Source organism: Trichocoleus sp. DQ-A1, from assembly GCF_039961955.1.
Classification (GTDB): Bacteria; Cyanobacteriota; Cyanobacteriia; order Cyanobacteriales; family FACHB-T130; genus FACHB-T130.
In genome coordinates, this window is the sequence record NZ_JAMPKE010000012.1 from 1 (window position 1) to 57,671 (window position 57,671).

Annotated in this window: 39 protein-coding genes, 1 tRNA gene and 6 pseudogenes; 26 read left to right on the plus strand and 20 right to left on the minus strand. The window is 43.5% G+C overall.

Annotation, left to right across the window (positions count from 1 at the left end; all coding sequences use genetic code 11):
* Together NDI33_RS13650 and NDI33_RS13655 are read left to right on the plus strand one after the other, a co-directional pair.
* A pseudogene (locus NDI33_RS13650) lies at window positions 1-100 on the plus strand (IS982 family transposase); the annotation flags it as partial.
* Window positions 101-662: 562 nt separating this feature from the next.
* Window positions 663-851 (plus strand): annotated as a pseudogene (locus NDI33_RS13655) (transposase); the annotation flags it as partial.
* Window positions 852-1,562: 711 nt separating this feature from the next.
* Here the strand turns inward: NDI33_RS13655 and NDI33_RS13660 are convergent.
* Genes NDI33_RS13660 through NDI33_RS13695 form a run of 8 tightly spaced genes read right to left on the minus strand, consistent with a single transcriptional unit; the run spans window position 1,563 to window position 18,660 of the window.
* A complete protein-coding gene (locus tag NDI33_RS13660) occupies window positions 1,563-7,049 on the minus strand; it encodes an ATP-binding protein (protein WP_190678814.1) in 5,487 nt (1,828 codons plus the stop codon).
* A gap of 3 nt (window positions 7,050-7,052) precedes the next feature.
* Window positions 7,053-8,726, minus strand: a complete 1,674-nt coding sequence (locus NDI33_RS13665) for a hypothetical protein (protein ID WP_190678815.1) — start codon at window positions 8,724-8,726, stop codon at window positions 7,053-7,055.
* Window positions 8,726-12,865, minus strand: coding sequence for a protein kinase (locus NDI33_RS13670; protein WP_190678817.1), 4,140 nt, complete (start codon window positions 12,863-12,865; stop codon window positions 8,726-8,728). Before NDI33_RS13670 ends, NDI33_RS13665 begins: the two co-directional genes overlap by 1 nt.
* Window positions 12,865-14,289: a restriction endonuclease subunit S gene (locus NDI33_RS13675; protein WP_190678819.1), complete on the minus strand. Its 1,425-nt coding sequence runs from the start codon at window positions 14,287-14,289 to the stop codon at window positions 12,865-12,867. The genes NDI33_RS13670 and NDI33_RS13675 overlap by 1 nt, the downstream gene beginning before the upstream one ends.
* The gene (locus NDI33_RS13680) at window positions 14,286-14,927 is read right to left on the minus strand and encodes a hypothetical protein (protein WP_190678821.1); all 642 of its coding nucleotides are present in this window, start codon (window positions 14,925-14,927) and stop codon (window positions 14,286-14,288) included. Before NDI33_RS13680 ends, NDI33_RS13675 begins: the two co-directional genes overlap by 4 nt.
* Window positions 14,924-16,192 carry an AAA family ATPase gene (locus tag NDI33_RS13685; protein WP_190678824.1) on the minus strand — a complete coding sequence of 423 codons (1,269 nt, stop codon included), beginning with the start codon at window positions 16,190-16,192 and terminating at the stop codon, window positions 14,924-14,926. Before NDI33_RS13685 ends, NDI33_RS13680 begins: the two co-directional genes overlap by 4 nt.
* A complete protein-coding gene (locus NDI33_RS13690; protein ID WP_190678825.1) occupies window positions 16,189-18,219 on the minus strand; it encodes an N-6 DNA methylase in 2,031 nt (676 codons plus the stop codon). Before NDI33_RS13690 ends, NDI33_RS13685 begins: the two co-directional genes overlap by 4 nt.
* A 60-nt stretch (window positions 18,220-18,279) precedes the next feature.
* A complete protein-coding gene (locus NDI33_RS13695) occupies window positions 18,280-18,660 on the minus strand; it encodes a transcriptional regulator (protein WP_190678828.1) in 381 nt (126 codons plus the stop codon).
* Between the two features lie 612 nt (window positions 18,661-19,272).
* Between NDI33_RS13695 and NDI33_RS13700 the strand changes: the two are divergent.
* Window positions 19,273-19,470: pseudogene (locus tag NDI33_RS13700) on the plus strand (IS1 family transposase); the annotation flags it as partial.
* Between the two features lie 59 nt (window positions 19,471-19,529).
* On the opposite strand, the pseudogene NDI33_RS13705 reads toward NDI33_RS13700, so the two are convergent.
* Window positions 19,530-20,314 (minus strand): annotated as a pseudogene (locus NDI33_RS13705) (IS5 family transposase).
* A 230-nt stretch (window positions 20,315-20,544) separates the two neighbouring features.
* Here NDI33_RS13705 and NDI33_RS13710 point away from each other — a divergent pair.
* A pseudogene (locus NDI33_RS13710) lies at window positions 20,545-20,898 on the plus strand (IS1 family transposase); the annotation flags it as partial.
* Between the two features lie 470 nt (window positions 20,899-21,368).
* Here NDI33_RS13710 and NDI33_RS13715 read toward each other — a convergent pair.
* A complete protein-coding gene (locus tag NDI33_RS13715; RefSeq protein ID WP_190678836.1) occupies window positions 21,369-21,731 on the minus strand; it encodes a site-specific integrase in 363 nt (120 codons plus the stop codon).
* Between the two features lie 204 nt (window positions 21,732-21,935).
* Between NDI33_RS13715 and NDI33_RS13720 the strand changes: the two genes are divergently transcribed.
* Together NDI33_RS13720 and NDI33_RS13725 are read left to right on the plus strand one after the other, a co-directional pair.
* The gene (locus tag NDI33_RS13720; protein WP_242033281.1) at window positions 21,936-22,283 is read left to right on the plus strand and encodes a hypothetical protein; all 348 of its coding nucleotides are present in this window, start codon (window positions 21,936-21,938) and stop codon (window positions 22,281-22,283) included.
* A gap of 52 nt (window positions 22,284-22,335) precedes the next feature.
* Window positions 22,336-23,166: a hypothetical protein gene (locus NDI33_RS13725; RefSeq protein WP_190678838.1), complete on the plus strand. Its 831-nt coding sequence runs from the start codon at window positions 22,336-22,338 to the stop codon at window positions 23,164-23,166.
* Window positions 23,167-23,246: 80 nt separating this feature from the next.
* On the opposite strand, the gene NDI33_RS13730 is transcribed toward NDI33_RS13725, so the two are convergent.
* The 5 genes from NDI33_RS13730 to cas6 all read right to left on the minus strand — a co-directional run bounded on the left by NDI33_RS13730 (window position 23,247) and on the right by cas6 (window position 27,402).
* Window positions 23,247-23,369 (minus strand): hypothetical protein, encoded by a 123-nt coding sequence (locus tag NDI33_RS13730; protein WP_277878949.1) that lies wholly within the window; start codon window positions 23,367-23,369, stop codon window positions 23,247-23,249.
* 250 nt (window positions 23,370-23,619) lie between these two features.
* Window positions 23,620-24,264, minus strand: coding sequence for a type I-MYXAN CRISPR-associated protein Cas5/Cmx5/DevS (gene cas5, locus NDI33_RS13735; protein ID WP_190678841.1), 645 nt, complete (start codon window positions 24,262-24,264; stop codon window positions 23,620-23,622).
* The gene (locus NDI33_RS13740; RefSeq protein WP_348245647.1) at window positions 24,261-25,106 is read right to left on the minus strand and encodes a DevR family CRISPR-associated autoregulator; all 846 of its coding nucleotides are present in this window, start codon (window positions 25,104-25,106) and stop codon (window positions 24,261-24,263) included. The genes cas5 and NDI33_RS13740 overlap by 4 nt, the downstream gene beginning before the upstream one ends.
* Window positions 25,107-25,240: 134 nt before the next feature.
* Entirely contained in the window at window positions 25,241-26,755 is a 1,515-nt protein-coding gene (cas8a1, locus tag NDI33_RS13745; RefSeq protein ID WP_190678845.1) for a type I-MYXAN CRISPR-associated Cas8a1/Cmx1, read from the minus strand.
* Window positions 26,752-27,402 carry a type I-MYXAN CRISPR-associated protein Cas6/Cmx6 gene (cas6, locus tag NDI33_RS13750; RefSeq protein ID WP_190678847.1) on the minus strand — a complete coding sequence of 217 codons (651 nt, stop codon included), beginning with the start codon at window positions 27,400-27,402 and terminating at the stop codon, window positions 26,752-26,754. The genes cas8a1 and cas6 overlap by 4 nt, the downstream gene beginning before the upstream one ends.
* A 191-nt stretch (window positions 27,403-27,593) precedes the next feature.
* On the opposite strand from cas6, the gene NDI33_RS13755 reads away from it, so the two are divergent.
* Window positions 27,594-28,976 (plus strand): helix-turn-helix domain-containing protein, encoded by a 1,383-nt coding sequence (locus NDI33_RS13755; RefSeq protein WP_190678848.1) that lies wholly within the window; start codon window positions 27,594-27,596, stop codon window positions 28,974-28,976.
* A 158-nt stretch (window positions 28,977-29,134) separates the two neighbouring features.
* On the opposite strand, the gene NDI33_RS13760 is transcribed toward NDI33_RS13755, so the two are convergent.
* A tRNA-Val gene (locus tag NDI33_RS13760) sits at window positions 29,135-29,208 on the minus strand.
* Between the two features lie 159 nt (window positions 29,209-29,367).
* Here NDI33_RS13760 and NDI33_RS13765 point away from each other — a divergent pair.
* From NDI33_RS13765 to NDI33_RS13810, 10 genes are all read left to right on the plus strand, one after another.
* Entirely contained in the window at window positions 29,368-29,871 is a 504-nt protein-coding gene (locus tag NDI33_RS13765) for a DNA recombination-mediator protein A (RefSeq protein WP_190415828.1), read from the plus strand.
* 51 nt (window positions 29,872-29,922) lie between these two features.
* Window positions 29,923-30,333 carry an MAPEG family protein gene (locus NDI33_RS13770; RefSeq protein ID WP_190430638.1) on the plus strand — a complete coding sequence of 137 codons (411 nt, stop codon included), beginning with the start codon at window positions 29,923-29,925 and terminating at the stop codon, window positions 30,331-30,333.
* 43 nt (window positions 30,334-30,376) lie between these two features.
* Window positions 30,377-30,868, plus strand: a complete 492-nt coding sequence (locus tag NDI33_RS13775) for a YajQ family cyclic di-GMP-binding protein (RefSeq protein WP_190415832.1) — start codon at window positions 30,377-30,379, stop codon at window positions 30,866-30,868.
* A 173-nt stretch (window positions 30,869-31,041) separates the two neighbouring features.
* On the plus strand, window positions 31,042-31,521 hold the full coding sequence (locus NDI33_RS13780) for a paraslipin (RefSeq protein WP_190434478.1): 480 nt from the start codon (window positions 31,042-31,044) through the stop codon (window positions 31,519-31,521).
* Between the two features lie 95 nt (window positions 31,522-31,616).
* On the plus strand, window positions 31,617-32,105 hold the full coding sequence (locus NDI33_RS13785; protein ID WP_190678850.1) for a DUF202 domain-containing protein: 489 nt from the start codon (window positions 31,617-31,619) through the stop codon (window positions 32,103-32,105).
* A gap of 579 nt (window positions 32,106-32,684) precedes the next feature.
* Window positions 32,685-33,044, plus strand: a complete 360-nt coding sequence (locus tag NDI33_RS13790) for a response regulator (RefSeq protein WP_190415835.1) — start codon at window positions 32,685-32,687, stop codon at window positions 33,042-33,044.
* A gap of 68 nt (window positions 33,045-33,112) precedes the next feature.
* Window positions 33,113-33,571, plus strand: a complete 459-nt coding sequence (locus tag NDI33_RS13795) for a chemotaxis protein CheW (protein ID WP_190415837.1) — start codon at window positions 33,113-33,115, stop codon at window positions 33,569-33,571.
* Window positions 33,572-33,595: 24 nt separating this feature from the next.
* On the plus strand, window positions 33,596-37,915 hold the full coding sequence (locus NDI33_RS13800) for a PAS domain S-box protein (RefSeq protein ID WP_190678852.1): 4,320 nt from the start codon (window positions 33,596-33,598) through the stop codon (window positions 37,913-37,915).
* Between the two features lie 287 nt (window positions 37,916-38,202).
* Window positions 38,203-41,268: a hybrid sensor histidine kinase/response regulator gene (locus tag NDI33_RS13805; RefSeq protein WP_190678854.1), complete on the plus strand. Its 3,066-nt coding sequence runs from the start codon at window positions 38,203-38,205 to the stop codon at window positions 41,266-41,268.
* Window positions 41,269-41,275: 7 nt separating this feature from the next.
* Entirely contained in the window at window positions 41,276-41,725 is a 450-nt protein-coding gene (locus tag NDI33_RS13810) for a chemotaxis protein CheW (RefSeq protein ID WP_190678856.1), read from the plus strand.
* Between the two features lie 313 nt (window positions 41,726-42,038).
* On the opposite strand, the gene hemL is transcribed toward NDI33_RS13810, so the two are convergent.
* Complete coding sequence (hemL, locus tag NDI33_RS13815; protein ID WP_190678986.1) at window positions 42,039-43,337, minus strand: glutamate-1-semialdehyde 2,1-aminomutase; 1,299 nt, start codon at window positions 43,335-43,337, stop codon at window positions 42,039-42,041.
* A 486-nt stretch (window positions 43,338-43,823) separates the two neighbouring features.
* Here hemL and hisIE point away from each other — a divergent pair, with 486 nt between their 5' ends.
* Window positions 43,824-44,474, plus strand: a complete 651-nt coding sequence (hisIE, locus tag NDI33_RS13820) for a bifunctional phosphoribosyl-AMP cyclohydrolase/phosphoribosyl-ATP diphosphatase HisIE (RefSeq protein WP_190678858.1) — start codon at window positions 43,824-43,826, stop codon at window positions 44,472-44,474.
* Between the two features lie 37 nt (window positions 44,475-44,511).
* Here the strand turns inward: hisIE and NDI33_RS13825 are convergent, their stop codons facing one another.
* Window positions 44,512-45,780, minus strand: coding sequence for an MFS transporter (locus tag NDI33_RS13825; protein WP_190678861.1), 1,269 nt, complete (start codon window positions 45,778-45,780; stop codon window positions 44,512-44,514).
* A gap of 303 nt (window positions 45,781-46,083) precedes the next feature.
* Here NDI33_RS13825 and NDI33_RS13830 point away from each other — a divergent pair, with 303 nt between their 5' ends.
* The 3 genes from NDI33_RS13830 to ruvA all read left to right on the plus strand — a co-directional run bounded on the left by NDI33_RS13830 (window position 46,084) and on the right by ruvA (window position 47,855).
* Complete coding sequence (locus NDI33_RS13830) at window positions 46,084-46,263, plus strand: chlorophyll a/b-binding protein (protein WP_190415851.1); 180 nt, start codon at window positions 46,084-46,086, stop codon at window positions 46,261-46,263.
* A 190-nt stretch (window positions 46,264-46,453) separates the two neighbouring features.
* Window positions 46,454-47,203, plus strand: a complete 750-nt coding sequence (locus NDI33_RS13835) for a sucrose-phosphate phosphatase (protein ID WP_190415900.1) — start codon at window positions 46,454-46,456, stop codon at window positions 47,201-47,203.
* 28 nt (window positions 47,204-47,231) lie between these two features.
* Entirely contained in the window at window positions 47,232-47,855 is a 624-nt protein-coding gene (gene ruvA, locus NDI33_RS13840) for a Holliday junction branch migration protein RuvA (RefSeq protein ID WP_190678863.1), read from the plus strand.
* A gap of 102 nt (window positions 47,856-47,957) precedes the next feature.
* Here the strand turns inward: ruvA and NDI33_RS13845 are convergent, their stop codons facing one another.
* Window positions 47,958-49,964: an AAA family ATPase gene (locus NDI33_RS13845; protein WP_190678864.1), complete on the minus strand. Its 2,007-nt coding sequence runs from the start codon at window positions 49,962-49,964 to the stop codon at window positions 47,958-47,960.
* Between the two features lie 611 nt (window positions 49,965-50,575).
* Here NDI33_RS13845 and NDI33_RS13850 point away from each other — a divergent pair.
* Window positions 50,576-53,047: a DUF4157 domain-containing protein gene (locus NDI33_RS13850; protein ID WP_190678866.1), complete on the plus strand. Its 2,472-nt coding sequence runs from the start codon at window positions 50,576-50,578 to the stop codon at window positions 53,045-53,047.
* A gap of 143 nt (window positions 53,048-53,190) precedes the next feature.
* Here NDI33_RS13850 and NDI33_RS13855 read toward each other — a convergent pair.
* Window positions 53,191-53,455: pseudogene (locus NDI33_RS13855) on the minus strand (XisI protein).
* A 35-nt stretch (window positions 53,456-53,490) separates the two neighbouring features.
* Here NDI33_RS13855 and NDI33_RS13860 point away from each other — a divergent pair.
* From NDI33_RS13860 to NDI33_RS13875, 4 genes are all read left to right on the plus strand, one after another.
* A complete protein-coding gene (locus NDI33_RS13860) occupies window positions 53,491-53,823 on the plus strand; it encodes a hypothetical protein (RefSeq protein ID WP_190678869.1) in 333 nt (110 codons plus the stop codon).
* 270 nt (window positions 53,824-54,093) lie between these two features.
* Window positions 54,094-55,743: a M48 family metalloprotease gene (locus NDI33_RS13865; RefSeq protein ID WP_190678879.1), complete on the plus strand. Its 1,650-nt coding sequence runs from the start codon at window positions 54,094-54,096 to the stop codon at window positions 55,741-55,743.
* Window positions 55,744-55,943: 200 nt separating this feature from the next.
* On the plus strand, window positions 55,944-56,609 hold the full coding sequence (locus NDI33_RS13870; RefSeq protein WP_190678881.1) for a class I SAM-dependent methyltransferase: 666 nt from the start codon (window positions 55,944-55,946) through the stop codon (window positions 56,607-56,609).
* A gap of 118 nt (window positions 56,610-56,727) precedes the next feature.
* Window positions 56,728-57,591, plus strand: coding sequence for an NAD(P)-binding domain-containing protein (locus tag NDI33_RS13875; RefSeq protein WP_190678882.1), 864 nt, complete (start codon window positions 56,728-56,730; stop codon window positions 57,589-57,591).
* Window positions 57,592-57,671 lie beyond the last annotated feature (80 nt).

Here is a 57,671-nt window from a genome sequence, read left to right on the forward strand (position 1 = left end):
TCCTGTCAACTTTGCCGTCAATTTGATAGCCGGCTTAATTGCCTACTGCCACCAGCCCAAGAAGCCCTCCCTGATCAACGATGCTGCCTTGCCTGCTTAACCCGAACTCACGTTAAATAGATTTTTTAGTTTTTAGCACGACTTGAAATGTTATTAAAGATACACAAATTACTGAAAGAAAAGCCATCTGGAATTGATAGCACGACTAAGCTAATAGGTTCGCCAGACTGCTATCGAACTTCACAATAGACCTTCTGCATGAATTAGGAGGTCTAGTGCGATTGAAGATGTATGTGGCGAAAAGACCCAATTGTGAAAGATAGGGGCAAGGGGTGATTCCCATCTGGCTTCGTCCCAATTGGGTCTCAAGGGAGTGCAATCAAAAACTACCTCTTCAAAGATAGGGTAGCCGGATGCATTAAAACTAGATACTGCATTCAGTATTTAGCTTCTATCTGGATTTCTCTCAAAGGATGGGTTGCGGATAAAAATCAAGAGTGAAAATAAGGTTCCATATTAGGACACACTTTGTATATCCAACTTTTTAGAAATTTGTCTTGTAATTGATTTATTAATCCTCTGAAGAGACATAGATTTAAAGACGGAGTGTGGGACATGGTACAACCCGGTTTGAGGTGCGTTGTGTCAACTCCAGAAATTTGTCTCGTAAACGGTCGTTTGAGGCGTTACCTCGGCGTTGGGTGGTGGAAAGTACTTTCGCATGGCTCTATCAACAACGACGATTGGTAGTCGATTATGAGCAGTTGCCGGAAATCAGTGAGACAGTCATCTATGCGGCAATGACTCGCTTGATGCTACGACGCTTAACTCACAAAATGCGAACTGCTTAAGATTTGCTTTATAAACAATCTCTAAAATAGCCTACCTTCTACTTGGTAGATCCTGTCTCAGATTAGCTGTTTTTTTTGGCTGACTGCTTGGTTTGGGTTTGCTGCTTTTTAATACGAGTTTCATTATTTTTAAAAAGCAAACTGAAATTTAGCTACATCCAAATTGATTTTAATTTTGGATTAAGAAAACGATGTGCAGGTGTGTGCAGTGATGAATCGTTTGTAGCTCCCTGGAACTATCGACGCAGTAAATAATGGCGATGCCCTTGTAGCGCAAAGCGTTCTAATTTAACCCTTACAGTAAGATTTATGAGCAGAGCAAACAGTCTGTATAGTCCTTGCTACTAGGCTTTGAACCTTATCAACAGTAAAATATTTCTGTATGGCTTTGCCAAAAAAGACGTATGAGAATACAAATAATCTCAACGGTTTATCAAGCTATTTACCAGATGTAAAAAGATAATAAATTGAAAACTAGATAATAAAGTTGGAAACTCCCTGTTAAATATGGTTTACTGAAAAAGTCTACAGAGCAAATCTAGAATCCAGGCAGCTTGAAAAATACTAGGTTCGCCGCTTTGTTCCCAAATTTACTCAGCAATTTCCCACGAAGACGCAAGGGTTTTGAGTCTATAGAGATTCTAGCCTTGCACTTGTTTGGTAAAAAAGGTTCCCTAGAATCAATTTCTAGAATTATTCAGCAAGCCTTAACTAGAGATTAACGGCTGTTTTTGTGCTACCACCATGTTGGGTTACTCTAGGACGACACCTTATTTTTATGCTTCCTTTTGTAAAAGCCTCATCACTAGCTTTACCTGACCAAATATAAGCTTCTCCAGCACCAAGATGACTCATATTTTCTGAGGTTAGAGAATTAAGTGCGACATTAGCTTTTTGAATATGCTTCAGCCAAGCTGGTGAGTTGAATCTGTGCATTATTATATGTGAAGATAACTCGATTAGAGATATAGGAACTGATGGTGGGTCTTGTGAGGCAACCATTATGCTAGTACCCTTATGTCTCATTTCTCGAACTACCTCTATTAATCCAGCTACAAGGTCTGGACTTTCTATATATTTGTGAGCCTCATCAAAAACAACAAGTTTATTAAATTGCTGTCCTTTATTAGTTGCTTCTGAAAGAATTTGCAATAACACAACAAAAAGTCCCAAGGCTTCGTCTTTTTCAATAAACTCATCTCGTAAATCCACGATTATTAAGCGACCAGGAAGAATAGTATCAGTCAGACGACGGCTATCATCAATATATTCCGATGCAAATTCTAATCTAGTTCTTGCTAAATCTTTTAAATGATCTGGTAAAGAAGAGTTTTCTACACCTTGGAGAATTTCCTGAAGAGTTATTTGATCGCGTAATCTTTTCATAATTTGATTGATTTGACGCAAATACATACTTTGGCTACCAACAGCACCCATCAAAAATCTCCAGTGTGTAGCCTTTAGTTCTGATGCCGCAAAGGTAAGAGGAAGAACTTCTATATTTGGGTACTCAGCTTTTCTTTCTTCAAGTTTTGCAGAAGGAACAAGAATTACGACATCGTTAAGCGCCTCTGGTTCTGCGCCAAACCTTTCCCTTAACAGAGACACCTGAGAAGACTCGGAGTTGGGCGAAACCATTGAGGTAAACTCTGGTTTGTAATCTTGGGTTGGACTGTAATGAAAAATTACAGTTGCTAGAGGACTTGGCAAAATATTGATATTTGAAATAGGCATACAAGCCATTTCAACAATACTGCCTAATGTGTAACTTTTCCCTGCTCCCTGAACTCCAAAAAGGCTGATGGTATGAGTTTGATTCAAGTCTAAGGCAACCTTACGCTCAGATGTTTCTCCTAAAATTCCATACTGAGGTGTTAAAGATTGAACACCAAGCATTATGTCATAAGTTAGTTCAGTTTGAGGTGCTTCATCAGTATTTATCTCTGGTGGTGAAAGTAAGACAATATTTTCAGGTGATTTAATAACCTCAACGGGTTGGGAAATCTCTTGCTGTTCTTGTTTTGTTTTAGGTTCTACTTTATTAGCTTCGATTTCTACATCCAAATTTAAGGATGTTTCAGGAGAATTTTCTGTTGAGATAACTACTGGGGCGGATATTTCAGGCTGTTCTTCTTTTGGAGAAATATTTTGTTCTGTTCCCTTTGTAATATCATCCCAACTTGTAGAGCGTTCCCTTGATGGGACAAGAAAAGCGGCTGAAGCCAGACGAGGGATTGAGTCTTTAACGTCCCTTTGTTTTAACTCTTGTGTAATCTCTTCTTGCTCAGAAAATTCAGTTATTGGTGTGAGGGCTGGTTGTGCTAAAGCAATTAATTCTTCAATTACATCGATACCGATGCGATGAAATTCAATTTCTCTGTCATACTCCGGTGGTGTAGTTAGCAATTTATTTAAATCAAAAATCAGCGCACTTTGAGTAAATTGCAATGTATAACCATCTTCTAAGGTTGCTAGTAAAATTCTGGCTTCATTAGCAGCCTCTTTATCGATTAATTCATATCGCAAAGCTCGGGCTAAATAAAACCCTAATATAGTTGCAAATTCACGAATTTTCAATAGAAAATCCGGTCTTTCTTGTGGCTCGAAGTGGAGACATAAAACCTTTTTAGATTGATTAATTTGTTTTAATATTTCCTCTTTCAATCGATTAAAATCACTATCACTTCCCACTTGCTGATAGCATTTTACTTCAACCAAATTACAAACTATAGTCCGAGTTGTGAGATTTAGGTCGAAAAGAGCTAAGTCTGTCCTTTGAAGGGTAACTGAGTTACCCAGAGCTTCTGCTTGCTGCTTTGCTTTCTGAAATAATTCAATATGGGCATCAAGCGGCAGTATAATTTGGTTTGATAAAGCGCCTTGATACTGCAAAAATAGACGAGCTAAAGCTAGTCCTAGTGCCTCTGTCTGCTGGGAAGGGGATGAAATTAGTTTTAATGCTAGTCGTCCAGACAACGATCGTAGTTGCTCAAGGATAAGCCGTGTATTCCTTTCTTCAGCTTTTAATCCGTGTCGCTCTAGTACCTGGGACAATACTGATTCCAGTTCTGATAAAGAGCGCGAGGTAATGACCAATCGATGTCCAGCACTAGCAGTAGCATCAGGAATATAGTCAACCAAGTAAGGCGGGCGATCGCTCTGACCACCATGATCGAAAAATTCAATGCCGATATTACGATCAATGGTGAAGACCCAATCACAGACATTATGAATATGGTGCAATAATTCCCGTTGTTCTACATCTAGGCCCAACGTTACCACTGGACGATTTTCAAAAGCTGGTTTCCCTGTAGCAACACTAACAGTTGCGCCGGACATTATTTTTGGTAAATTAGCCAATAAATCAATCAAGCTCTCTGCGCCAGGAAGAGGAAGTGCATCTCCATGACACGGTTGTCGCCACCAGAAAGTACCGCTTTCATCATCTTGGAATTTGATAACAAAGTCTTGAACTAGACCATGTAGCGATGCAATTTCTTTTGGTTGGAAGGGTGGCACTGAACCAATTTCTTTGGCAGGGAATAAATCTATCAGTATGCTGATGTGGGCTTGGTATTTATTTTCTGATTCTGGATTACGAAAATCCTCAATGGAATGAACTGCCAAACTTAACTTTGGAAATAAATAATTTCCACTAGATGTAGAAAAAGCATCAACTTCTCCTGAAGTTATGTTGGAAGTTGGTATGAGGAGTTGTTCTATAGCTTCACCAACTCCTGGCGCTTCTGGGTCGGGGACAAATAAGCGAATTTCGTACCGTAAATCTTGAAATGCTTCCCGCTTTTGCAATAAAATCATGGCATCTGCAAGGATGGTGGCACGACCTGAGTTAAAAGCATTAATGGTGAGTGTGCGGATATAAGGGTTTTGTGCCAAATACCTTTCAATCCTAGAAGCTAAGACTTCAGCATTTACGGCAGCACCAATGGTAGGTTCTGGTAGTCCAAAAGCAGCACAAACTTCCCCTAACAAGCCGCGTGTGTTTTCTTCGGTTGATGGGGCATACAACGACCAGAAGAGATTAATATTATCAACGGTAATAAAAACTCTGCCATCAGTTAGGGGCAAAGTTGGGGGTACATTTAAAGGTACAACCCCCCGCAAAATGCTATCTCGCGCAGAACCTACATATTCTTCTTGTCCATTGTAGGTGGCAGCAACCCAGGATTGTGCAACTTGACTCCATGTAGTTAGCCATAAGGCACGTAGCGGATGGGTTGGCCCCAATAATATAGCTTCCCGTGTTTGCCCCTGGAAGTCTATAACTTCCAAGCGCACGATATCTACCAAAAGTACTTTTTTCAAATCACTGAAAGATTGCCAGTCTGAACCATTACTTTTTTCTACTTTGCGGCACAAGTCAACTAATAGTTCGCTGTATGCGGCGGCGTACTCATAACAAAAGTCTTTCAAAGCAATAAAATTAGCTGCCTGAGAAATAAGGTTCTTATCTCCTGAAAGAATGGCAGCAAAATAATCAGCACGGGTTGATAAAAAACTTGATGCTAGTGTTGATTTTGGAAAATCAATAATATCTTGTGAGGGGGAACCAACTCCACCCATTTTGACTTGTAATTTCCAACCTACGGGACTTTGTGGAGATATTAATATTGCCAGTTCTAAATCTTTTAAGCATGGTGCTATAGGGATACGAAATTTGCCATCCCGACCAAATTTAATTTCTAAGGCTTCTTGGGCTGTACTGCGAGTTTGGCTACTTTTTTCAGCCCATACTACATCTTTAAGAGTAACTGTTTTGGGATCACGATGCTCGGAAATAGTTGCAAACTGAAGTTTCAGTTTAGCGTGTTCTAAGCTTGTTTCTTCAGAAAACTTTATTTCTGGTGGTTCTGCATCAATTTCAGCATTGGGAAGTACATAAAATAATTCACTCTCATAAGGCTTGATCTGGGCAAGAGTTGAACTATTATCTGGTTCAACTAAAGGTATTGGATCATCATTATCTGTCCAAGGTAAAATCCTAACAAAATGCCAGCCTTCTTCAAATTCAAATTTATCGAGTTTATCTAAAATAACACTTTTATTTTGACTTTGTGTTTTCCATATTTTAACTTTTTTAGCACTTCCAACAGTACAACCATCTTGCGTCATAATTTGGATGCTAAGGTGAGCTAGCCCTTCTATTTTTTGAGGGTGAGGGTCTACCTTAAATTCCACTTTAAATTTTTTCTGCTCTTTGGGAACTAGTACTTGTTGACCAATAAGGCTTTGTAAATTTTGATTGGGTTCATTATCTTGAACAAATGTTAGCCCAATATTTAGAACCTCTATCAATACTTTATCAGGACTAACTTCTTCATAAAATTTCCATTTGTCAAAAGAAATATCCCAATTTTGGGGATTTACTACAATTTGCTTAGTCCAGATACGAGGGTCTTCTAAGCCTATTCCTACTAAAAATTCAGTTAATCTATTCTGAACTATTTTGTCTATTAACTCTAAATCTAAAATTCTACCTCGAATCGATTTATCAAAATTTAAGGTAAGTTTTTGCAGCGATTCTAAATTCTTGCGGATTTTAAAAATGGTAGTTGTAGGTTCATCAAACAAATGAAAATCTGGAACCAATCCCAATTCATATAATGCAGCACCAAGGGTATCTCCATCTATTCCATTAATCGCTGCTGTTTGTAAAAAACGTACTTGTGTTACTGCATTAGTCCAACGCCATTTTTCTTGGGTTAAATACCTCAAAATATCTTTAACATAACCCTGTAGAGGTGTCGGAACTTGCTGAATGAGTTTTTGAACCAGTTGTTGATAAACATCAGCCAGAGAAATTTCTTCAAATGATGCAACGTTGAAGGAATCTTCTGCATTTGTTTGCAGATTAGAGGGTAAAAATACAAGTAATGGTGGTCGCAATGAACCATCAGGTACAGGGTTGCGAAGTTCGATTAACTTGGTAGATGAAATATATAAATCTGCATCGTCAGTATTTTGACCGTTACCATTCAAAATAAAAATCTGTGCTTCTGGGACTTCTCGACGCAAGCTGCGTGTCAGTACCATCATCAGATGCGAGTCTAAATCTGCGACTCGCATACAATGGCCTTTGCTGCGTGAAGCAAGAATATCTCGCAGGCGCGGCAATAATAATGATTCTAAGGCTTGAGTTAATTCATCGTCCTGAAGTTCCTGAAAACCTTGGCTCATCTGTTACGTCCCTGAGTTCTCAGTAGTTATGGTATAACGAGGAGTCACTGTTTGGGTAACATAGGCATCCGAGAGGTCTTGGAAAAATCCAATTTCGCGCAGACGAGTCTTAAAAGCTGTAACATTTTTTCGCAGTGCCTGTTGATCGACAATACTGGGTTGTCCGAAGCCATCACCAGGGGGTAAGCGGTCAATGTAGAGACCATAGCGATCGCGTAACAATGTTAGCAATTCATCAACTCTAATTTCACGGGTCACAAAGCTTGTTCCTTTTGGTTCTAAAACAGCAATTTGTAATATTACTTCAATTAATCGACTTCCTAGAGCAAACCAGCGTGGGCTACCTTTAGCACGAGATTGGCGTAGCAAGCCTAAATCACTATTTTTTAGCAACAAAGCATCCAAGCATTTAATAATCCCCTCCCGATGGTAACTGCCTCGAAGAGCTACTATTATTTCTATGTAAGTATCAAATTCTCCCAAATTCATATTTATAATGCGTTGCACTTCTGGAGGAATGGAAGATTCTGCTCCTCCTTGCTGATACCTTTCTATGAGTGGCGTGATTCTTGATTTAAAATAATCCTCTCGCTCTTTATTTTTAGAAGAATGTAAAAGTTGTAGAACTTCTCCAACAGAGAAATAATTACCAGCAGGTGATAACCTATTTCTTGTTTTTAAATATTCAGCCATTTCATCCAATTTTTTAGTAATGAAATGGGCTTCAATATAACCCGGTATGCGGCGGTAATGATTATCTGCACTATGACGAGCCAACTCGGTCATATGGGGGTTGGTGGGGTCGCCCATATCAACTACTAGCCCAATACGGTACGAACAATCGCCATGCGGTGAAGATGTTCTGGGTTTTACGGGACAGCGATCGCACGTTGGGTCACTTCCACACCGCTTTACTAACGCTGGTAAAAGTTTCATCAGGCGCAGGTGGTAAAGCCCTAAATGAAATGACAACAGCGTTTTAAGGTAATCCACCAGAACTGAGCGGGGCATATAATTTTCATAGGTCAGCAAACGAAGAATATCATCTGCTAGCAAGTCTGCTTGACCAATACAAAGAGGGGAATATCTTTCCGGTTCTCTGGAACGGTCTTCAGCATCTCTTGTCACCTGATTATCAAAATGTAGAATTGCCTGAGTTTCTACATCAATTTTTTGGTCTGAAAGCAAAATGCGGTCAGTTTGTTGGTCAAGCCCCGCAAAAATAAACTCCTTCAACGCATCCCTTGCAGCTTGACCCAAACCTTGACGGGCATAATAAATCATCCAGTAAATTTGCTCAGATGAACCATAATCTCTAGCGTGTTTGGTATTTCTGTATTTATAAGCATTACCATGTAGTGGTCGAGGCGATACAACAGCTTGAGTCGCTTTTCCTCGATTAACTAAATCTAACAAATCAGTTTCTAGCCATTTATAAACAATATCCTTATAGTCAGCAAAGCCAACAAATTTATCCTGATTTTCTTCTTCTAAAAATTCTTCTAAAAATTTATCTATAGTTAATATAGTGCTGGAACTTCTAACTCTACCTGGATAGCCATCAAATTTCAATCGAGGAAAGAAGTTGAGTAAAGCCCTGTCGATTTCAATATGCTTATAGTCAACATAAGTTATTTTACTAAGTGCAAAAGCTTTGTCTTTTTTATCGAGTCCCATTAAATTCCTTCTTGGACTTGTGCCAGCGATAAATTACCAACTTCATTGCGGCTAATATTATAAAAATCTTGTCCGGTTTCTGTGAGCAAAACTTCTCGGTATGGGGCTGAAGCCAAGAGATTTTTGAATACTGCTAAACTTCGGTAAAGCCCTTGTTGTTCTTCAACACTGGGACGATAGCCATCATCAAGTCTTTTCAGCATTTCATATACGTCCAAGTTTATACTTAACTCTGCATTATGGCTCATCACAGAATGATACTGAAGGAAGAAGGCTTGTGGCAAAAATTCTATAAAACAAGTAATTCCTGCAACTTCACGAAGTTGAATGCTAAAACTTTGACTATCAAATACACGGTAACTGCGGATAGTACCATTGTTGACTTGGCGGACTCGTAGGGCTAGTTTATTCCCAAGACGAGACGGGTTTCTCAGACCCTCGCCCCTGTTAATAGCGCGTAAAAGTGGTTGCACTTCCTTGGTTAAGTCTTCCTGTTTTGTTACTAACTTCAAAAAATATTCAAAGTGACGGTAGGGTAGCATTTGTTGCCATCCTGAATCACGACGTTCAAAGTATTGCCGCCGCCGTAGCATAGCAATATATTTCTTATATGCTTTTTGACCATATTTTTCGATTTTACTTGAATAGTCACGAGGTAGTTCCTCGAATGTCCTTTGTAATAAATGGTCATCATTGTGACTGCGGTTTGAGAAGTTAAACCGCCCCATTTCTTTAGCCCCAGGTTCTAAAAATGCAAAACTGCGGTCAAGGCTGGGATTGCTGGTTTCTCCAACATCAATTTCTCGCAGCAGGGAAATTAGACGATCGCCTGAATCCCCTATACCTCCCATCCAAGAATTAAAATAAAAGCCATCAAGGATGTGTTGTAGTGCTTCGGGAGTGCTTTGACGATAAAGTTCGTGAACCTCGTCGCAATCCCTTGTTCCTGCCAGCATGAAGGCTAAAGCAGAACGTAAATCCCGTAAGGTTATGTGTAAGCGTCCCCGCAGGTGAGTTATGGTATATAAGGTTTTGAGCCTTTTAATCACCTTGGGACTTGCTTTCTCATCTATGAAGGTTTGGGCATTGTGGAAGATATAACATCTTTCTTTCAAGTCGCAACTACCGCAAGCTTGCCAGAAGCGCGGTTCAGTCATGCGGCGGATTAATCTATCAAAAATTGAGTTATTTTCCTCACCTAAGTCGGCGACTACTGAGCGAAGATTCAAGTTGATAACTGCAACACCCTCTTTTGGATCTGCACCTTTTATACCATTGTTGACAATTTTAGCGAGTTTGGGAAAGCGACTTTCATGTTCAGATAAAAAGTCAACTAGGCGGCCTTCATTAATTGCAATTAACCGCGTTTCGTTGGTTTGCCAATTTTTTGTATTTGACCCTTGGAAGGGAGCTAAAAATTCTAACAATACTTCGTTATTAACTTTATCGCCTTCATCTTGGCTGCCGTCATAATTGGTAAAGAAAGTTCGTCCTCCTATCTGGAACTCGGAACCGTTTAGTCCTCGTTGCAATCGAATGTTTTCTTTCTCAGCTTGCTTTTCTAATTGTTGAATAAAGGCTGTTTTACCATCACCCGCATTACCGGAAACAATCACCAAGCTAAATTGACCCGCTAAAATTGCAGGTTGTAATTCTTGGTCTAAAAGTGTAGGCACATAAGTTAGTTCGCCTATTTTATCTAATCCCCTAGTTCCAGCATTGGTTTGTTGACTCTGGCTGTACAAGGTAAGCAGATGGCTAACAAAGAGATTGAAATTAGGTTTAGAAGTGTCTGTTAACGTCGCTGGTAGTGATTCAGTTGTTAGCTGGGTTGGTTGAGGCACCTTTCTGGGGTGTTTAATGCTATCTAACACCTCAGCGAATTCTTTAGCAGAAGAAAATCTATCAACCCTGCGCGGTGCGATCGCCTTGATCAAGAATTGCACTAATTCTTCACTCAAATCCTTACAAGCAGTAAAACTTAGTGGATTGCGGGGTTGCTTGTCTCGCCTTAGCTTGGGGTCTTGGTCGTCGAAGGGATATTTACCTGTAATGCACTCATAGAAAGTGATTCCCAGTGCATAAATGTCCCGGTCAATTTTTTGGGCTTGATCAATTTGGTCTAAATCTAGAGTCAAGTCAAAATTCGGTGGGATATATGCCCTAGTTCCGCCGCCTGTCATGCTTTCATCTCTTTCTGATACAGCGACGTTAAAATCAATGATGCGGACTCCCTTGTCTGTCAGTAACAAGTTGGAAGGCTTGATATCTTGATGATAAACACTATTTTCGTGCAGATGTACTAATCCTGCGGCAGTTTGTAGTGCAATTGTTACTGCATCTTCCAAGGAAAGGGCTTCTGTTTCTAAGAGTTTTTCTACATCTTCACCATCAATGTAATCAAATAGGATGTATGGTGTATCATCTGGAAATTTACTAGCAAAAATAACTTTGACAATATAAGGATGTTCGGGAATATTTAGGAGTGTTTTGTATTCTCGTACCAAGCGCTGATAAATTGATTGCTTGTCGCGGGTGATAAGTTTCATTACCAAATCTCTGTCTCCCATCGAATCAAATACTTTGTAGGCTACACCAAATCCACCTTGACCGAGACACTTTTGAATAATAAATTGATTACCAAGAACATAATCTGCTGGTAAATTCCGCAAGTCTATTTCAGCTAAAGATTTAGGGTTTTCCCCCGTATTGAACTGAGGTATTACTGGTGATTTGGGTGTAATGATATTGTTGAATTCCACCAGTGTAACTGCTGCACTTATAAAGCGTTCTTCAGGGTCAAAAGCGCAAAGTTTCTGCAACCATTCATCCATACCTGCTAGAAGGTCTGGTTTATAGGCGGATGGTTTCTCTGGGAAAATACCATCGCACTCAAAAACTTGGGAAATATTCTCAAAAGCTGTTTGTCCCGTTAATAATTCGTAAAACACCAACCCCACGGAGAATAAATCTGAGGCGATACTGGCTTGGCTGGGGTCGCGGTAACATTCAGGTGCTTGGTAATTATAGTCAAGCTCATCCACAATATCTTCTGCAATGGTACTGCTGCGGTTTTTTGTCACTCTAGCGTAGTCAAAACCAGTCAGCCGCGCATTCCCATCAGGAGTGACTAAGATAGCATCTAGTGTCAGGTTGCGGTGAATTACTTCATATTTGTGGGCGTGGTCAAGGGCTGAGAGAATATCTTGAATTATGCCAATTTTTTGGTCAAAAGTAAGTGCTAAGCTTGGTTTTCTAACGTGCTGGCTGAGTGGTTCTCCGGCGATATCTTCTATAACTAAAATGAATTTATCTTCTGCTTCGGTAGGGAAAAATTCTGTTAATTTTAATATATTTGGATGACCAGGCATCTGCACCATTGAACGATAAGCATTGCTAATCAGATTGCGTTGGCGATCACGGATGCTTTGTTCTTGGTAGGGGTCAACTTCATAAACGCGCAGTCGGGCTATTCCGCCGCGTTTACCGAGAAAAATATGCTTGGCGCGATATTCTGTATATTTATCTGGGGTTCCTCCTAGTTCCTCTTCTATTTGCCATTCACGGTAAATAGGAGGCGCAGATTTGGGACGGGCTTTACCGATAATTGCTTGTTCAATATTAGTGTGAAAGGAACGAATATCCTGCAAACGATGACTAGGAATATGACTTTTACCTTTGAAATAAGTCAGGCATTTTTGATTTAGGTAAGTGATATCATCCTCATCAGAATTCCCATGAGCCTCAACATGAGAATTGGGGGCTGTCATTAAAATTGCAGCGTGGACGTGAATTTGTTTTAGGTCTATTTTGGTGGGATGAGTATCACAAATTAAAGATTTGATAACCTTAGCATTTTGTCTGCACTTTGCTAATGGCGCACCAATATTACCTCGTCCTTCTGGATACCATTTTGAATTATAAATATCAATCAGTCCGTGAATACCTTTAACATCAATAATAAAAATGCTGTGAGGGGCGATGATGGCTAGGTCAATTTCATATTTTTCTTTGCCTTGAGGGATTTCAAAATTATGAATTATGGTATAGGTATCAGGTAAGTTATCGCGGAGCAACTTAATTGCTTGGCGTTCAGATTCGTTGACTGGTTCACCAATACGAATGACTTTAGCAACCATCAAGCACCTCCATTCTCAATAGTATTTTCAACTATTTGTACTGCCTGAGCTTCTATTTGAATAGCCTGAGCTAAATCTTCCCAGGCATTAAAGACTGGTTGCCCAATTGATTGCCGAGTTTTTTCGTCTGGCCAAGGGATAATAACTTGTTCTACGTGTTCAGAAACTACTCTGGGAATACTGTAACCATACGCTTGTCTTTTAAGAAGTCTTTGACCATAATTACTTCTTAAATAAGCATAGATGTAGCCAGCATCAGCCTCATTATGTGGAACTAATCTGAATACATCATCAGCACAGAACATTCCATCAAGATGTGAGTTTACTAAAATTGGCCATCCAAATATTCCGTTAAGTTGTCCTGCCGCTTGAAAAACGATCCAACCTTTTTTTAGCAAGTAAGTTTCAATATCTTTAGATTTTTTACTAACAAATCTCTCTGGCGATGGACTTATTCTATAAATATCATTTCCACTTACAAACGCTGGCCCATAATTTTCTGAGTCTACCCACTGTCTTTTAAAAATATTTGGCTTAAATAGATTTTGAGTAACAGAGCTATGAGCAAGAGTTAGAATATCGCAGTTAGCTTTTGTAATCGCCTTTTCTGCTTCTAGGGCTAAAGGTGAATGAAAAGCACCATCAAAGCGCATTCTTAGAGAGCTAGAACTAACCCCTGCTACTAGAGGTTTGGATATTTCATGTAAATCTGGTAATCGAGGTAGCTGTAGTTTTTTTTCTAAAATTTTATCTGATTCATACAAAATACTTAATGCTTTTGTTCTCTTAATAGAAGCTTCTTTAATTAATTCATTTACTGTTTCTTCAATATCTGTACCTAATCTTGGCACTGGTAAATCAGCAATATGATGAGGTAATAGATTAGGAATAATACTACCAGTCTCTTTTTCAATTACGATAGGAATACCAAACTTACTAGAAATAAAACTATAAAGATAACCAGGTAAAATTTTTTGCGCGTCAGCAACTATACGCATAAAATTAGTTGAGCCTGCACAATCGCTCATTTCACTTCGGCAGTAAGCCAGATTTCCAACAGTTCCAAAACAAGTAATCAAAATCCAACCTTCTTTTAACTCTAGTCCCTTTTTATACTGCTCAAATACTTTCCTAGATAAAAGAGGTGCGTCATTAAAATCTGCTGCTAAAATATTAGTGTTTCCTAAAAAACGGATTCCATATCTTGGATCTTCAACATAAACTCGCTTAAAGTAAGGTGCTATAAAAATACCATCAATCCCGTTTACAGTCAGATCCTTAAGATGCTCCTTTTTAAATGACAACTTTTCTAGAATAGCTCTAGCTTCAAAAGCCCCTGACAGATATGGACGACTATCCAAACGCCGCCCGTTATTTTCCATCCAAGAAGACATTACAGGAAAGTCTAGCTTAATCGTTTTCATTCTTTACACTCCTCAACTGAAAACCATTGCTGCATTTTATTACACAGCATTTTAAATGCTGTATCTGTACATCCACTAACAGAAACCTTGCTAGTTATCTTTTGATATATTGCTGATGAGCGAGGAGTTCTTGAACATTTCAAAGCCTCTTCAACAGCTTTCTTCGGGTCAGCAGGTTTTAATACCGAAGCATCCCATAAACCTTTTTGTTCTAACCACTGTCTTAAAGAGATATCTTGCTTAAATTGGAAAACTTTTTCTACGTGATGATTACCCTGTAGTATCCAAATCTCCAGTTCTGGGTCAATTACAATCACGGCACAATTCTCTTCCTCCCAACCAGTCTTAGTCAAATTATTCATAATGTTATTATGAATTTTTTTTACTCCAGGCGACCCATCCCAAGCATTATCTAATACCACAACAGCATAGCGATGGGTTCTTTGATAAGGACGTATTAATTCATGGGCGCGGTTATACACACCTGGGTCACTACCCGCTTCAACAATAATGTCCTGTTGCGGGTCGAAATCAAACTGGCGAATTCCCAGACTTTCATGGAACTGCTTTCTTGTAAAAAAACCTGTAAAAGCAGCCTCCATATTTTTATCAGCCAGCAAAAATATACAATCTCTCATCCCAGTACCCCTGCTGCAAACAAGGAACCAAGGTCGATACTTCCCCGCCAATCTTGTAAACGCGGATGTTTATTTCCGGGAATTGCCTCTGCACCATTTTCTTTACTACTTCGCATCACAATCACTGATTCTAGTTCGGAATGTGCCAACACTACAGGAGAATGTGTAGATACCCAAACTTGAGAATCATACACCGAACTCAAAGATTGCAATATTACCTCAATTGCTCTAGGGTGAATCCCATTTTCTGGTTCTTCCAAGAAAATTAAGCTATGTGCTTGAGGCAGATAAGGCAAAATGGTCAGGGCTAAAATATGCAGAGTTCCGTAAGATAATCCTGAAGAAGTAACAACATGATTACCCGAATAAGTTAATTTTAGGTAGGCGTGATAATCTTCTTCACGTTGAATGGCTTCTATCGCCACAATATTGGGCAAAGCCATTTTGACGTGTTCTACCCAAGACTCAAATAAGTCTAGCTGTTCTTGTTGCAAATTCAGCACTAACCAAGGCAGATTAGCACCATCTGAACGCAAGGTTTTAGGCTGACCCGGCGGACAAGCTCTCCGCAGCACAGACCAACTTGGTTCATAACGCATTACGCCTTTTTCTAAAAGATTTCTGAACCAAATAGACGCAGAAAATTTATCAATATCACGGGGTAAATTTGCTAAAGCTAATTCTTGGGGTTCCAGTCGCAAGCGAACCTTAGTGTTGCTTCGGTCTTCTTGTTTCAGAATTGTTGGTAAACCTGATTCTCGCCTAATAATTGTTTGCCAGTAACGAGGGCGTTTACCTCCTATTCCCCAGCCTTCTTTCGGTTCAGAAACCTTCTGCGGAACAATATATAAAAATTCATCAGTTAAATGAAGCTCAATCCTATTAAAAATTTGAAACCGAATTTCATACCTAATACTCTGAGGATGCCTATTTTTATCTTTTAAAACTGTGGGTGGTGCATCTTTAAGCAATTTAATAAGAATTTCTTCAGGTAAATCAGCTTCTATGGCAAAACCAAAATAATTCCCTCTGCCATAATGCAGCAATTCTTGTAAATTTTGCGCTCTCGGACTGCCGCCAATAGAAGGAGATTCCAAAAAAGCTGGGATTAATCCCTGTGATAGAATTTCGCTTAATAATAAAGGAATATCAAGCAACGTACTTTTACCCGTGCCATTCGCACCAGCCAAAACATGATATTGACCGAGTTTAATATCAAGTCGCTCAAAGCAGCGATACTTAAAAGCTTCTATTCGAGAAATCATATACCTGGAGTTGGGTATTCTTGGCGGAACTCTCGATATTTTTCGGCAATTACAGGCAGGTCATCATCGAGTATCTTTTCTTTTCGTTTTAAAGGACGTTCAATAATACGTTCCCCAATCCGAATTCTTTCTATTTTCTCTTTCACAACCACAATTTCTTCACCATCAGGAGTCCGTTTATAAAGCGTATTCCCCCGACGGTCAAATCCTACCTTCTCTGCAACTGCCATAAATACAGGATAGTCCGTCTTACCTCCCAAATCCTCAGCCCTAATTTCCTCTTTAGTTTTCTTCTTCAGGAACAGCAAACTCGTGAGAATATTTACATTCGCCTCAACAATAAATGCCTCGACTGGAATATCCACACTAGCTAATACCCAAGAATGACGCAGAATCCACCACCGGATATATTCAGTTCCAGGATTGCCCAAAATGCCATCTGGCAAAACAATCCCCATCCTCCCCCCCGGTTTTAGCCAGTTCAGACAACGTTCAATAAACAATACTTCCGGCGCAACACTTCCCTGAAGTCTGCCAGTCCTGCGAAAACTATTATCGTCCGTGCGTTCCCAAGCGTAAGCTAATTCAAACTGCTTGAGTGTATTTTGATCTGTAATCGGAATATCAGAACCAAAAGGCGGATTAGTCAACAACACATCAATGGATTCTAGGGGAATTTCCTTTTTGGCTGGTTCCAAACCGTCCAAATGCCCGTTTGGAAAATCCACAGAGTTGATGTGATAAAGATGACCCCTGCCATCTCCCGCCATTACCATATTCATCTGGCAAGCTTTAATGAGAAACGGGTCAAAATCCGCACCAAACACTTGCTTCTCGGCAAACTGGCGCAGGCGTTCATTGACAGACAGAAACTCCTCAGTAGTCTCAAATCCTACTTGCACATTTGCATTTTCCCGAAACTTCTTCATCATATGCGCCAGCACTGCCACCAAAAATCCCCCGGTTCCACAGGCTGGGTCTAAAATCCGCTCCTTTACCTGGGGGTCAAGCATTGCCACCGCCAGCTTGATAATACCCCTTGGTGTAAAGTATTGTCCGCGATCGCCGCGCAAATTCGTACCAACAATCTCTTGGTAAGCTCCCCCTTTAGCATCTACATCTGTGCGTGTAAAGTCATACTTTGCCAACTCAGAAACTATAAAAGCAAGGGCGCGGTCAGAAAGGGTAATTTCCTCATTTCCCCTGAAAAGATTGCTGTAATTCTTTTTCACATCTTCAAACAACGGTATAAGCCGCTTGCGGATTTCCTTGCGCCCCTCAGTGTCAAACTGTTCCTTCGGCCCCGCCCAAAATCTCCGTTGACCACGAGGCGATTTCTGCTCATCGTGCATTTTGCAGAAAATCAGGTATAAAAACTGCCAAAATGCCGCATCCTTGGGCATTCCTTCATTCCCGTGAATGAAATTATGGCAGCGCCGGAAAGCCACACGCAGCATTTCTGGATCAGCCTTGCGGGTACGCGCACTAGAAACTACTTCCTGTGTGTCTAAAGATTCATCCGCAGGGGGCCAATCACCTATCGGCTCAAATCGGTCTTCAAACCGCGTTTTTTGCTTTTCTAAGTAAAAGAACTCTAAACCATTCGTCCACAAACCATACTTACAGGAGTCAATATGCTCCATGATGGTTTCTAGTTCTTCTAAATCCTTCGCTGCTTGGTCGTAATCTCGAATCCTAACCGCATTTCTGCCGACCTTCGGTTCTTGGCGACAAACCACCACCCGACTTAAATTTTGAACTGTATGCTCCTGGTCGTGGTGAAAAATGGCAATATCCAGCTTTTTCCGCTTCCCATTAATAGAAACTGGGAAATCAGCCGCCATATCTTCCACCGAAATTGCATTCTCATGAAACAGCGCCCGTGCAATCCGTTGACGCACCTGTTCTTTTGGCGTATCCTTGAGACTTTTCTCACCACTAATAAAGTCAAGGATATAGCCATCAGAAATAGTGAAATCTTCTGTATCAACTTCTAAATCAGGGATAGGCAACTGTTTTGATTTCATGTGTTAATGACATTTTCCTCATTCCCCTCCTCACTTACCGCAGGGAGAGGTGGGCTTTTATTACTCAGAGACAGCGAGTATTGTATCCGAGGATGGGTCTCCTAATATATCTCGCTTAATAAAGTGCTCAACTTTACCAAGTTGCTCATCAGAAAGTTCCTGAGCCATCACCAAACGCACCAATTCTAGTACCTTTGGTCTTTCCTTCAGCAAAGTCACTACATCTGGGTCTGTGGAAGGACAAAGCCGAAATAGTACATCAGGATCAGCAGCTAAAGCTTTTGCTAATGCTTTTATAAATTCTGGCTTTGGCGGATGCTCCTTACCCCGTTCGATACGGCTAAGGTAAGCAGGCGAGATCCCAACCATAGTAGCCGTCTCCCGAAGCCCCAGGTTCTGAGCCTCTCGAAGCTGCCTGATTGTTTCTCCAAACTTGGTCATCTCTCCAAACCATTATTGCCTGTTATGCAACACTAAACATTTTTGTAGTCAACAGTCAATTGTATTTTGAGTAGCAATTGAGAAGCTAGCAAAGAGATCATATAGCACATTCCCATAAATTAGTTTCTCTCGAGGTGGCATCAGTAAAGTCAATATTGTCCAAACTGACATAAAAGAAACTAACTTCCCGCAAATTGGCTTTTCTGAAATAATTTTTTTAAAACTTAGCCCTGCAAAAATTAGTCTCTTTGAGAAAAGTACCTTCTATAGTGCAGTGGTAGAAGGAACTAGAAGACAAGTCAGTATAGCTCAAGCTCACCCGATTGAGGTTGCAGTCAACGAAACCAAAGTATGCGAAAATACGTCGCAGCTTGGCTCCTTTTAGATTGCATCTGGTAAAGCCGCCATCCGACAAATTCTCCTGTCAGATAACAAATTATTTATCACTATTAACACATTAGGGTCGTTAATCCAAAAACCTTTCAAATATTTTACAATAGGGGTTTTGGGTCAAATAACATTTTGGGAGAAATTCCTCTGTAAAGTCATAAATTGTCGGTGGTACTCAAGATGTAATGATAGAGGAGTAGAGTTTTTTGCTGGTTCCCTCCCATGCCTGCGTGTCCTATTTGTGGGTCTTCCAAAACGGTCAAGAATGATCGCATCCACAATGGTAAACAACGGTTTAAATGCCAAGACTGCGGACGACAATTTGTTGAACAACCGGCTAAAAAAGTAATCGACCAAGCGACACGGGAGCTGATTGACCGATTGCTATTGGAACACATTTCTCTGGCTGGAATCGCTCGTGCCGCCCAGGTTTCTGAGAGGATGTTTGAAAAGTCAAAGCGAGTCAAAAATCATGCCAGTCATCTGACCATGATACGAATCATCGCTATGTATATAAAACTCTCCGAAGTTTCCGGTAGCCTTTCATAATCCTTGCTTAAACGCCGACACCAATTAAGCCATCCAAAAGTTCTTTCTACAACCCATCGCTTTGGTAACGAGACAAAACCCTTTTGCTCCAAAGGTCTGAGGACAATTTCCACAATCCATCGAAACATATCCATAACCCAATGCATAAAATCTTCCCCCCGATATCCCCCATCCATCCAAATAGTATTTAACCGTTTAACCTGATCTCCCATCAGATGAACTTGATGGAGAACTTTCTTAGCTCCCTCGCGTTCTGAAACACTCGCAGCAGTAACCAAAACCCGTAAAACTAGCCCTAACATATCCACGCTCAGATGTCGGAAAGCGTCCATGTATCTTTTTGCCTGCGTCATAGCCCACGTCAAGAGAAATCATGGTTGCGGTTTCCACTGATTGGCTGTCAACTGCGGCTTCGGATGGACGCTTGTTCTCGGAGAGCCGCTACCCTAACCCACTGATAAAGCTTGTCGTGTACCTTCAACCAAGTCCCATCTTGACGCCACGCTCGGAAATACCCGTAGACTGTTGACCAGGCTGGAAAATCTCCGGGTAATGCACGCCATGTACATCTTTGACATAATACGTAGAGAATGGCGTTCATCACCGCGTACATGGCTGTGGTACGAGGACGACCGCCTGTTTTTGCTTCTGGAAACAGGTCGGCAATTAATTCCCACTGTTCCCACGTTAAATCATTAGGATATGCTTTAGTCATTCGCTCACAAGGTGCTGGTTTCTACAAATCTCAGCATAAGCTTTGTGAGCTTTCTTACAATAGCTCCCCACTTTTCAAACATCCTCTGAACAATGGCTGCTTTCCCTATGTTAATGAGAAATATGCTTAGGTGCCCCTCGATTGTGCAGACGGCACCCAAAAAAGGGGAGCCGTGAGGGTTTCAATACGATGAATTATGGTCATTCGTGGACAACACTCGTGAGATTGTCGGCGTTTACATTGGCGCACGGAATGAAGCCACAGCACGCAATTCATGGGAATCTTTGCCTCCGGTTTATCGTCAGTGTGCCATCGCCTATACCGACTTTTGGGTAGCCTATGGGGCAGTGCTACGCCCGCAAACGACCGAAGAGCCGTCGGCAAAGAAACTGGAAAAACCAGCTACCGAAGAGCGATTCAACAATACGCTGAGGCAACGGGTATCTCGGCTAGTCCGAAAAACCTTGTCCTTTTCAAAATTGTTGGAGAACCACATTGGAGCTATCTGGTATTTTATTCATCACTACAATGCATCATTACTTGTGCAGTACTACCCCCCTTTGTTCGACGTTTCAGAGCCATAAACTTGGGCTGGCTCCAGAAAATCGGTTTCTATATCGTCATACTTAACTTTCCTGACCTACCCGACAATTGGAGATAGCATTGATAACGTTGCGGCGGCTTCCAAGATTTGTTCGTCACTAACTTCTAGGTAAGCTGACAGATGGAATCAGTCGTAGTGTCTTGAGTAAGGTGCAGCATTAGATTGGATGTACCCGACTATCTCTAAATCTTCCAACCGGGTATTTTTTTTGTGGATTGCCCTCCAAGCGCCCGTGCCAATTGGCACGGACTCCATAGTAGATCGATTTAGGAACGCCGGAAGTAATAATTCCACTCATCCGAGGCACTGAAAAGCCTCTGCTGTTTCGGATCGGGGGCTTAAATATTTCCTCTATCTGTGCCAGGGTGTTGAGCAATTTAGAGAGGTGTTGGAAGCGATAGGAGAAATCTTGTTAGCAGTGCAAAATCAAGGCTGGGATAAAAATTTGGGTTAGTCCTCCTGACTAATCAGCGCTACAGCTAGGGCTAAATCTTCCGGGGAAGGTTCGCAGTATCGCTTTGTAGTTTCCAAACTTTCATGCCCAGCTAAAGCTGCAACCATTTCCAAGCCAACACCAGCGTCGATTAAATTTTTACAAAAGGTATGCCCGAGAGAATGGGGTGAGAAATCTTCCAAATCGCCTTTGTATTTTTCAATCAGATTTTGGATACTGTGAGGATTGAGTTGCCCCTGCTGCCCAACAAAGATAGGTTTTACCGCTCCACGATTTTTGTAATATCCAATTGAGAGCAGTGCCAACCGAGCATCATTGAAAGTCAAGTGAGATAAAAGCGCAGTGGAAGTGTATTTCAATTGAAACCAAGCTTAGTTTCCCCAGCGTCACCTTAACGCAAACATTTCTGAGAAAAATACCCTGCTAGCTGTAGTTGGGCTTGATGTCGTATTTAAGTGCTAACGCTACTAAGCCTCTAAACCAATTCTATCTTTATCCCCATCAAATTTGTGGGGGTCAGGAGACAGCACTTGCGGGTAATATAGCTTCAAGCACTTGCCACAGTGGCAAATCGGATAGCTATGGAGATTGCCCAAAAGACACCTGCTCAAAGACACTGGGATGCGTTGAATACGTATCTTCATCCCACAGAGCAGCCAATGGAACTCAATGAGTTTCTCAAACACTGGGACGTGTCGCGGGAGGATTTAGCTTTTATTTGCGAATGCTCACTGACTACCGTCAATCATTGGTTTTCCCAAGGCACTGACAGCAGAACACCAAGCAGTAGGCACAAACAGCGCCTAGCCCTGGCACATCATATCTGGAAGGTAATTGAAACTGAGCCGGATTACGTGCAACGTCTACGAGAAATGTATCAAGAAAAACCGCGTCGAAAAAGCCAGGAATAGGTTTTGCCATTTGGCAAGTTTTTCTTGCCACTTTTAAAAGCTAAAGCCTAGGATGGAAAAGTTCCCCCTATCCTTAGACATGAGCTTAACTTCATTTTTAAGTCAACCACATTTTAGAGAAAAATTTAAACAGGAATTTCCTAAACCAAGTTTAAAGATAAAGAAGGAAATCCTTGCTCCCCCCCTAACCGAAGATAATCCCTTAATTGGGACGGCGTTTGACTACCTACTACGCTTTCAGCTCAAGCAGTTGAATCCTCAAGCCTGGTCTGGAAATTGGGTAGCAGAGAGAGCGATTGAGCTTATGGTAAGAGGCAAGGGAGAAGATGTTTATCAGAAAGGAAATCAAATTATTTCAAAGATTAAAAAGCCTTATCTTGAGTTTTTAGAAACCGGGGAAATCACTGACAAGCTGATTGAGTCAGCTTTGAGCTTGAGCAAGCTCGACTTTTTTTACCGGACAAGAAAATTTGATAAAACTCAGACAGACAGTAGGCACGTACAAGACTTAAGAGGATTAATTGAGCAGTTTAACCCGGATATTTTTCCTTCTGATGGAAAAATAAGTTTAAATCCTGAGTTTGGTTTAGGTTCTGTCATCGTCGGAGGTGCTGATGCCGATTTAGTGATTGGTGATTTATTAATTGATGTCAAAACCATTAGTACCCTTGAACTCAAGCGCGATGACTTTAATCAGTTAATTGGCTACTATACCTTATCGAAAATAGATCAAATTGATGGCACGGACCCCCAACAAGAAATTAAGCGCATAGGGATATACTTTTCTCGCTATGCTTACCTTCACGTTATAGAAGTTGACCAGGTAATCGATCCAGCTAAATTCCCAGCATTTTTAGAATGGTTTAGAGGGCAATTCAATTAAATTCTGCGGATTTAATTGAGGTTTTAAACCGGATGTTAATCCAGTCGTAGTGGGAACAATCCCAATGCATCAGGGGAGTTTCAGCCTCTTAGAAATTCGTAAATCTCTTCCTGAGCAGCGCCTATAGACATAAAGCCACGAATCACAGCCTCCATTGCAGGAATCGCTTGACTTTCTAATTCCTGAGCAACGCCTATAGACATAAAGCCACGAATCACAGCCCTTCTCAAACGTCTAGTTAGCTAAGGGCTTAAAGTCAATATTACAAGCATCTCTCTAAGAAGCTGCCTAAAGTTACAAATATTCTTCAATTTAGTAACTCTATTAATAGCTGAAATTCATGCCCAACAATACTTTCAGCAACTCGCAAGCAGCTTTAAGCGTTCCTCAAATTCTGAATCAATTACTCTATTAGCATTACAGCCATTTTTCCTGATTCAATCTCCTCACCATTCACAGATGCTTGCAAGGAGCTTGAATGGCCGTCCAAGAAGAGTCTGGTGGAGACTGGATAGCTATTTCCTCCAACCTATAACGCAGCCACCGCGTTCCTCTTGAGCCAACGTGGTCAACCCAATAAGGTAAAGTCATTAATCCTTCATCATCTCGAATCAACCACCGCCTAGACTCACTACGATAATCATTAGATACCAACTTCACCACGTTAACCAAATCATTACTTTCTCCCAGGTACAAGCAGCCAAATCGTTGAACAGAACTAGGATGCGTCAGTGCTTGTTCTACCCTTTCACAAAGAGTCGGCTGTACTCGCTCTGCTTCAGACGCTAACCAGACAATAAACTTAATATCCGTCAGAATCTCTTGGTACTCAGGTATGGTATTTCTAGCATCACTGTAATCTTTGACTTTAAAACGCCGCAACTGCCGCAGCACCTTAGATGTTCTCGGTTGAGACAGCATGGCTATTGCCAACTGTACTCCACAATGTTTGTAAGAATCTGTTTCTCCCACTAAAGAAAGCAACATTCCGTGTACAGTTGACGGAGGAGGGACGGGATAAGTTTTTCCATATTCTCTCCCATGAGACTGACGGAACGTAGCAAAAGGAACCTCAACATAGAGAGCTATCGAACTCATGATGATGGTTGAAACTCAGTTAAATTTAAATCTCTAACAATAACTCGTTTTAAATCAGTAACTGTTTGTTCTCTACCTCGAAATATATGAGCATCCTTGAGATGTAGATTTTTAGCAACCTTGCCCCCAATCCATAGTTCGCTACCCTTAATGTCTCCTACTTCAACTTCTTCAATCAAGTCAGAAGATATTATAGGTTCTAGTTCTAATGAATGTTGTTCAAAACAATAGAATAAATGGGGCGAATTCTTCTCAGTCCAGCGTAACACCATACTTTCGGGAGAAAAATCATAGCAAAACACATTATTGTTTCCCCCTACCTTACGGATAGACATCAATCCATCTAAAACAGCAAAAATTCGAGACTTGTCTTTAAGGTGATTAGGGTCTAGCGCAAACCCATATTGATAACGGGTATTATGATATTCGTTAGAATGAAGCGATGTTCGGTCTTTTTCTCCACTCTTAGCATTAAACGTCATAGTTCCATTGTAGAGGGTTAAAGAAATTGCCCGATTGACACCTAATGCTCCTAATCGTGGTATTGACTTCCCTTTAGTTTTTTTTAGTTTTTTCCCTTTATCCGGTTGATCCGGAGGTTCTGATTCTTCTTCAATTATTTCTAATTTCGCGGCTTCAGTCCCCATGTAACCCAATACATCATCATCAATAAATCGAACCGGGTCAAAATTCCCATCAATTAATTGATGTGTGAACGTATCTGCGTCCCAAACCCGATTAACTGGATAACCTTGTTTTTGCCAATAGTAACGTAATGCCCAACGAATAGCATCTCCAGAAACGGTGGAATGAAGCTTATCGTGCCAAGGAACTTTCTGCAAAGTAGAGACATTCCCTTTTGATTGCCCATGATTCAGTGAGGCAGAACCATAATGAGTTAACAGGTTTCCGAATAAGTGGTACATGATATTAATTAACCTATGATTGATTTTATAAAGTTACTTCAGAGCTTTGGTTATTCTTCTGATGGTTTTGGGCTTGGTTTATAACTTGCTAAAGCAATCAAGACTAAATTCCTAGCTTTTTCCCAAGAAACTTGCCCCATTAGAAGTGGCAAAATAGATTCCCACTGGTCGTACAATGCCGAATTAAGACCTGCTCTAGATAGGAAGTCAGAGAGAAAATCGTTAAAAGATTGCTGGTCATAGCATCGCCCCAGTTCTCCTCGAATCCGTTCATATTCTCGCTCGAATCTAGGAACGTCTCCTTCCTTAGTACGACCATAAATCTTGCCATAGGTTTTTCTTAAGGCTTCATGGCAAGCCCTAATAAAAGAGCTATAAATCTCCATTTCCTTATCGCTTTCAATCATAATTCGTAAACCTTTTCGGTTAAAAAACAGTTGTTTAGATAAATCTCCCAGTGTATCCTGATTAAAAGTTAGCCAAAAATCCGACCACCAAGGTACGCCCTTGACTAAGTTATCAGCAATCATCCCCTTAATAAGGTTGAGTTTAACAATCCAATTGAACCCGTTCCAGAAAACTCGATTTTTTTGAAGATGCTTATCAATTAATTTATAAGTTAGGATTGTTTTTATCTCAACCTCTATATCCTGAATATCCGTCAAACTTCTTTGCTTTGAATCTTTGTTCAATTTTGTGTATAACAAGGCTTGACAATTTTTGTGAGATTTATTAAAGGTTTCTAGTTCGTCATAGCTGTAGTATTTTAATGCAGCTTCTCCACAACTCGTTACATAGAAATCTTTATAGTCTAATCTCCGCAACTCCCAACATCTTTGAGCGGCAATTTTCAAATTTGTAACTTCAGGAATGACGACAATATATTGGGTGGGTTGTTTTGTGTCAACTTCTGAAGAATGAGAATGAAGGATAAAATATTGGCAGATAAGAGGTAAAAACAGTAACCCTAGTGCGTATTCTACTTTTTCTTCTAGCTTATTATATTTATCTAATATTGCATGACGAACTGTTGCTCCTGGATAACTCCAACTGACAATCTGAATGTAATCTTCTAGTAATTCCCCTGTCTCGCCACAGAGCTTCTCAGCAAAAGACTGATGGGCATACCATTCTATTTTTTTGTATTTAAGCGTTCCTGTAATACCATTAATACTCAAGGATTCAGAGGTTTTTTCTCCTGATTTATAAAATTTATTGTGCCTTAGAAAGGTAGCTCCTATTGCTTCATGTAGATAAATTTGATTACTCAGTTTCATTGATGACGAATCCAAGCCAGTTAAACTAATTATCCCCTTTTGATTAATCTGAAAGGATTGTCTGAATAACCAATCTAAAACTTGGAAATCTTGTCCTTGCCAGTCAAGACTGATACTACTGTTAGTCAGCAACCAAGATAGATTGCCTGGACGAGTTGCAGGGGTGGGGAAGTGAAGTTCTAGTTGCTGTAAAGTCATCCACAGTCCCGCCATCCCTGCACGGTGCATGATTGTTGTATCCGACGCACTGAGAGTGAGGTAGATTTTGGGTCGCGTGGTTGTTGTCATTCTCTTTCCCTCTTGTCGCGCCGTGAAGGGACGAATACGCCACACATCATCTTCTGCTTTCCACCTATACCGTATTTCTGTAGGGTGATTGAGTCTTCTGGATTCAAGTCAGTTGCTTGTACCCCAAACCCCCTCACCACAAAGGTTCCATTTTGATTTTCGATGGTAAGTTGTCGGCACTGGGGTTGACCGTTGGCTCTAGTGGCAAGAGTGATAGTTCCTTGGATATTTAAGCTTTCTAGTTGACGTTTGGCTGCTTCTAAAAAGGATTGAGGTTCCTGGAAACGTCGAATAATAACCAGACGAGAGTATAGGTCTGGAAAGGGATGTAAAGGATTGTATTCAGGAATGCCTAAGTGAAATTGGTTTTGACCAATACTGAAAGTTTGTCCAGCTAGGAATTCGTAGATGAAGGGAATCAGGTCTATAGGAAGGCGTATTTGTAGCTTGGAACGTTGCGTGAGACGAAGTTGCTTTGAGGATTCGGGAATGCCTGCGATGGGATGAATGCTGAGGTTTTCTAGTTGATGGATAGCAGGACAGATACGGGAAAGGGCAGAATAGACTATATAGCCATTATCAAGGGGAAGGTTTTGACCTGTCAGGGAAAAAACCAGGTCTATATATGGAGAATTCTCCGTTAACATAACTCATTCTCTTTGATTTTGAAGAATGCAATAGAATGTTACAAAAGTAAAAAACAAAATACTCTATTGTAAAGATAATTAAGTTTAAAGTAACCGACGAAACAAAATTGATTGACTCAAAAAAAGTTATAAATTCTTTGGAATTCTAAAAATTTTCGTGAATACACGGTTTAGCGAATTTAAGAATTAAGATGATCTTTAACCCTCATCCTGAACAGTTACAGTTATGGAGTATAGAAAAGCCTCAGTTACCTAAACGTAGCCATCTTTACCATTTACCACCTGTAGGAGTAGGAACTCCTTTCGTAGAAAGCTTAACTAGCTACATTGCTCGACTGGCAGAGTCTCATAGCGTACTTCCCAGTGTGTTGATATCCAAGGAAATCACGCCCTATTTGAAGAAAGTTTTTGCTAAAAGACTTTCCAGCAGAAGGTTACGAGCTTTGTTTGATCGAGCTAGAGCTTTGAACGGCACCGGAGAGATAGCAATGGATTTTGTCCAAGCGCTGGAAACGCTTACGCTTCGGAGTGATTTATGCTTTCTGACTCTACACAGTTGCGCTTCCATCTTGGCACCACGAGGCTTGTTCCGCCCTTACAAGGCTTGGTGTCCTGCTTGCTATCAAAAGTGGCGCTTATCGAGGCAAGTTGTCTATGAGCCTCTCCTTTGGGTAATCGAAACAATCAAGGTATGTCCCCAACACCAGCAACCTCTTTGCTTGTACTGTCCTCACTGTCACAAACAGCCTCCCCTGCTAGAGTGGCACTCACGTTCCGGGTACTGCTCGATTTGTGGCAAATGGTTAGGGAGCGTTTGTGATTCTTTTGCTTGTAGTAACTTATCTCCAGAGGACTTAAAAAAGGAGATATGGGTAGCGGATAGCATAGGAGAATTGATTACTGCCGTTCATAGCCTCTCATCTCCACTGCTGAGGGAAAACGTAGCAAAAGCCATGTGTGCAGCCATAAACCTTGCTACTAAAGGGAATATCGCTGCCTTCGCTAGTGATTTAGGAATTCCTAAAAATACCCTATGGATGTGGCATACCGGGAAAGCTTTGCCCCAACTTGATGTCCTCCTGAAAATTTGTTATTGGCTGGAGATATCGTTGTTGGACTTCCTGATACCCGAAAAGCTGGCGGCTAAACCGTTGAAGATAAGCCTACAGAAATCTTCTGAGCGAGCGCACAACAAAAGAGTATCCCCCAAGCCATTCGATTCAGACACAGTAGAAGAGGCTCTACAAGCAATGCTTGCAAGTGATGAGAAGCCGCCACTGACAATGAAAGAGGCGGCTGAGCGCTTGAACCATGATAGACGGACGATTTCTCGCCATTTTCCCAATTTATGTCACGCCATTGCCGCTAAATCCCGCCGCTACAGGAAAGCAGCCCACGAGAAAAAGATAGAGCAATCCTGTGAAGAAGTTCGGCAGATTGCGCTCAAGCTCCATAATGAGAATGTGTATCCCTCTGAAGGTCGTGTATCACAACTAATGACCAAACCAGGAGACTTACGAAACAAGAAAGTCCGAGCAACCTTGCAGGAATTACAATCTGAACTCAGTAGGTAAGCAGATAGTAACTCAATCAAGTTCTAAAACTACTGCGCGAACGCTCAACGAGCTACAAGCATAAGCTGACCAGAGAAAATTACAAGCATAAAGTGACCATTTTGGACAACTTATGGTTGTAGTGACACAGCCACCTATAGCGGCACCAAAAAAAATAATGGACACAACTGGATTCGAACCAGTGACCCCCACGATGTCAACGTGGTGCTCTAACCAACTGAGCTATGCGTCCGTCCGACGATTTATAAATATAGCATAGCTTTTTATAAAAGTGCAAATAATTCTCGCTAACCAATGGAACTTAGAACTAGGCAACTAAGATGCAGAAACTCCATCGCTGTTGTCATCCGGGTCTGATAAAATAGCGAGGTTGTTCAGACAGAAATCGTCATTGAGCCAATCCATTGACATTCCTAAGCTTGATGCCTTAGCGCAAGAACTGGCGACTATCCAGCAAACAGGTTCCAAACGGATTGCCCTGCTGGGGTCGCGTCACGTTCCGATCACCCATCAAAATCTCATTGAGATGATGAGCTATGCCTTGGTTTTAACCGGGAATCGACTCATCACCTCTGGTGCTACCGGAACCAATTTTGCCGCCATCCGAGGGGCGATGCGAGCCGATTCTAGCCTGCTGACTGTAATTTTGCCCCAAAGCTTAGAGCGTCAGCCACGGGAATCGCGGGAGCAGTTGGAACAGGTAATGCATTTGGTAGAAAATCCCGAAAACGACAATTTATCGCTGGCTGAAGCCAGCGCTCTATGCAATCAAGAGATAGTTTCTCGGTGTCAGCAGCTAATCTGTTTTGCGTTTCACGACAGCCACACCCTGCTCAAAACTTGTCAGGATGCGGAAGAACAACGCAAAGTGGTGACTCTGTTCTACTTTGATTAAAAAGACGCGATGCATTAAGAGCGCTACCGCTGGCGTCTCTACAATAAAGCTATGATCCCAGTACCTGCTATTCTGCTCGACTGCATTGCCGCAGCCGCTGTTCTGATTTATATCCCCTTTTTGGTGGTGGGTTACGCCCGTGTGACTGTGGGGTATGACACGGCGGCTCCGCGAGCCATGTTTGATAAGCTGCCTCCCTACGGACAACGAGCCACTTGGGCGCACCAAAACTCGTTTGAAGCATTTATGATATTTGCGGCGGCAGCCCTGATGGCTTATGTGACAGGTGTAGATTCGCCCTTGGCAGCGATCGCAGCGATCGCCTTCGTTGTTGCCCGGTCATTATACTCCGTTTTTTATATTCTCAATGTCCCAATCGCGCGATCGCTAATGTTCGGCATCGGTACTCTGAGCAGTAGCACCTTATTTGTCCTCAGCCTCCTTTCTGCCAATAGCAATTAGCGATTTTTCTAATATCAATTTAGCCAACCACTAACGATTCTTTATGGCTTCTACATACTCTTTTGATATTGTCAGCGATTTTGACCGGCAAGAATTGGTCAATGCCGTAGACCAAACTGAGCGGGAAATAAAAAGCCGCTTCGACCTCAAAGACACTAAAACTACCCTTGAATTAGGCGACGACGTTATTACAATTAGCACCGATAGCGAATTTACCTTGGATGCTGTTCATACCATCCTGCAAATTAAATCCGCCAAGCGCAACCTTAGCTTGAAAATCTTTGATTATGGCAAACCTGAATCAGCGGGTGGTAGTCGCATTCGGCAGGAAATCAAACTGCGTAAAGGACTCAGCCAGGAAATCGCTAAACAAATCACCAAACTAATTCGGGACGAAATTAAAAAAGTGCAACCCTCAATTCAAGGTGATGCCGTGCGAGTTTCTGCTAAATCCAAAGATGACTTGCAACTGGTAATTCAACGCTTGAAGCAGGAAGATTATCCAGTTGCTTTGCAATTTAATAACTATCGCTAAACGGTTTTTAAACGCAAAGAACGCAGAGGTTTTGCAAAAATACGCAAAATTTTGGTTATTCTCTGCCTTTTTGGAGTGGTTAAAACTTAAGGTGAACAGTGCCCTTGAGTTAACATCATTCTAAAAATAAAAGCCCAATTGCTTTGTGAAAATATCCCAGCAAGACAATACAGATGAAGTTATTCCTTGCTGCTCTTGGTGCAGTCATCATTGGTTACGTGCTGGGATACTCTGTCAAAATTATCCGTCAAAGTAATGAAGCCTTAGTAGAGCGCTTGGGTCGATACCATCGAACGCTGAAACCAGGTATCCACTTTATCTTGCCTTGGCTCGATACGATTGTCTATCAGAATACGACCCGCGAACAGGTTTTGGAAATTGAGCGCCAGCCAGCGATCGCAAAAGATAATGTGTCCCTAGAAGTCGATGCAATTGTGTATTGGCGCATCCTAAATTTAGAACGCACTTATTACACTGTTGAAAATATTGAGATAGCGTTAAAAAACTTGGTTATCTCTATCCTGCGCTCTGAAATTGGTCGAATTAAGCTAGAGCAAGCGGTTCATTCTAGAAGCGAAATCGCTCAAACTTTATTGCAGCAATTAAATGAGGCGGTTGCGAATTGGGGGATCAAGATTACCCGTGTCCAATAGGATATTGCTTTTTTAGAAAAATACTGGAGCCTCTGAAATTGGGAAAGCTGCTGAAATTAAGACTAGAACCTGCTAATGTCTGAGCCAGAGGAGAAATGGATAAACAACCAAAAATCGACCGCCAGCGAGAGCATCAAGCCAATGAGCGGACATTTCTCGCTTGGTTGCGTACCTCGATTGCATTGATTGGATTTGGGTTTGCTTTAGCTCGCTTTGGTTTATTTCTACAGCAACTGCAAACCGCCGTCACAGGTCAGGATAGCACTTCTCACTCGTTCATCAGTTCCCAGAGCCTTGGCATCAGTCTGGTGGTTGCTGGCATTGTCCTAATTGCCTTTGCTGCATGGCGCTACAACCAGGTTTTTTGGCAAATTGAGCGTAGCGATTATCAGGCAAATCGTCTGTTTGTCTGGATAACGGCTGGAGTGGTGATGATTTTAGGTGTCCTCAGTATCCCTGTCCTCCTCTGGCGACAGCTACCCGTTCCTCATACTCCCTCTTCTAGCAAAAGTGGTAAAGTTTATCGCCAGCTTCAGCAGCCTGCTACCTCTTTTGCACAAACTGTAAAGCATCAAAATTTTTAGAAAAAGTGCCTTTCTTTTTATTTGCATCAAAAAAGTGAATCAAAATTATTTGAAAATCGTAAAGTTTGTTTTTGAAAGTCTAAAAAACTTTACTTTGAATTAAGGAGTTTGAAAATCAGGGTTGGCGAAATCCTGCAATTTTATTTATGTGTTTTATAATTTTAAGGGTATCAAGCTGATAACTTAATTAAGTTTTCAGCATTCAATAGATGTGATGGGATATTTAACTACGAGTTTGGATTATTTTTAAGTCGGTGATTCAAATCACATCTAGGCATACAAGAACCAGATGAGATGCGGGTTTTAAACTCTTGATTTAACGTGATTTGGTGCAGAAAAGCTTAGTTTGCATCGCTGCGAATTCTATTTGAACCGGCTCTGGTGCAAGATGTAGATTGAAGCAACAAATATTTAACAATACAGCTAAATTTCTTGGGACGGAAACGAACTTTGGCAAGGTTTATTTTTCAGTAAATGAGAACAATATTAAAAGATGTTTCGGTGAAAATACTGAGGCTTTTTGAGCGGGAATAGACTCAGATAGAATCGAGTTAACAATAAATACTTGTGAGGGTTGCGATGTCGAGAGTATTAGTCGTCGATGATGTGCCGACTGAACTAGAGATGATTTGCCGAATTTTACAAGAAGCGGGGATGGAAGTGGTGAGAGCGAGTGATGGAGAGGAAGCGATCGCTCGCATCCAGGAGAAGCCACCCGACCTCGTGATATTGGATGTGGTCATGCCACGAATGAACGGATTTGAAGTGGTGCGGGAGTTACGAGAGAACGAGGAAACCAAACACTTACCTGTCGTGTTTTGTACGCAAAAAAATACAGAGATTGATAAAGCTTGGGGAATCGAGCTGGGAGCCGATGCTTATGTAAGTAAGCCACTTGAGGCGAAACAGTTTATTAATCTGGTACGACGCCTTCTCTAAGAATTAAAAATTAAAAATTAAAAATTAATCAATAATTATAATTTTTAATTTTACATTTTTAATTGTTTATGCCTCGCCAATTCGTTCTCTTTGGTCAAGACAAGAGCCTGTTTGCAGTCGAACTAACGGCAGTCAGAGAAGTGCTGGTTTTGGGCGATCAAACCATTACCGCTGTTCCGAATACGCTTCCTTTTTTATTGGGTTTAACCAATCTGCGAGGGGAAATTCTGGCAGTAGCAGATTTTGGTCGGTTCATGGGTGCCGACCCTGTGGAAAGTCACGAAGCTCGGAGTCGGATTTTAGTCGTAGAAGCGCCCGACCCGCGCGATATCAATCTTCCGTCGATGCGGATGGGATTAGCAGTTTCTCATGTTGAGGGTGTGCTATCTCTCGATCCTGATCAAATTGTCTCGGCAGCAGAGGTGAGTGAGGAACTGGCTCCTTTTTTGCGAGGCTTATATGACTGTCAGGGACGCTTACTCATGATTGTGGATGTAGAAGCGATCGCGCATTCGGATCGCTGGTAAATCATAGATTGCCGGAGCCATAAGATGGAAAGTTCATATCAGCCGATAGAGGTGCCTCAGTCTTCCGACCTCATCGGGACACTTCAATCCTTTTCTAAAAAAGCCACTATAGCAGTCATTGCAATCGGTTGTGCGGTACTACTAGGTTGGATGTTTAACATTCCCATCCTGAAAAGCATCTTGCCAGGTCTGGTGACGATGAAAGCAAACGCAGCGGTGTGTTTTATCCTCAGCGGTACATCGTTGTGGTTGTGGCACCGTTATCCCGCTGACGAGTCGAAGCGCCGCTGGGGACAATGGTTTGCCGGGATCGTTATGGTCGTCGGTTTGCTCACGCTGATGCAGTATGTTCTGGGGTGGGATTTCGGCATTGACCAACTTCTGTTCAAGGCGTCGTCAGACACCTTTGGCACTTCCTCCCCTGGTCGGATGGCTCCCAATACTGCCCTTAATTTTTTGATGTTGGGGGTGGCTCTACTGCTGTTTCTCGGCCCCTATATTAATTATCAAGCCGCTCAAATTCTTAGCTTAGCGGCATTCTCAGTCGCCTTGCTGGGGGTACTGGGCTACCTTTATGGCGTGAAATCCCTCTATGGGATTAGCTCTTACACCCAAATGGCCTTGCACGCAGCAGTGGGATTTGCGCTTCTTAGCACCGGCATTCTGTTTGCTCGTCCAGATCGAGGAGTGATGGCAGTTGTCACCAGCCAGAATGCAGGGGGTATGATGGCGAGGCGGATGTCACCGGCTGTACTTGGAATTCCGCCACTTTTAGGTTGGATAATCTTAGCCGGGTACCGGGCGAAGTCTTTGGAAACCGAGATCGCCATCTCGGTTTTAGGTAGCTTGAATATTATTGTTTTTGCCGTTCTGATTTGGTGGAATTCTCGAAACCTGAATGGCATTGATATCAAACGCCAGCGCGCAGAAACGGAACTTCGCACCCTGAATCAAGAACTCGAACAACGCATTGATGAGCGCACGGCAGAATTAACGGAAGCGAATCAAGAACGCGATCGCTTCTTTACTCTCTCTCTTGACCTGCTGTGTATTATCGGATTTGACGGCACCTTTAAGCGCCTCAATCCTTCATGGACAAGAATCCTGGGCTTCGCGGTCGAGGAACTTTTGGCTCAACCGTTTATTGAGTTTATCCATCCAGATGACCGAGACAAGAGCTTAGCCGAAGCCGAAAAACTCACTATTGGTTCGCAAGTACTGTATTTTGAAAATCGCTACAGGTGTAAAGATGGCTCCTACCGATGGTTAGCGTGGACTGCGAACGCGGCTGCTGAAAATCAAGTGATGTACTGCATTGCCCGTGACATCACCTCAAGCAAGCAGGCAGAAGCCGCACTCAGGGAAAGTCAAGAACGCCTAGAGGCAATCATCGACAATTACACCGCTGTTATCTATCTCAAAGACTTGGAAGGTCGTTACATTCTGGTTAATCGCCAGTATGAACGCCTCTTCCACACGACCAAAGAGCAGGTTATTGGCAAGACTGACTACGATTTCTTCTCGAAAGAAATCGCTGATGCTTATGGTGCCAACGATCGCCAGGTACTTGAAACCGGAACTTCTTTAGAAATGGAAGAGGTTGCACCTCAAGATGACGGACTCCACACCTACCTTTCCACGAAGTTTCTCTTAAGAAATTCGACAGGAACTACTTACGCCCTCTGTGGGATTTCCACCGACATCAGCGATCGCAAGCGGACAGAAGAAGCATTGCAGCAACAGGTGCAGATGCTGGATTTAGCCAATGACACCATAATGCTTCGGGATCTCGACGATCGCATCGCTTATTGGAATCAAGGCGCAGAAAGACTATACGGCTGGACAAAGGAAGAAACCGTAGGGCAATACATCCACGCATTTTTAAAAACCATCTTTCCCCAACCCGTCGAGGAAATTAAAGCCGCGTGCCTGCGGGATGGACGCTGGGAAGGTGAACTCATCCACACCAAGCGCGATGGGACACAGATCGTTGTCGCGAGTCGCTGGACATTGCAACGGGAGGAATCCGGTCAGCCTAAAGCGATCTTAGAAATCAACAATGACATTACTGAGCGCAGAGCTGCTGAGGAAACCATCCGTCAGAACGAGGAAAGGTATCGCTCATTGATCGTTGCCACCTCGCAGATAGTCTGGGCGACAGACGCCCAAGGACAAGTGGTTGATATGCCAGCTTGGAGAGCGTTTACAGGTCAAAGCGAGGAACAAGTAAAAGGCTGGGGATGGTTGGATGCCGTGCATCCAGAAGATCGCGATCCCACTGCTCGTATTTGGAATAAAGCCCTTGAAACGAAGAGTCTCTATCAGGTTGAGTATCGTATCCGAGCCGCAGATGGCAGCTATGGATACTTCTGGGTTCGCGGGATTCCCGTCTTAGCAGAAGATGGTAGTATCCGCGAGTGGGTTGGCGTCTGTACCGACATTAGCGATCGCAAACAAGCGGAAGCAGATTTACAGAGAACAGCAGCAGATTTGGCTCGTTCCTCGGCTGAACTTCGGCAGCAAACCAGTATCTTGCAATTAGTCCTCAACAGCATGGGTGAGGCAGTCATCGTCGCCGATGAAACCGGAAAGTTTTTACTGTTCAACCCCGCTGCGGAGAAAATGTTTGGATTGGGTTCAGGAGATGCCCCCCCCGATCGATGGTCAACGCAGTATGGCTTGTTTTTGCCCGATACCGTGACCGTTTACCCAACCGCAGATTTACCGATGACAAAAGCGATCCGAGGCGAAGCCGTTGACGACGTAGAGATGTTTACTCGTCATCCTGGTATACCAGAAGGTTTGTGGGCAAAAATTAACGGCAGACCGCTGAAGGACGACAACGGTTTCCTCAAAGGCGGGGCGATTGTTTGTCGCAACATCACCAGCGACAAGCAAGCCCAAGAACGTTTACAACAACTCGCCAAGGAGCAGGAACGCCTGCTGCAAGAACTGAAAAACCGGCAAAATGCCCTTGATGAATCGGCGATTGTCAGCGAAACCGACTTAAAAGGAACCATTACCTATGCTAACGAGCGGTTCTGCCAAATCTCTGGATACACCCAGGAAGAACTAATGGGGCAAAACCATCGCATCGTTAACTCTGGCTACCACCCGAAATCCTTTTTCCAAGACTTCTGGGCTACGGTTTATCGGGGCGGTGTGTGGAAAGGAGAAATCAAAAATAAGCGCAAAGATGGTTCTTTGTATTGGGTTGACACTACAGTGTCCCCAATCTTTGACACTAATGGCAATATTATCAAATATATCGGGATTCGCTTCGACATTACCCAGCAAAAAGAAGCGGCTGATAGACTTATCAAATTAGCAGAAGAGCGAAAAATTGAGGCAGATTCTCTAACTCAACAAGTCGTCAAGCTTTTGGGTGAAATTAAGGGTGCAGCAAAGGGAGATTTAACGGTTAAAGCTCAAGTCACCAATGACATCTTAGGAGCATTAGCAGACTCTTTCAACTACCTTGTCACCTCTTTACGGAAAGTGGTCATTAATATCCAAGATGCAGCAGCACAAGCTAATCAAGCCACAACTGCATCGATTGGTAATACTAACGAACTCGCACAGCAAGCTCGCACCCAAGCCTTGCAAATTGAGTCCACCTTAAAACAAATTGAGCGGATGCTCAACTCGATTAAAGATGTTTCAGATGCTGCAAAACGAGCCGAACAAGTGGCACAGCAAGCCGCTACCACAGCAGAAATGGGAGGACAAGCTGTAGACCGTACAGTTGATGGAATTAACGAACTCCGCCAAACGATTGCCGAAACTTCAAAAATGATGAAACGTCTAGGCGAAGGGTCGCAACAAATTGGCAAAATTGTAACATCTATTTCTCAAATTGCTTCTCAAACAAACTTGCTGGCATTAAATGCCACAATTGAGGCAGCACGCGCCGGAGAACAAGGGCAAGGCTTCGCAGTCGTAGCGGAGGAAGTTCGCAAGCTCGCAGAACGCTCTGCCTCAGCAACCGAAGAAATATCAGAGATTGTGAAAACAATTCAAGATGAAATTAGTCGGGTGATGAGGGCAATGGAATCCGGTACTCAACAAGTTGTTGAAGGAACGCACATTGCCGCAGCTGCCAAGACAAATCTGATTGCGATTATTGAAGTCAGCCGCGAAATTAATGCTTTGGTACAAAACATTACTCGTGCTGCTCAAAAACAGACAATTTCGGCAGAAGAAATTGCAGGCAGTGTGAAGCAGGTGAACGCTATTTCTACCAACACTGCCCAAAAAGCGGAAGACGTAACGAATTCACTTGGTGGGTTAGCTGTTGTCGTGAATAAACTCCAAAGTTCAGTGACAAACTTCCGTTCGCAATAAACAGTCAAGGATTCAGAACCTCACTCCAGCACCCCTTATCGCTTTTTGGCGAGGGGTGCCGGAGGGAAACAGAAAAATGCCAGCTCAATCAAATGGAGTAATTAAAATTAATAACTCCATTTTTTATTTAATACCATTCCGATTTATGTTTACACTAGGCAAGTTTTTTAACTAACAATTAAGCAATGATTAGCATATTTGATATATAGCATTGTCACAAAGATGGGGATGAATTAAATAAAATCCAAAGTCACGTCCAAAGGCTGACTTATTTAAAGGAAAAAAGTATGAATTCGGATGATTTCAATGAGCTAATCGGTATCTTTGTAACTGAAACTCAAGAATTCCTGCAATCACTAGAAGCCAATCTGTTATTGATAGAAAGCAGCAATGAAGTTGAAGCGCGATCGCAAGCGGTTCAAAACCTATTTCGGGCTGCCCACTCGATAAAAGGTTCGGCTTTGATGTTTGGTTTTGAAACCTTATCGACAGCGGCTCATTGCCTGGAAGATAGCTTTGCAATTCTGCGCGATCGCGCTGATTTATCCCAAATCAATCCAACGACGATTACCGCTTTGCTGCAAGGGGTCGATCTCCTGAGAACCATCGCCAACCAAGTCTGTCAGCCGGAAGGCAAGGATAATGGAGCAACAATGCAGGCAACCTCTGTAGCTGAAGTGGAAGCGATCGCCCAAATTCTAGCCCAGCTAGAAAATCAGTATACTAAGCCCGCTGCTTCCAGTAATGGCTCTAGCCTTAACAATCGGGCAAACCTGCAAACTATTAAAAGGATTTTTGAACAAGATCTACTTCCGGTTTTTAACCATTTGGAGACGGAACTTTCTCAAGTTAAACCAGAAACTTTAGAGCAAACAATAGCAACGCTTAACCAAGTTTATTACCAACTTTCAGGGGTAGCTGGGATGCTGCAACTGGCAGAATTTGGGCAAATTGTTGAGTATTTGAGAACTTTGATTGACACCCCCCATCTGAGTGTAGAACTCCTCCAAAAACAGGGATGGGAAATTGCCCAAAACTTGCAATCTGCCCGCACTCAGCTATTGCAGGGAGAAGCCATTACTATACAGCCTTTGAATGGGACTGAGCCAAAAGGACTGAGGACTGAGGAGTTGGGACTGAGGAGAGAGGAAGCAATACTCTCCACTCCAGAATCACCAGTTGATGATTCCTCAACACCCTTCAGTAATAGGACTGAGGTGACAGGACTCAGGACTGAGGAACCAGCCATCTCCACTCCAGAATTACCAGTTGAGGATTCCTCAACTCCAGCCTCTCTCCTCAGTCCTCAGTCCTCACTCAGTCCTCAGTCCTCAGTCCTAACTCCTCACTCAGTCCTCTCTCCTCAGTCCTCAGTCCTCAGTCCTAACTCCTCAGTCCTCTCTCCTCAGCCCTCACTCAGCCCTCAATCCTCACCTGTTTCTTCCCCCACAGGTTGGCAACGCCCGACGATTCGCGTAGATCTAGAACGCTTAAGCGAATTAGTGAATTTGGTGGGCGAATTGGTGATTAACCGGACAAATTTGGAACTACAAGAAACTCAACTACGCACTGAAGCGAAGCGCATTCGGAAGAGTATTGTAGCTTTAAATCAATTTGGAACGCAGCTCCGAGAAGAATATGACCGCCTTAGCACTGAAAATAGCAAAAGCGATCGCGCAAAAACCACAAATGCCTTTACTAAATCTTTGCCTTCGACTTTCGACTTATTAGAACTAGATCAATATACAGAATTTCACTCCACCGCTCAATCTGTGATTGAAACGACCGAAGCGATCGCGCTATCGGGAACGAAGATTGACGAAATCGCGGTGAAATTTGAACGCAGCACCGATCAACTCCGGCGGATCACCGACCAGTTGCGATCGCGCGTCATGCAACTGCGAGTCGTCCCCTTCAGTCGGGCGGTCGATCACCTCCCCCGCGCTTTGCGGGATCTGTGTCGCCTCCACAACAAAGAAGTTAATCTCCTCCTCCTGGGACGAGATACCACCATTGATGAAAGCCTGCTAGACGCCCTGCGCGACCCCCTAGTGCATCTGGTGCGAAATGCCTTCGATCACGGCATCGAAACGCCCCAAGCCCGCCTCGCCCTAGGGAAACCCCCCAGCGGTCAAATCGAAATTGAAGCCTTTCACCAAGGCGGACAAACCATCATCACCATTACCGATGATGGACGGGGAATTGACCCGGAAGCTATCCGCGCCAAAGTCGTAGCAGGCGGCTTTGTGGCAGCCGAACAAGCAGACGAACTATCAATTGCCGACCTCTACGAATTCCTCTTCTGGCCTGGTTTCAGCACCACTAAAGAGGTCACGGAACTCTCTGGTCGGGGGGTGGGGCTGGATGTGGTTCGCACCAATCTGCGGCAGGTACGGGGAACTGTCAAAGTAGATTCACGACCGGGCAAAGGCACTAGCTTTATCCTGAAGCTACCACTCATGCTATCGATCAGCGATGCCTTAATGGTTAAGGCAGATTGCAATACGGTAGCAATCCCTTTAGACGCCGTAGAGGAGATTCTCCACATTCAAGGGCATCAGATTCAAATGGCTGGGACGCAGACCATGTTGTGGTGGCGAGAAGAATTCATCCGCTTGGTGCGTTTGCAAGAATTACTCCACTATAGTGTCCCCCATCCCGACGGCCCCTCTCCCGACCCAATTGCCCAAGACTATATCCCGGTAATGGTTTTAGCTTCCAGTGAAGGTGTTCTCGCTGTAGTCGTGGAACGTCTCATCGGTCAACAAGAAGTCGTGGTAAAAGCCCTTCCGCTTCCCCTCTCAAAGCCTCGCGGGATCGTTGGTTGCACGATTATGGGAGATGGTCAGGTCGTGACAATTTTAGATGTGGACGATCTCATCGGGCAATTTTATACTCAAAGCGGCACCACAATTTCAGTTGATAATAAATCAGATTTAGGGACACGACATAGCACGCCACTCCTTGCCCCGACAGGAAGTTCTCAACCCCAAATTTTGGTTGTCGATGACTCCTACACGATCCGACAGTTACTCTCCCTGACGCTAATTCGCGCCCGTTACCGAGTCGCGCAAGCCAAAGATGGTCAAGACGCTTTATCTAAATTAGAGGAAGGCTTAAATTGCGATTTAATCATTGCCGATATAGAAATGCCCCGGATGGACGGATTTGAACTGTTGCGAAATCTGAAATCTCAACCTCAATTTGCCTCAATTCCCGTTGCCATGTTGACTTCCCGGAGTGGGTTCAAACATCGCCAGATGGCATTAGAGTTAGGAGCGATTCAATACTTTACTAAACCCTACAACGAGGTTCAGTTATTAGAAGCGATCGCTAAATTAATTAAACATTGAAGAACTTATGAATCGCCGATTTCGGACTAAAGCTCTCGTCTCAACTCGTGTTTCCAAGCGAAAACTGGTTTCGTTTCAGATGGGAAGCGAACAGTACGCGATCGCAATTGACCGAGTTCAGCGCGTTCTCAAAGCCTTTACACCCCACGCTGCCCTAATCAACGGTCGCCGGTTAATGGAATACGAACAGGAAGCGATCGCGCTTATCGATCTATCGGCGCTATTTCTAAAATCCCACGAAACAGACTACCACTATCTAATTGTTTGCACCATCAAGCAAAAAGAAAAATTAGGCATTCCCGTCTCTGAAATGCCTAAAATCTTAGAAGTATCAGAAGAAAAATTTGAGAAAATTCCATCTTTTTATCAACACGAAGATTTACCCCCCACTATTGAACAAATTATTCACGCACCTGAAGGTAATCTCGTATTCTATCTCAATTTAGATCGCCTATAAGTAGGCAGAATTAAGTATTTTTAGATGGATGAGCGATAGCGTAAACTATGCAGACATTAGGTTTTCTCGCGTTCCAACTTACTGTCTAGATAGCAATCCTAATTAATTTATTAAGTCTTGGATCTCTGCACTTACTTTTCCCTCGTGTTCTACATAGGGTTAACGTGCATGGCTGATGAAAATCAAGTTCCTGGCTAATCGCAAAATTCAGGTTTATCCAACTCAAATTTAATTTTCCCAGTCCGTTAAAACGGGCTTGAGCGATTAGCCAGGAACTTAAGTTCCTGGCGGGATAAAAGCGAGCGAGACTAACTTACAGCCCAGACATTACTTCTCTCGCTGCTGCCAAAGTGCGGTCAATATCTTCATCTGTGTGCGCCAGAGAAGTAAATCCAGCCTCAAACTGAGAAGGTGCCAGATACACACCCCGCTCTAACATTCCGCGATGGAAGCGGCTAAACTTGTTCGAGTCAGACTTTTTAGCATCTTCGTAGTTATGGACTGGCCCTTGAGTGAAGAACAAGCCAAACATCGCGCTGATGCTACCGCCGCAAGCCGCATGACCTGTTTCCTTAGCAATTTGCAGCAAGCCATCACTGAGCTTCTTTGTCATCTTGTCTAACTGCTCGTAGCTGCCTGGTTTTCGCAGCAATTCCAGCGTTTTGATTCCGGCAGTCATCGCCAGAGGATTCCCCGAAAGCGTCCCGGCTTGATACACTGGCCCGGCTGGAGCAATCATCGACATAATATCGCGGCGTCCACCGTAAGCACCCACCGGCAAGCCACCGCCGATTACTTTACCCAGCGTTGTCAAGTCAGGGGTAATCCCAAATCTCTCCTGTGCCCCACCGTAGGCAATCCGGAAGCCGGTCATGACTTCGTCAAATACGAGTAACGCGCCATTTTCTTGCGTAATCATTCGCAAGCCTTCCAGGAAACCCGCGTCAGGCGTAATAAAGCCAGCATTACCCACCACTGGCTCTAGAATCACCCCAGCAATTTGGTCGGGATTTGCGGCAAATAAAGCTTTGACGGCTTCCAGGTCATTGTAGGGGGCAGTGAGCGTGTTGCTGGTTGTCGTCTTGGGAACGCCTGGAGAATCCGGCAAGCCGAGGGTAGCGACGCCGGAACCAGCTTTCACCAGGAACATATCAGCGTGACCGTGATAGCAGCCTTCAAATTTAATTAACTTGTCGCGTCCGGTGAAAGCTCGCATCAGGCGCAGAACTGCCATGCACGCCTCGGTTCCGGAGTTGACAAAGCGCACCATTTCAATGCTGGGTACGGCGTCAATCACCATCTCTGCCAGCACATTTTCCAACACGGAGGGGGCACCAAAGCTGGTGCCTTTTTCCAGGGCTTCGTGCAAGGCACTAATCACTTCTGGATGGGCATGACCGCAAATCGCGGGTCCCCAGGTGCCAACGTAGTCGATATATTGGTTGCCATCGACATCCCAGATATAGGCACCTTTGACGTGGTCAAAGACGATGGGTTGTCCTCCCACCGATTTAAACGCCCGGACTGGTGAACTGACACCTCCTGGCATCAAATGTTGAGCAGCGGCGAATATTTCTTCTGACTTGGTGGTTTTCAAATTTGTAGAAGTAATCAATGTTATCTCCTCGTTTTGATGATAAAATCTCTGCCTCAAGATAGGCGGAAGCTGCGATCGCAGAGATTACGCTGTTCAATTATCCTACTGAGGGTAATGCCAATCATGTCCTACCAAACGAATCAGAATTTACCTGTGAGTGTTTGCTCTTGTTTCTGGAAGGCAGCCTAGGAGTTCCGATCGGGTAGCATTCAACTTGGTAGTTCGATTCAGCGATTCAGTTCGACGGTTCAATGGTAGCTTCGATGGTAGACAGAGGACTTCAAGGCTCACAAGGTTCTCATTTACGCTGTCAGAAGTCAATCAGCCAGCCTGGTTAGCCAGCTTAAATAGCATCTTTGGCAAATGCCTGGAACTGCTTCTTGCAACCTCTTATTCACTTTAGCGAACAACCCGGAAGAATATCTGAGGCATCTAGAACGGGTGCTGAGCAGTTGGTGGTGAGGAGTGATATCTTGTACAAGTGAGTCATTTGTACTGAAAATGCCAGCTGCTGAACCCTCTGCTTTAAGCCAATCCATCCCTGTCGATCGAATCCGCTACAACGAGCAGGGACTGGTGCCAGCGATCGCGCAAGATTATCTGGATGGTACGGTCTTGATGATGGCTTGGATGAATCGGGAGTCGTTACAGAAAACGCTGGAAACGGGACAAGCTTGGTATTGGAGCCGTTCTCGTGGGGAGTTGTGGCATAAAGGTGCGACTTCGGGGCATTTACAAAATGTGCGAAGTCTCCGTTATGACTGCGATAGCGATGCGCTGCTGGTTACTGTGGAACAGGTGGGAGAAATTGCCTGTCACACGGGGGAACGCAGCTGTTTTCATCAAGTAGATGGGGAAAAAGCGCCGCCTCCCGCAGATACCTTGTCGGATTTGTTTGCGACGATTTGCGATCGCCGCGATAACCCGAACGAAAGTTCTTACACCAGCAAGCTATTTGCCGGTGGAGATAACAAGATTTTGAAAAAAGTTGGCGAAGAATCTGCTGAAGTGGTGATGGCTTGCAAGGATGACGACAAGGACGCGATCGCGGGTGAGGTTGCTGATTTGTTCTATCACACCCTGGTTGCTTTAGCTTACCATCGCGTCGATTTGCGAGACGTTTATCGCAAGTTGCAAGAAAGACGGCGATAAAGCATTTTAAACGCTCTCGGTACCCAGAGTCTTGGCGTTACTTTACGTTACCCTCTGCGTTCTTTGCGTTTAAAATTCGATTCAGGTATTGCAAAATGGCAATGGTGATGGCTACGCTGAATGCGAAGCCCAGCCACAGACCATGCGCTACAACGGGCGGTTGATCTAATGCCCAGCCACCCACTGTAGGGCCAATGAAATAGCCGATTGCCCAACAAAGAGAATTGATTGAAAAATAGACGCCACGCTGAGATTCGGGGGCTAAGACTGTAATGAGAGAAGATGCTGAGGGAGTGTAGGAGACGAGGGCGATCGCAAACACTCCCATTGCTAAAATTGCCCACACTAACTGACTTGATGCCGCGACTCCTGTAAACCAAATTAAGCTAAATCCTAATCCCCAAAATAGGGCGGAAATGCACAAGGCGTAGGGATGGCTCAAGCGTTTAAATATTCTGACAACTGGCAGCTGTAAGAGAATGGCTAAGACAAGGTGCCAGGTAAATAAAGCACTAATGGTTGTGGGGGAAAATCCTTTCCCGGATTCTTCTACACGCAAGAAATTGCTGAAGTACAGGGGCATTGTACTTTGGGTTTGCGAGATATAGGTGGTGAAGATGATGTTCACTAAGCAAAAAATCAACAGACTGCGATCGCGCAGTGCCGTTGCCCAACTGCTAAATGCTTGTTGTTGGCGTTCTCCTGGTTTGTAAGTTTCTGCGATCGCTGCATAGACGACCCCAAAGAACACCACAAATGAAATCGCATCAAGCACAAATAGCTCTCGATAAGCCCCCGTGGTGCCAATTAATACACCTCCCAATACAATTCCGATGCCCATCCCCAAATTGTCTGCCAGTCGCGTTAGGGCATAAGCTTCATTGCGCTGCTCTCCCTGTGTCAAATCTGCTACTACGGCTTCTGTGGCAGGCCAATATAAACCGATGCCCATGCCCATCAGCAAGTTACCAACCACGAAAATGTGAAAATTGTTGCTAATCGCCAAGACTAGGGAAGCAACTGCCGAAACCGCGGCTGAGAGTAACAGGGTGCGTCTGCGTCCCCAAAACTGCGAATCTGCAAACGAACCGCCCAAAATACGCCCAACTACGCCAGAAATGGAGGCGCTGCCTAAGCCAAGCCCGACTTGCGTGGCGGAGAGTCCCACTTGATTGACAAAAAAAATCGGGGCGTAAAACAAAGTAAACCCAGTGCCAATCCCGGATAAGAATCGACCAGCGGCAAGAATCCAAACTTGGGAATTTAGCTGAGGCAACCAGGACGTGGCTTTGCGGAAAAATGTCATGGGGGAGAGGAATTAGAGGGATTTCTGAAGGCAATTCTGCGGGTAAACGGACTTGTCGCGTATCCACTTCAATACAGAATTGCTTGAATTGAGCAGAATCGGTTTTTCTCAGGTGATAAAGAAAGATAGTGAAAGCAAAAACGCGATCGCGCGATTCCTCTCAAGCTTTCGGTTCAAGCTTTCGGTGCGATCGCTCATAGCTCTAACCTCAGATAGAGACCACCCTAGCTTCTTATCGTTACATTTAGTTACATAAGCTAAACATTGCTTAACAAACGTAGCGATAAACCCGGAGTTCCCACCATGCAAGAGACACAGAAAGTAACCACTCCCGTCATGGACGATCGTAACGCTTGGAGATACGGCTTCACTCCTCAAGCAGAAATTTGGAACGGGCGTCTAGCGATGATTGGCTTTTTAGCCGCTGCGCTGATTGAAATCTTCTCAGGTCAAGGCTTCCTGCACTTCTGGGGTCTGATCTAGAATTAATTCCCTCCCATTCTCGTCATCATGTCACCTCAAGTAATCCGCCTGGGAGTTATCAAAACGCTCCCAGGTTTTTTTTATCTTCAATTGTCGCTAAGGAGTGATGGGAAGCGATCGCTCTCTATCCCCCTAATGAACTCCCATATAGGAAAATAATCCAGTAGCCAAATCCCAAGCAATGAGCAACGTGAAGCCATTTCTCTTCTTGACCGATTTAGACAATACCTTAGTAGGCGATGACGAGGCTCTAGAAGAACTCAAGCGCCACCTGAGCCAGCATCGGCAACAATACGGGACAAAGATTGTTTATGTAACAGGTCGTTCCCCCGTCCTCTACCAAGAACTGAAGACCGAACAGGAGCTATTAGAACCCGATGTCCTCGTTCTCTCTGTTGGGACGGAAATTTACCGAGATGGCAGCGATACACCAGATCCAGCTTGGGTAGAGCAACTTTCTCACAACTGGGATCGGGATTTGATCGTCGCCACAACCGCTCATTTTTCTGACCTCGTTCCCCAACCGCCATCCGAACAACGCCCTTTTAAAGTTAGCTACTTCCTCGCCGAAGAAGCCGCCGTTGAAGTTCTCCCTCAGCTAGAAGATTTGTTGGAAGAACGCAAGCTAGATGTCAAGTTGGTCTATAGCAGTGGCAAAGACTTGGACATCCTACCTCGCGGCGGCAACAAAGGAACTGCAACCACGTTTCTGCGACAGCAATTTCAGATGCCTCCCGAACAAACCGTTGTTTGCGGTGATTCTGGCAACGATGTCGCCTTCTTTCAGTCCGGTGAGGAACGAGGAATCATTGTCGGGAATGCCCAGCCAGAACTGCTAAAGTGGCATTACGCCAATCCTTCGATTAATCGCTATTTAGCAAAAGCGGATTGCGCTGGAGGTATTCTAGAAGGTCTGAAGCATTTCGGCTTTTTAGAATGAACTTATCCTACATCCTCAACATCTTTGCATGATCGGCTATCTCAAAGGGACGGTAGCTGGCATCCAGAAAAGCACCGCCAATCGCGTCATCCTGATTCTGGAAGTCAATCAGATTGGGTACGAACTGCATATCCCGCCGCGCCTGGAGGCTGAGCTACCAGCGGCGGGAGAAACGGTGCAAGTTTTTACACACCAACAAGTTCGAGAAGATCAAGTCCTCCTATATGGCTTTGGCTCCGCAGCGGAGCGGGATTTATTTCGCGCCCTTGTCAGCGTCAGCGGGATTGGTGCCAGAGGTGCGATCGCCCTCTTAGACACCTTAGGGCTATCAGATTTAGTCCAAGCAATCGTTACAGGCAACACCCGAACTTTAGCGAAAACTCCAGGCATCGGCACCAAAACCGCCGAACGTCTGGCGCTAGAACTGAAAACTAAACTTGCAGAATGGCGACACTCGGCAGGGGTCACTAGCACCGCGACAGGCCCTTCCGCCGCCATTTTAGAAGATGTGGAGATGACGCTACTGGCTTTGGGATATAGCAATAGTGAAGTATCGCAAGCGATTTCTGTCGTCAGACAAGATGCTCTGTTAGCGAAAAGCACGAATGCGGAAGATTGGATTCGAGGCGCGATCGCTTGGTTGAGTCATTGACCTCCTCCCAGCACTCTCGTTGGAGTCCCGATTTAACTCAGGTTTCTAAATTCACAATCGAAATTCCTACCTGTAAGGAATCGGCACTTCAACTTAAACAGATCAGAGCCAACCTTTAATTTCTACATCAGTGAGCGATCGCTCTAACTTGACATATTCACTTTTGGTCGCTTGTAGAATATGTTTCATCATCACCGGCTCTCCGGCATTGGCTGCTAGAAAAGCGGCATTCAAGGAAATATTGCGGATATTTCCTCCCGCTACATTTAGCTTTGCCAGCTTGCTCATATCTAGCCCTTCAGTCGGGGTCTTTTTGGGGAAGATCCGCTGCCAAATTTCCGCTCTTTGGCTGGCATCGGGGAAGGGAAACTGCACAATAAATCGGATGCGGCGTAGGAAAGCTTGGTCTAATGAACCTTTCAAGTTAGTCGTCAAAATCGCCAAACCCTGATAAGCTTCCATGCGCTGTAGCAAATAGCTAACTTCAACATTAGCGTGGCGGTCGTGGCTATCTTTCACCTCAGTGCGTTTCCCAAATAAGGCGTCAGCTTCATCGAATAGCAAAATAGCACCGCCTGCTTCAGCAGTATCAAATATCCGCCGCAAGTTCTTTTCGGTTTCTCCAATATATTTGCTAACGACTGCACTCAAGTCGATGCGATACAGGTCTAACCGCAATTCCTTCGCCAGTACATCTGCTGCCATTGTTTTACCTGTACCAGAAGCCCCTGCAAATAAGGCGCTGATACCTAAACCCCGATTGCTCTTACCAGCAAATCCCCAGACTTCGTAAACTTTAGCGCGTTGCCGAAGATGAGCGGAGATATCACGCAGAATCTGGCGTTGTGCTTCTGGCAGCACCAAGTCGTCCCAAGTAGAAGTTGAATCAATGCGTTGAGCTAAATCATCTAAGCGTGGACGTGCTTGGACGCGACAGAAATCCCATAACTGATTTTGAATTGGAGAATCTACTTCAATTTCTAATTTTTCACTTTTAATTTTTAATTGTTCGCAGGCAGATTGAATGGCGGGACTGCTGAGATTGAATTGAGAGACTAGCTCCTCTACGTGTCCGTTTAGTTCAGCAGCGACTGAGCCTAGATTAGTTTTCCAGATAGCAAGTTGTTCGCTGCGGGTAAGTTTGGGAACGTCGAAGGCAATGAGGGGGCGTTGTGGTGAATGCAGCCGTTCTTCTGTAGTAATAATTAGTGGGGTCGTGGTGCCTTGAATGAGCTGCAAAATTGAGGTTGCTCGGACTGAATCACCCGCATTGAAGCGATCGCAATCCAGCAACAGAACACTACCTGTCAAGGCGACTTCGCGTTCCCAGCGTCGGAGTAGCTGAATCAGGTCGTCCGGATCGGTTGGTAAGCGATGGGCGGATATGAGTTTTAAGGGATGCCCCATGAGGGCGCAGGCAGCGACAGCGATTGCCCATTTGTCGCCTACGTCTAAACCACACAGTTGCGGGATAGAGAAAGTAGAAGAATTTCCCGCTTCAGACAAGATAGCTGCTAGCCTGTCTGCTAACTCCTGGTGGGACGGTTGTAGGGGTATATGGCAATACGCTTCTACAGGCAAGGGCTGAATTAGACTCATCAGGCGATCGTCCTGATACGGTTCGCCAAAGAGATAGTGCAGCACGCTCTCATCAATCTGCAAAGAACAGAAGGTAATGACTTGACCTGTACCGACTTGCAGTAATTGCCAGTGACGCAGAGGTGCTTGGGGGGTAAAAGCACTCCAATGACTTTGGGGAAACACTTCCAAAGCTAAACCAAAGGTCGGATAAGCCATTTCCCGATTTCCTTGAGCGTTAGCGCACAGGGCTGAGAAATTAGGAAAAATTGCCATACCGACGCACAACAGCAGAATATTGCGCTCGAAGGGAGACAGGTTGAAGGTAGTGCAGAGTTGCTCTAATGCTGAGGGGGTTGACATAGAGGCAGCGATCGCATCTAAATTCAATGGCTCGTCTGTAACTGTTTCAACTGCTCGATTCTGCTGGCGATCGATGTACTGCTCTAATTTCCGATGCACTCCCGCTACTGCGGTCATCAGATAGTGGGAATTGCTTTTATACCAGCGGTCAGTGGTTGTGATATTCATTAGTTTTCTGACTTCAAACCGCCCTGTAGAAATTACGGATTTATTGTTTGATGCTAAAACACCTTTAACTTTTTTTGGATTAATAAATATATTTACTGACCAATTACAACTAGGAAATTACGTATTTAAGTTTAAATAATTATTAAGTTTATCTTGGTCACAAAAGTCAAAGCTTATAGTGGAAAAAATGACTTGCAATATAGGAAAAACCGCTTTTAGAGGCAGCGTGGGGAAGCAATTTCTGGAGTGAATGTACTGTTTTTGTCAAAGTATCACAGTAAATATGCCAGATTAATTGCTTTATGCTCTTCAGTAGTTTTCCGGAAATGACGGTAAAAAATGTAATTTTTAGGATGAACTGTCCAAAAAATTTCTATTAACGCGATGTGCGACTTATTCTGGAAATCCCTCGCCCCCAAAGGGAGAGAGGCTTTAATTCTTGCTCCCCTTCCCTGATAGGGAAGGGGTTGGGGATTAGGTTTGAGTGAAAGCTGCACGCGGCGTTATTACTAACATTCCAAAGGCAATACATGACATACACAAAAATACATAAATCGAATTCTCGGAGTCCCGAAACTCAGAAGAAAAATCCTTCTTTCACCGCGCCGCCGATGGCAATTCAAACAAAATCGGTTTCAGGAGCGCCGCCAGAAGAGCAGGAAATGCCAAGCTACAAGCCGCTACCAGCCGATGGAGTTGCCAATCATCCCTTGATGCGGAGTCTGTCAGAGGCACAAGTAGTCCAGCGTCAGGAAGAGTCGGGCGAAGAGATGGAACCGATTCAGGCAAAGCTGACTATTGGTGAAGTAGGGGATAAATATGAGCAGGAAGCTGACCAAACAGCACAGCAGGTAGTGAGTCAAATTAATTCACCTCAAGGTCAATCTCTCCAGCGCGAGGAGATGCCCGAAGAGGAAGAACTTCAAATGAAACCTCAACAAGGCACGATCCAGCGTGAGGAAATGCCTGAAGAAGAGGAACTTCAGATGAAACCCACATCAGGTACTATCCAGCGTGAGGAGATGCCTGAAGATGAAGAACTTCAGATGAAACCGATGGTGCAGCGTCAGTCTGATGGTGGTGGAATGGATGCTACGCCTGATTTAGAAGCGTCTATTCAACAAGCTAAAGGGGGCGGTCAACCTCTATCAGACAACATCAAAGAACCGATGGAAAAGGCATTTGGTGCTGATTTCAGTGGGGTGAATGTCCATACTGATGCTCAATCCGATCGGATGAATCAATCAATTCAGGCCAAGGCATTCACGACGGGGCAGGATGTGTTCTTTCGGCAGGGAGCATACGATCCTGGCAGTCGCGGCGGACAGGAGTTGCTTGCACATGAGTTAACTCATGTGGTGCAGCAGAGTGGTGGTAAAGTACAGCGCAAGACAAATCACAAGTTGCCCAGCATACAGACACAACCTGCTGATATTCAGTGTACTCCTGGTGAAATTACAGGAGTTGACTGGTCAGCAGCGACTAAGGCAGTCCCATCGTCAGGGGGTGGGATGGGTGGTGTGATGATCGTCACCATTGGTGGGACGGACTATATTTTGAAAGCAATTAATTCGGGTGCGGCGACGTTATTTGGGGAGAAAGTTTTAGGTGAGATTGGTGGCGCACAAACTACAAAGAGCCAATTAATTCCTAACAATGGTAAAGGTGAAGGCGCAGATATTCACACCATGCTCAAGACGTACATGACTCGTGAGAGCGACAAGAAAAGGAGAGAAAGGTGGGATAACAATTACCCCTTCTTTGAGAAGGCAAAGTATATTGCACTTCAAAAGAATATGAAAATTGGGGGTGGGGAAGAAATGGAAGAAATTATCCATTCAAAGGCTGTTCTTAAGATTCTCCATCCTACTTTACTTTATAACTTAGGCAAAGCAATGGCTGCTGATACTCTCGTTGGTAATGCCGATCGCTTTGAGGAAATGAATAGTGGTAACGCTTTTGTTTTGGCTCGTAATAAAATCGGTGCCATTGATACAACAACAATTCTGCAAAATTATGCAGAATTTATTAAGGAAGCCAACACAATTCCAGAGCTTGAGAATCTCTGCAAGGGTATCGAAACAAATGCACCTAAAGCGTGGGTGCAGTTCATTACTCAATCTGGTCTAGAGCTGGGAGCCAAGGCGCCATCCTCAAACCTGAGGAAATTATTAGCAGGCTTTGACAAATGGTTTCAAGGTTCATTTAAAGGACCACTGATTTTCAAGATTATGGAGTATTTAGATAAGTCAGCCGTGCCATCAGATGAGCAGTGGAATTTAGCCAAGAACAAGATTAAAAAAGGATTTGAAAAGGGAATGGATGAAGTAGATAAAGCTCTTTCTGATCAAGGATATAAACAACTTAAATCGGGTTTTAAAAACCTGGAAAAAGAGTATGGTGAAGATAAAAACTATGATTGGCGTGCTTTTAAAGCAAGACGAGCTTATATTGTTACGTTACGCGAAGGTGGCACACCAGAAGAAGCTGAACAAAATGCCATCAATGTAGCAGAGTATATGTTTGTATGGAAACCAAAGATTAAGTCTATAACCAATATTGAACCGCAATTATTAGAGGTTTCAGAGAAACCTGAAGAATTAAAGCCTCTCGAAAAATTAGGGAGAAAGATTAAGGGTTTCGGAGATTTAAATCGTTCAGAAACTGATAAACAATCAAAAGAAATCAAGAAAAAAGCGCGACAGGGCAAAGTTAAGAATGAGGATTTAGAAAAGGTTCAGGGAGGCGCTCATCGTAGAGATAAAAAAGCTTTGTTCGAGGTCAAGTTTGCCTTATTTTTAGCAAGTATGGAAAAGCGGACGGCAGGGTTCAAAGATTTGAGGGAAGAGCATCTACAGATGAAGAAGCTAGCGGAAGGGAAGGGACCTCAAGCGGAGCTAGCGAAGAAGAAGGTTGAGTTTGTCAAAGCGCTATATTTCTGCCCAGAGCTGGGTGAGATGCTCGAAACCTACAAAGCTATTGGGAACGAGTGGAAAGAGATTTTAAATGACAAAAATGATAAAAGTAAGGTGAAACAGCTAGACCAAAAGCTAGGGGAGCTAATAGAGAACGTATTGGGCTAAATAAATAATCCTGTACTCTCCATCATCCGGCAAGTGCGATCGCATATCTTGTAGGGTGGGTATTGCTGGCAACAACCCCAAAACAAATTCCACACGCTAAATTAGCAATGCCCACCATCGCAGACAACAATTTAAGCAATACCTTATCCAGTGTACTGTCGAACTTCAGGAGGATGAAAACCTAAAACAATTTTCTCTTTAGGAATACCTGCGGCAACAAGTTCATCGGTGATACCTTCTTCAATACCATCTCGTTGAATCCAGATTTTTCCATCCCGAATTTGGATATGTACAAGGCATCCATGAACTCGCAATCCGTCTCGCCATTCCTTCATCTATTAGCAAGAAATGCTTGCGATCTTGGATAACAATTAGTTCGGTAGTAATTTGACCCTAAGTATAGGGAATGTCTTTATCGGGGTGTTTTTGGTAGTTCTGGACAGTTGGATCGCTTGCAATACAATGGTAGAAACCATTACAGTGCATGTGTGCTTGATAGAGGCAAAGAAAAATCTATTAGAGATCAGAATTATAAGCTCGTTAAGGTTCCCGGAAATGGGGATTGTTTCTACAATGCTCTTTTAAAGTCTATGTCATCTTTTGGTGATGTAGGTATGACAGGAAGTGACCTCCGCAATTTAGTAAACACTAAGCTTACAGACCAAGACATTGCGGATGTAGCTATACCTTTAATCACAGATTATGCTCCTACGAAACTTGGTCTTGGGGCAAATTTTATGGCTTTGATGCAATCAGGAAGAACTCAGCATCGATGATGTGAGCTAGAGAAGAAGTGCGATCGCTAAAGATAAATCCAAGAAAAGATGAGCGATCGCCTTTCCCCTCTTATTCTTTTATTTCACGAGCGAGGCATCATATCATTTAGCTGCAAACGCATATCCGGCAAAAGTGCTGAAGCGATCGCATTGCCAACAAATCCTCGTAAAATAAGAACACCTTTGCTTTGCCTTAGTGCAACTGCAATATTTTTTTTAGGCAAAGTTTAAACATCATATCAAAAACTAGAGATACTTTGTTGCTCTGCTATGAAATCTATTCGGAATTCCCTGGCTTTTGCTTTGGTACTGTTGTCAAGTTCTACCGCAGCAGTGCTAGCTGATTCTACTTCGCCTCCTACGGTGATAGTGACTCCAGTTCCGGTTCAAACTGAAACTACAACACCATTACCAGAAGCAACTAGTAAGCCATCTGCTGAGGAAGCAAAACCGGAACCGAGTCCAGAAGCAACCGAAAAGCCGGATACCAAACCAGAATCCGATACAGACGAAAAAGCTGAGGAGGAGGAGAAACCGACTCCAGAAGAAATTGCTCGACAAGAGAAATTAATTGAAGCGGATAAGCTTTATCTGGGGGGACAATTTGCTGCGGCTGAAAAGCTTTACCGGGAGGCAAAAGTTCCTTTTGCTAATGCAACCGAGAAAACTGAGCAAAAAGAAGCCATTACTGACGCGGATAAGTTAGCACCAGCGGGGAGGGTGTATTGGCGCGAAGCTCAAGCGGGTATACAACAAAAACTGGAAAGCAAAATTTTTGTTCCGCTGCAATTTTTAGTAGAGCAGTATCCTGAATTTATTCCCGGTCAGGTAGAGTATGCAAAAGCGCTGCGGGATTACAATCAGGTAGAAAAATCTTTACAGGTTTTGGAACGGGCAAGCACTGTTTATCCTGCCGAACCGATGTTGCTCAAAGCAAAAATTGCAGCATACGGGCAAAATAAAAAGTGGTTGGAAGCTTCGCTGTCAGCACGTCAATTTGCGTTGCTTAACCCGAATCATCCAGAAGCGGCGGAGTTTGCAACGCTAGCGGAAGAGAATCTAAAACGTTATCAATCGCATTTACGCGCCGAATTGAGAGGAAATGCGATCGCTAATGTAATTACGGGTGCTTTAAGCTATGCCTTCACTGGCAGTTTGTTCGGCCCTCTGACTGCCGTTGAAAGCGCCGCACTGATGCTGCGGGGAGAATCTGCGATTGGTCGATCGGTGGCAAAACAAGCCAAACGCGAACTGCCACTGGTTGAAGATGAAGAGGTGTTGAATTACGTTCGGGAGATAGGAAATAAATTAGCAACGGTAGCGGGACGCCAAGATTTTGAGTATGAATTTTTTGTGGTTCTAGATGACGATCTCAATGCTTTTGCTCTACCAGGAGGGAAGGTTTTTGTCAATGCGGGGGCGATCGCTCGCACTCATTCTGAGGCAGAATTAGCCGGTTTATTAGCTCATGAATTATCTCATGCCGTCCTATCTCATGGGTTTCAATTAGTCACACAGGGAAATCTTACGGCTAGTGTGACCGGATTTATTCCTTATGCTGGGAATACTGTCACCAATCTCATCGTTTTTGACTACAGCCGCGACATGGAACGTCAGGCGGATATTCTCGGAACTCGTATTCTCAGTGCTACCGGCTATGCGGCGGATGGGATGCGGAATCTGATGGTGACGCTAAGCAAGCAAGATCGCGATCGCCCGATCTTCAGTTGGCTTTCCACGCACCCGATCACCGATGAGCGGACTCGGTATTTAGAAAGTTTAATTCAGAGTAACGGTTACAACCGCTATGCCTATGAAGGAGTAGCTCGACACAACGAAATTAAGGCAAAAGTGAAAAATATTCTAGCCGAGGCAAAGAAGAAGGAAAAAGAACGCAAACGAAAGCGCGATCGCAATTAGCAATTCAGCGAGTGGACACGATCAACCTAAACATCTGATGTAGCTTAGATTCAGGAACGAAACCCAATATGGACAACGCTTTGATGGGGTACTATCCCTAGAAGGATAAAGCCTTATGGCATGAACGCGCCTCCGCATCTGCTCTATCTAGCCGACAAACTATCCGACAAATACGAGATCATCTACTTAGCCATTAAGCCATGCAAAGAGTATTAGAACCCGAAGTCATGGACAGTTTGGAAGAAGCTGTTGAATATGACGCGATGGACTTTACAGAAATCAACGGGGCATTTGCTCAACGGGCAATTGAGCTAGGAGCAACAAATGCAACTGTTCTAGATGCCGGAACCGGAACCGCTCGAATTCCTATCTTAATTGCACAGCAACGCCCTGAATGGCAAATTTTCGGCATTGATATGGCAGAATCAATGCTGCAACTTGGTAGAGAAAATGTAGAAAAAGCTGGGTTGCAAAAACAAATCATTCTGGAATTTGTTGATGCCAAGAAGCTACCCTATCAAGATGGACAATTTGATATGGTAATTTCCAATAGCCTGTTTCACCACCTACCCAATCCACTGCCATTCTTGCAAGAAGTGAAACGAGTGGTAAAGCCGCAGGGTGCTATTCTCATCCGAGATTTAATTCGTCCTCCAAGCGAGGAAATAATGAATAATTTGGTGGAAAGTATCGGTACAAATTACAACAAACATCAAAAGATGTTATTTCACGACTCTCTCCACGCTGCGTTTACCTTGGATGAAGTGCAAGACTTCTTGCAACAAGCTGGTTTGGAGGGTGTTACAGTTTATCGATCGAGCGATCGCCATTGGACAGCCGAACGAGTCTGGGTTGATCCCTCTTAAATCCGCTTGAATTGCCGTTATCTTTCCTGAGCCTCATTCCCAACCCTCTTTACGCTGAGGAGTGTTGCAGACGGCGTGAGGTTCTTCAGCAACAAGAATTAGAGAGGTCAAAGCAATCGTGAAAGTAGGATTTTTAGGAACTGGGTTGATGGGACAGCCGATGGCTAAAAGGCTGTTAGACGCTAAAATTCCAGTAGTTGCATACAATCGTACTCAGTCAAAGTTAGCACCTTTGCAGGACGCTGGCGCTAAAATTGCCGACTCTCCACAAGAGGCAATTCGCGAGTCTGAGTGCGTAATTTTGATGCTGACAAATGCGACAGCAATTGATGAAGTTCTGTTGTCGGAGGCTTCCCGACCAGAGTTAAAAGGGCGTACAGTCATTCAAATGGGAACGATCTCACCCACAGAAAGTAAAGCGATCGCTTCCCAAATTGTTGCAGCGGGTGCAGAGTATATTGAAGCACCCGTGTTGGGCAGTATTTCGGAAGCAGAAGCCGGTAAATTAATTGTCATGGTAGGTGCTTCCGATGAGCAATTTCAACAGTGGTCGGATTTTCTAAAACATTTTAGCCCTGAACCCCTACATATTGGCTCAGTCGGTGCTGCCGCTGCTGTCAAATTAGCATTAAATCAATTAATCGCTTCCCTCACCAGTGCTTTTGCCCTTAGTTTAGGTTTTGTTCAACGTCAAGGTGGCGACGTTGAGATGTTTATGCAAATCTTACGGCAAAGCGCCCTTTTTGCTCCCACTTTTGATAAGAAATTGCAGCGAATGTTAGATAGGAATTATGAAAATCCCAATTTTCCAACTAAACATCTGCTCAAAGATACTAACTTATTTCTCAATGAAGCTAAGTTAAATGGCTTGAATGTCAACAGTTTGGAAGGTATTCGCCAAATTTTAGAAATGGCACAGGAAATGGGTTTGGCGGATGAGGATTATTCAGCGCTATTTTCTGCGATTAATCCTGAAGATTAATGAGTGTTTTAACGCAAAGCTACGCTAAGCTAAGCGCAAAGGTTCGCGAAGATTCTTAGCGTACTTCTACGTTCATAATT

Coding starts and splice junctions, on each gene's coding strand:
- NDI33_RS13850 (WP_190678866.1), top strand. CDS start 50,576: ATGGCAATTCAAACAAAATCGGTTTCAGGAGCGCCGCCAGAAGAGCAG.
- NDI33_RS13725 (WP_190678838.1), top strand. CDS start 22,336: ATGGAAAAGTTCCCCCTATCCTTAGACATGAGCTTAACTTCATTTTTA.
- NDI33_RS13730 (WP_277878949.1), bottom strand. CDS start 23,369: ATGTCTATAGGCGTTGCTCAGGAATTAGAAAGTCAAGCGATTCCTGCA.
- ruvA (WP_190678863.1), top strand. CDS start 47,232: ATGATCGGCTATCTCAAAGGGACGGTAGCTGGCATCCAGAAAAGCACC.
- NDI33_RS13865 (WP_190678879.1), top strand. CDS start 54,094: ATGAAATCTATTCGGAATTCCCTGGCTTTTGCTTTGGTACTGTTGTCA.
- NDI33_RS13675 (WP_190678819.1), bottom strand. CDS start 14,289: ATGAAAACGATTAAGCTAGACTTTCCTGTAATGTCTTCTTGGATGGAA.
- cas8a1 (WP_190678845.1), bottom strand. CDS start 26,755: ATGACAACAACCACGCGACCCAAAATCTACCTCACTCTCAGTGCGTCG.
- NDI33_RS13810 (WP_190678856.1), top strand. CDS start 41,276: ATGAATCGCCGATTTCGGACTAAAGCTCTCGTCTCAACTCGTGTTTCC.
- NDI33_RS13800 (WP_190678852.1), top strand. CDS start 33,596: ATGGAAAGTTCATATCAGCCGATAGAGGTGCCTCAGTCTTCCGACCTC.
- NDI33_RS13825 (WP_190678861.1), bottom strand. CDS start 45,780: ATGACATTTTTCCGCAAAGCCACGTCCTGGTTGCCTCAGCTAAATTCC.
- NDI33_RS13695 (WP_190678828.1), bottom strand. CDS start 18,660: ATGACCAAGTTTGGAGAAACAATCAGGCAGCTTCGAGAGGCTCAGAAC.
- NDI33_RS13690 (WP_190678825.1), bottom strand. CDS start 18,219: ATGAAATCAAAACAGTTGCCTATCCCTGATTTAGAAGTTGATACAGAA.
- NDI33_RS13680 (WP_190678821.1), bottom strand. CDS start 14,927: ATGAGAGATTGTATATTTTTGCTGGCTGATAAAAATATGGAGGCTGCT.
- hisIE (WP_190678858.1), top strand. CDS start 43,824: ATGCCAGCTGCTGAACCCTCTGCTTTAAGCCAATCCATCCCTGTCGAT.
- NDI33_RS13755 (WP_190678848.1), top strand. CDS start 27,594: ATGATCTTTAACCCTCATCCTGAACAGTTACAGTTATGGAGTATAGAA.
- cas5 (WP_190678841.1), bottom strand. CDS start 24,264: ATGAGTTCGATAGCTCTCTATGTTGAGGTTCCTTTTGCTACGTTCCGT.
- NDI33_RS13845 (WP_190678864.1), bottom strand. CDS start 49,964: ATGAATATCACAACCACTGACCGCTGGTATAAAAGCAATTCCCACTAT.
- NDI33_RS13830 (WP_190415851.1), top strand. CDS start 46,084: ATGCAAGAGACACAGAAAGTAACCACTCCCGTCATGGACGATCGTAAC.
- NDI33_RS13790 (WP_190415835.1), top strand. CDS start 32,685: ATGTCGAGAGTATTAGTCGTCGATGATGTGCCGACTGAACTAGAGATG.
- NDI33_RS13670 (WP_190678817.1), bottom strand. CDS start 12,865: ATGGTTGCTAAAGTCATTCGTATTGGTGAACCAGTCAACGAATCTGAA.
- NDI33_RS13770 (WP_190430638.1), top strand. CDS start 29,923: ATGATCCCAGTACCTGCTATTCTGCTCGACTGCATTGCCGCAGCCGCT.
- NDI33_RS13795 (WP_190415837.1), top strand. CDS start 33,113: ATGCCTCGCCAATTCGTTCTCTTTGGTCAAGACAAGAGCCTGTTTGCA.
- cas6 (WP_190678847.1), bottom strand. CDS start 27,402: ATGTTAACGGAGAATTCTCCATATATAGACCTGGTTTTTTCCCTGACA.
- NDI33_RS13685 (WP_190678824.1), bottom strand. CDS start 16,192: ATGATTTCTCGAATAGAAGCTTTTAAGTATCGCTGCTTTGAGCGACTT.
- NDI33_RS13870 (WP_190678881.1), top strand. CDS start 55,944: ATGCAAAGAGTATTAGAACCCGAAGTCATGGACAGTTTGGAAGAAGCT.
- NDI33_RS13775 (WP_190415832.1), top strand. CDS start 30,377: ATGGCTTCTACATACTCTTTTGATATTGTCAGCGATTTTGACCGGCAA.
- NDI33_RS13780 (WP_190434478.1), top strand. CDS start 31,042: ATGAAGTTATTCCTTGCTGCTCTTGGTGCAGTCATCATTGGTTACGTG.
- NDI33_RS13785 (WP_190678850.1), top strand. CDS start 31,617: ATGGATAAACAACCAAAAATCGACCGCCAGCGAGAGCATCAAGCCAAT.
- NDI33_RS13805 (WP_190678854.1), top strand. CDS start 38,203: ATGAATTCGGATGATTTCAATGAGCTAATCGGTATCTTTGTAACTGAA.
- NDI33_RS13660 (WP_190678814.1), bottom strand. CDS start 7,049: ATGAGCCAAGGTTTTCAGGAACTTCAGGACGATGAATTAACTCAAGCC.
- NDI33_RS13665 (WP_190678815.1), bottom strand. CDS start 8,726: ATGGGACTCGATAAAAAAGACAAAGCTTTTGCACTTAGTAAAATAACT.